This window comes from Lactobacillus sp. A27 (assembly GCF_016742815.1).
GTDB classification, from domain to species: domain Bacteria; phylum Bacillota; class Bacilli; order Lactobacillales; family Lactobacillaceae; genus Lactobacillus; species Lactobacillus gallinarum.
In genome coordinates, this window is the sequence record NZ_JAEHNT010000016.1 from 1 (window position 1) to 57,671 (window position 57,671).

Consider the following 57,671-nt stretch of genomic DNA (forward strand, 5'->3'; position numbering starts at 1 on the left):
CGATAAATTTCTATTTTTTGTTCTTTATTAAATTTAGACATAGTAAAAGACCTAAAAGTGTCTCACTTTTAGGTCTCACTTCATTCATGTCCTAGATCATTTTTTATATTTGATAAATCAAATTTTTAATTGCTTCGTCACCGAATTTTTTATTTTGATTAATTAAAATTCCTGCACATGCTTCACTATCACTTAGAGCATTGTGATGGTGCCATAGTTCTACATCTAAAGCATCTGAAACTGTATCTAACTTATGATTAGGTAGTTCAGGCTCAAATAACTTGCTTGTAGCTAAAGTATCGATGACCAAATAATGAGGTTCTTCGATGTTATAACGAGCTAGGCTTTGACGCATCACGTTGGTATCAAATCTAGCATTATGAGCAGCGACTAACATACCTGGTTGATATAACCCCTTTATTTTTGGCCAAACCTCAGCCATGGTCGGTGCATTTTTGACATCATCGGCAGTAATTTGATGTACTTGAATATTGCGAGCATCAAAAGACATTTGCGGATTAATCACTGTGTAAAAACGATCTACAATCTTATTGTCTCTAACCATTACTAAAGCTAAAGAACAAGCACTTTCAGGAAAATGATTAGCTGTTTCAAAATCCATTGCAATAAAATTCATAATTTTCTCCTTTGAAAATAAAGTATCACATTATTATGGGTGAAGCTAGGCTCTATATGATGTAAAATAAAACAAGAAACTATAAGGAGGCAAAATTGTGGAATTACTTGATCTGAAAAAACAAGGAATTAATATTAAAGAGCAAATTCCATTAAGTAGATATACTTTTACTAAAACTGGTGGGGAAGCGGAATACTTAGCCTTTCCTAAGAGCACTGATGAAGTAGAAAAATTAGTGAAAGTTACTCGTGAAAATAAGATTCCATTAACGATTATTGGTAATGCCTCAAACCTGATTATTCGCGATGGCGGAATAGATGGTTTAGTTATTATTTTAACGGATTTAAAAGAAATAAAAGTAAAAGATAATAAAGTAACAGCTGATGCAGGCGCAAAAATTGTTGATACTGCTTTTACAGCAGCCCATCATGGACTAAGCGGCATGGAATTTGCTGCAGGAATTCCAGGTAGTATAGGCGGTGGCGTATTTATGAATGCCGGGGCCTATGGCGGTGAAATGCAAGAAGTAGTAGAAAGTGTCAATGTTTTAACAAGAGCCGGAGAATTTAAGACTTATTCCAATAAAGAAATGGAATTCAGTTATCGTCATTCTTTAGTGCAGGATAATGGTGACATCGTACTTAGCGCTACCTTCTCATTAACTCCAGGAGATAGGTTGGAAATCTTAGATCATATGCATTATTTAAATGCATTGCGTCGCTATAAGCAACCGCTTGAGTATCCTTCATGTGGTAGTGTATTTAAACGACCAACAGGTCACTTCGTAGGGCCAATGATTATTAAAGCAGGTTTGCAAGGTAAACAAGTTGGTGGTGCTCAAGATTCAACCAAACACGCTGGCTTTATTGTTAATAAGGGCGGAGCTACTGCCACAGATTATCTTAATTTGATTCATTTGATTCAAAAAGTAATCAAAGAAAAATATGATATTGATTTACATACGGAAGTAAGAATCATCGGTAAAGAAAAATAGAATAGATTAACTAAAACAAACTACAGGCTATCAAACTTGTAGCTGTTTTCATGTGGGGATGGAAATGGATATTATTAAGTTAAAGCACATTACTAAGCAATATGATGATGGTTTCGTTGCGCTTAAGGATATTAATTTAACAATTGAATCGGGAAAATTTTATTCTTTGCTTGGCCCAAGTGGATCTGGTAAATCAACTATTTTGCGTATTATTGCTGGCTTTTCACAACCAAGTAGTGGGCAAGTCTTTTTCGATGGAAAAGACATTACAGATTTAGATGCAGCTAAGCGACATATTAATACTGTCTTTCAGAATTATGCACTTTTTCCGCATTTAAATGTCTTTGAAAATGTTGCTTTTGGTCTAAAGATTAAAAAGCAACCGATGGATAAAATTAAGCCCGCTGTTAAAGAGGCCCTCCATATGGTGCGCCTGGATGGGTATGCTAATCGTGAGATTTCTGAACTTAGTGGTGGTCAACAACAGCGTGTCGCAATTGCCCGGGCAATTGTTAATGAACCAAAAGTGTTGCTACTTGATGAATCGCTGTCGGCTCTTGATAAGCGTTTGCGTAAAGACATGCAATTTGAATTGAGAGCTATTCAAAAGAAGCTTGGGATTACTTTTATTTTTGTTACTCATGATCAAGAGGAAGCTCTTTCGATGAGTGACGAAATTTTTGTTTTAAACGATGGCATGATCCAACAAAGCGGTAGTCCTGTTGCGATCTACGATGAACCGGTTAATGATTTTGTTGCGCGTTTTATTGGCGATTCTAATATCTTATCAGGACGAATGATTAAAGATTATGAAGTTGAATTTGCTAATAATAAGTTTAAATGTGCGGATGGTGGGATTAAACCAAACGAAAAGGTTGAAGTGGTAATTCGGCCTGAAGATTTGGATATTGTTGCACCTGAAAAAGGCAATATTGTAGTTACTGCGCAAACACAATTATTTTTAGGTGATCACTTTGAGATCAAAGCTGTAGATGCTAATGAAAATGAGTGGCTAATTCATTCAACTAATGGAGTGAAATTGGGTGAACGCGTGGGCTTGTTCTTTGATCCCGAAGATATTCACGTTATGCGGCTTAATGAAAGTCAGGAAGACTTTGATGCGCGGATAGAGAAGTATGAGGGGGATGAAAATGAAAACTAAAAAAGCTTTCTTTTTAGTCCCATATTTGGCTTGGATTATTTTATTTGTCATTTTGCCAATTTTGCTTATTTTATGGTATTCGTTCACAGATAGTAGTCATAGCTTTACTTTAAGTAATTACGTTACATTTTTTAAGAACGGTACTTTTCTTAAAATGATGATTAATTCGTTTTGGTATGCCTTTTTAATTACTTTAATTACACTACTGATTTCGTATCCTGCGGCTTATTTTTTAACCAAGATGAAAAATCAACAGTTATGGCTTTTGTTAATTATTTTGCCAACTTGGATTAATTTATTATTGAAAGCATATGCTTTTATTGGGATTTTGGGTAATAACGGTCTAGTAAATAAGTTTTTGCACTTGTTTGGCATCGGCCCCGTAAATATTTTATTTACCGACTTCGCTTTTATTTTTGTTGCAACTTACATTGAAATTCCATTCATGATTTTGCCAATTTTTAATGCAATTAAAGAAATCTCGCCAGCGGTAATCCAAGCATCAGAAGATCTGGGAGCAAGCAAGTGGCAAACATTTCGCTATGTATTATGGCCATTGTCCCGTCCTGGAGTTGAAAGTGGTGTGCAAGCGATCTTTATTCCATCGTTATCACTATTTATGTTGACGCGTTTAATTGGTGGTAACAAAGTTATAACTTTAGGTACCGCAATCGAAGAGTATTTCATGACAACCATGAATTGGAACATGGGTGCCACGATTGGTGTGGTTTTGATCGTATTGATGATATTGGTAATGCTTCTTACCAATAAGAAGACTAAGAGAAAGAAGGTTAATCTATGAGAAACAAGCATTTAATAGCTAGAATCTATCTTTCTTTCACATTGGTTTTATTATATGTGCCTATTTTTTATTTGATTTATTTCTCTTTTTCAAGTGGAAAAAATATGAATAAGTTTGAGCATTTTACTTTTGCTCATTATCAAACTTTATTTCAAGATAATCGTTTACTAGCAATATTTTTAGAGACGATTTTATTGGCACTTCTCTCTAGTTTAATTGCGACGATTATTGGTACTTTTGGTGCGATTGCGATTAGTGCCATGAAAAAAGAAGCACATAAAAATACTACTTTAGCATTAAATAATGTATTGATGGTTTCACCTGACGTGATTATTGGTGCTAGTTTTTTGATTTTCTTTACTGCATTAGGAATAGGATTAAATTTCGGCTCCGTTTTACTTAGTCACATTGCTTTTTCTATTCCAATCGTAGTTTTGATGGTCTTGCCGCGACTTAACGAAATGGACTACTCTCTGATTGATGCCGCACGAGATTTAGGTGCTAATTCATGGCAAGTGTTTAGTCACGTATTGATTCCGACGATCATGCCGGGCATTTTTTCCGGTTTATTCATGGCATTAACATATTCACTAGATGATTTTGCCGTGACATTTTTTGTTACTGGAAATGGCTTTTCAACTTTGTCTGTAGAAATCTATTCAAGAGCACGTCAAGGGATTGATCTAGAAGTTAATGCCTTAAGTACAGTGATGTTTTTGTTCGTCTTACTTTTAGTAGGAATATATTACTTTATTACCACTAAAAAGAGCAGACGCAAGAATCATAGGGTAATAGGAGGATTGGTCAAATGAAAAAAATCATCATTGCCATTGGAGCAATTCTTCTAGCATGTTTAGGACTTGCGTTTTGGGCTCATCAATTAGAAAAGCCGGCTGCTGCAGGTAACGGACAAAACTTAATCATTTACAATTGGGGCGATTATTTAGATCCGCAATTAGTAAAAAAGTTTGAAAAGCAGACTGGTTATCATGTGGTATATGAAACCTTTGATTCTAATGAAGCAATGTATACCAAGATTAAGCAGGGAGGAACAGCTTACGATCTAACTATTCCTTCTGAATATATGGTTACCAAAATGCGCAAGGCTCATTTACTAGATCAACTGGATAAAAAAGAAATCCCTAATATGAAATATATCGGCAAGAGTTTTTTGCACAAATCTTTTGATCAAAACAATGATTACTCAGTCCCTTATTTCTGGGGAACGTTGGGAATTGTTTATAATGATAAATTTGTCAAAAAAGGTGCCATTAAAAATTGGAATGATCTTTGGTCTAAAAAATATCGCAATCAGATCTTATTAGTGGATTCTGCTAGGGATGCGATGGGAATATCTTTAGTTTCATTAGGCTATTCTATGAATACTACGAGCAGTTTAAGATTACGTCTAGCGCAAACAAAGCTAGATAGTTTAGGTACTAATATTAAAGCGATTATATCTGATGAGATGAAGATGTATATGATTCAAAATGAAGCCGCTATTGGGGTAACCTGGTCAGGGGAAGCACATGAAATGATGGAAAATAATCCACATCTACACTATATTGTGCCAGAACAAGGCTCCAACTTGTGGTTTGATAACTTTGTCATTCCTAAAACTGCCAAAAATAAAAAAGCGGCTCTTCAATTTATCAATTTTATGCTTAAACCTGAAAATGCGGCACAAAATGCGGAATATGTAGGATATGCAACGCCAAATATTAAGGCGCAGCATTTGTTGCCAAAGAGAGTAAGAGAAGATAAGCAATTTTATCCTGATGAAAAAACGCTGCGAAACTTGCAAGTCTTTAAAGATTTAGGTCCTAAGAAGACGCAAGAATATAATGACCTGTTTTTAGAATTTAAGATGTATGCCCGCTAAAAGTGGATATGTTTTTTACAGCTGGTCAGTTATAATCAAGATAGAAAGGAGTCGTAAATGCATTTTAATTTCTCTAACTTATTTACATGGAATAATTTTTCGATTGCTCTCGATATTTTAATCATTTGGTATTTAGTTTATCGCTTGATTATGCTAATTCGGGGTACCAAAGCAGTGCAATTAGCCAAAGGGATAGTTTTTATCTTTATTGTGAGAATTATCGCTGGTTTATTACAATTGCATGCCGTAACGTATATAGTCGATCAAATTGTATCCTGGGCAGTAATTGGAATTATTGTAATATTCCAACCAGAAATTAGACGTGGACTAGAAAGATTAGGTCGGACACCAATTTTTAGTGGGCGTGGTGAAAGTGCTCATGCTAAGTCTGTGAAGATGGTGCAAGAATTGGACAAGGCTATTCAGTATATGTCTAAAAGACGTATCGGTGCATTGATTACTATCCAGCAGGATACGGGTTTGGATGATTATATTGAAACTGGGATTAAGCTTGATGCTGACATTACCGGTGAATTATTAATCAATATTTTCATTCCTAATACGCCACTTCATGACGGTGCGGTTATTATTAATAATAACCGAATTGCAGTAGCAGCAGCTTATTTGCCCTTATCTGATAGCAGCATGATTCCGAAAAGATTGGGAACTAGACACCGTGCAGCCGTCGGAATTTCTGAAGTTACAGATGCTGTGACAATTGTAGTATCAGAAGAAACCGGTGGCGTTACAATTACTAAAAATGGACGCTTCTTACTAGATTTAACTAGAGAAGAGTATCTTAAATATCTTAATGCGCAACTGGTACCTAAAGAAGAAAAGAAAATTCCTTGGATTCGTCGAGTAATTAACAAAGTTTGGAAATGGGGTGCGGGCCGATGAAAGATTTTTGGGATAAACGTTGGTTTATCAGAGTGGTCTCGCTATTATTTGCTATTTTGTTAGTAGTTTATATTGATTCAACCCAAACGGGTTTTGTCACTCAAGGTGAACCAAAGAAAACTCGGCAAACAGCTAGTGAAACTCAGACAATTAGTGTACCCTTGCAAGTATCTGTAGATACTGATAAGTATTACGTAGTTGGCTATCCCGAAAAAGTTAAGATTACTTTAGAGGGATCAAATGCATTGGTGACTTCAACTGTTAATACTCAAAGTTTTAGAGCATATATTGATTTAACTCATAAAAAGACAGGAAAACAAACGGTTAAAGTTCAAGTTACTGGACTCAATAGTCAACTTTCGTATACGATTAACCCGGCTACCGTTAATGTAGACATTGAACGACGAAAATCTAGTACCATGCCAGTGCAAATAGAGTATAATAAAAATGCTGTTGCAGATGGATATGATATTGGAACGGCCAGCGTCGATCCACAAAAAGTTGAAGTCACAGGAGCAAAAGGCGAAGTTAATCAAATTGATCAAATTGTAGCTAAATTAGGTTTGCCTAATGGTATTAATCACTCCTATGAGAGACAAGTGATGTTGGTAGCTGAAGATAATAAGGGGCGTCAGCTAAATGTGGTAATTAATCCATCTACAGTAAGAGCAAGACTTCCTATTTCTTTATCACATAAAAAGTTCAAATTGAATTTGAAACCTAAAAACGAAGATAGTAATAAGGTATATTCGGTGACAGCTAAGAATGATGAAGTTACTCTCTATGGGCAAGAGTCAACATTAGCTAAAATAAAGAAATTGGATGTTGATGTTGATTTGAAGGAGATTCATTCTTCAACAGTGAAGAACTATCCTTTGGTATTGCCTAAGGGTGTTGCTCGAGCTGACCCTTCATATGTACAGATAGTGATTAAAGTGAAGAGCGTAAATAATTAAATTTAGGTAGCAAGAAAGGTTGTTTATTAAATGCTTAAATATTTCGGAACTGATGGTGTTCGTGGCGTAGCTAATCAAGGCTTAACTCCAGAAATGGCTTTTAAATTAGGTCGTGATGGTGGATATGTTTTGACTAAGAACAAAAAGGAAGGCGAACAAGCTAAAGTTTTAGTTTCTCGCGATACTCGTATTTCTGGTCAAATGCTTGAATATGCACTTATTTCAGGTCTTCTTTCAGTTGGTATTGAAGTTCTTGAAGTTGGTGTAATTACTACTCCAGGGCTTTCATACTTAGTTAGAGCACAAGGTGCAGATGCTGGTGTCCAAATTTCAGCATCTCACAACCCTGTTGAAGACAATGGTATTAAGTTCTTTGGTAGCGATGGCTTGAAACTTTCAGACGAAATGGAAGAAGAAATTGAAAAGTTAATTGATGCTAAGGAAGATACTTTACCACGTCCTTCTGCAGAAGGCTTAGGTACTGTTACTGACTTCCATGAAGGTAGTGCTAAGTACTTACAATTTATCGAAAATACTATTCCAGAAGATTTAAGTGGTATTAAAGTAGTAATTGATGGTGCTAATGGTGCTTCAAGTGCTCTTATTTCTAGATTGTTTGCTGACTGTGGCGTAGACTTTACTACTATTTACACTCATCCAAATGGTTTAAACATCAATGATCACTGTGGTGCAACTCATACTGAGAACTTACAAAAAGAAGTTGTTAAGCAAGGTGCACAACTTGGCTTGGCATTTGATGGGGATGCCGATCGTTGTATTGCTGTTGACGAAAACGGTAATGAAGTTGACGGTGACCACATTATGTACGTTATCGGTTCATATTTAGCTGAACATGGACGTCTTAAGAAGGATACTATCGTTACAACTGTAATGAGTAACCTCGGATTTACTAAGGCTCTTGAAAAGGAAGGCTTAAAGAATATCCGTACTCAAGTTGGTGACCGTTACGTTTCTGAAGAAATGCGTGCTCATGGTTACAACCTTGGTGGTGAACAATCAGGTCACATTATTATGAGCGACTATCACAATACTGGTGATGGTATGCTTAGTGGTCTTCATTTAATGCTTGTAATGAAGAAGACTGGCAAGTCACTTAGTGAACTCTTAAAGGACTTCAAGGATTACCCACAATGCTTAGTAAATGTTCCAGTTAAGGATAAGAAGAGCTGGAAAGAACATCAGCCAATTCTTGATGTAATTGCTGAAGTTGAAAAAGATATGAACGGCAATGGTCGTGTACTTGTTCGTCCTTCAGGTACTCAAGATCTTCTTAGAGTAATGGCAGAAGGTCCTACTCAAGAAGAAACTGATGCATACGTTGACCGCATCGTTAAAGTAGTTGAAAAGGAAATGGGTAAGTAATAATTATTTATTCAAACTAAAAGTCGTGAGTTGGCTCACGGCTTTTTGTATAATTAAAAATAGCTTTGTTTTTTAGTCAAGGGAGGAATAAAAATGGCGATAAAATTAATTGCAGTTGATTTGGACGGCACTTTATTATCAAGTAGTAATACAATTTTACCGGAAACGCAAAGAATGCTCAGGGTCGCTTCTGAAAATGGAATAAAAGTAGTACTAGCAACAGGTCGACCACTTTCAGGCGTTTTATCATTTGCAAAGCAATTGGGATTATCAGGTGATGACCAATATGCAATTGTTTTTAATGGAGCGGTTATTCAAACTATTGCTGGTAAAGTATTAATGAGTCAGGAGCTTAATTATCAAGATTTTAACAACATGCTTCGCTTCCAACGTTTAAGTCATGTTAATGTGCACTTTGAGACTACTAAGTATTTCTTGACCTGTGATCACGATTTATCTGTCCAAATGCAAATTAACGCTGCCTTGACTAACAATATTATGAAAGTAAGAGAACGTAAGGATATTCCACAAGATTTTACCTTTAATAAAGTAGGGTTTACTTCGTGGGAAGGCAGTGATCAAGTTGAAAAACTTTGGAATAATTTGCCATCCTGGGCTTTTGACACATATGATATCGTACGTAGTTTTGATAGTATTATCGAGTTAAATGCGTTAGGTGCTTCTAAAGGGAATGCTTTGATGGATTTGGCAAGCAGACTTAAGATTGATCAAAAAGATGTGATGATCTTTGGTGACCAAGGAAACGATATTTCTATGTTTTCGAATCCTAACTTTATGAAAATAGCAATGGGAAATGCGATCAGCACAATTAAAGATAAAGCTGACTATGTGACAGATGATAATGATCACAATGGTATTGCCAAGGCTTTGAAGAAGTTTGTTTTGTAAGGATAAGTAATGATTAAGTTAATTGCAGTTGATATGGATGGCACTCTTTTGCAGTCCAATAATCAAATTGGTGAAGAGACCAAAGAAGTATTAAAAAAAGCAGATCAATTTGGTATAAAAATTGTGCCAGCATCAGGTCGCCCACTTCCAGGTGTAGTTCCGTATATGGAAGATTTGGGAATAATTGGTCAAGATAATTATGCCGTTTTATATAATGGTGGGTTAGTTCAATCTGTTTCTGGAAAAGTTTTAATTAGTCATCAATTTGATTATGCCGAATTTAAGAAAATGCTGAGCATTCAAGAACAAAATCCTGGGATTAATCTTCACTTTATGAGAAAGCATGATTATGTGACTTTAGATCGATTAATTTCTACGCAAATGGCTAAGATGTCGGCGGTTAGTGCTACTCCTTTTGTAGTTAAAGATTTCGCTGAAATACCTCGTGATTTCACGTTTATTAAAGCTGAATTTACTGGAGAAGAAGACAAGCTGGATCGATTAGGTCAGCAATTTACACCAGATTTTAAACAAAATTATAATGTGGCACGAAGCGATCCAAAAATCTGGGAAATTAATAAAAAGGATGCTTCAAAAGGTAATGCAGTGCATGAATTAGCCCAAAAATTAAATATTAACGATAATGAAGTGATGATTTTCGGTGACCAAGGCAATGATATGTCAATGTTTGAAGTTGCCGATTTTAACAAAGTAGCTATGGGTAATGCCATCGATGCAATTAAAGATAAAGCCGATTTTGTTACCAAGTCTAATGACGAAGCTGGAATAGCATATGCAATTAATAAATTGATTTTTGAAAAAGCAGAAAAAAGGTAGATATATGATATGAAAAGTATAGTAAACATACTATTGCGCCTAATCATGGTTGCTTGTACGGTGATTTCCTTTTTCCTACTGTTAACAAGCAATGTTAGTTTAAAAATTAATGATACGCAGGCAATGGGCAAAGAAGTGATTAATCGAGTTGTTCAGGAGTCTGATAATTCTAACTTAAAAATTGGTGTGCAGTTGCTAGAAGATACAGGGCTAGAGCAAACTTTATTAGATCAATTGCCTAAGAAATATCAAATTGAAATGTCTTATGCTGACTTATATCGATTATGTGAAAAGTATAATGAAAAAGGAAAATTATCAACCACAGATTTAGGATTGACTAGTAAAACAAAATTAGAGGAAATAATTAATGAATATCTAGTAAAACAGATTAATAATAAACTGGATGAAAAATCAGAAGAGATTTCTCATGTTATCATTATTTATGAATATTCTATTTTTGGCGTAGGTTTATTATTTTTGTTAGCAGCTATTCTAATTATTTTTGGTCGTGCTTGGGCCTCAATACCGTTGACAATTGCAGCACTAGGATCATTTGTCGTTTTATGGATTTTCTCTAATGAAGTGATGACATCACTTCAAAGCAGAGTTTATAGTGGTATTTTGGTAACTTTGTCCTCTAATATATGGTTAGGGCTAATAATTGCAATAGGTACTGCTATTGGATGGCCATTTATCGTTAGTCTAATGAAAAGGATAAAATAAAAGATGAAAAAGATTTTGTTTATTTGCCATGGTAATATTTGTCGTTCACCTATGGCGGAAGCAATTATGCAACATTTAATTAAAGAAAATGGATTAGAAAATTCATATTTGGCAGAATCTAAAGCTACAACGCAAGATGCATTAGGTAGATCAATTGATACTAGAGCTCAAAGAGAATTAGAGAAGAATAGGATTCCATACGATCGTAGTCATCGAGCAAGTCAAATGACTGCTGCTGATTATGATAAATATGAATATTTGATTTGTATGGATGAAGAAAATTTTGCAGATATGAATCGCATTACAGGTGGGGATCCTCAACATAAGGAACATAAATTACTAGAGTTTGCAGGTTCTTACCAAGATGTGGATGATCCATGGTATACGAATGATTTTGATACTGCGTATAATGAAATTTATAAGGGATGCGACGCATTAGTTAAAAAATTAGCAAATGAAAAGGATGAGTAAAAGCTCATCCTTTTTTCGTACTTATGATTAAACGCACGATATTTTCGGTAGTACGCTCAATATTTTTGGGTCCGTCTTTTAGTGCTTGATGTATATCTTCAGCTTTATCAAGAATGCCGAAGATAGCGGTAAAACCTTCATCATATAGTTGTTCGATCCCTTCACCCAAATAACCTGCTAGTGAAATAGCGGGAATATTATCTTTTTTAGCGATGTGAGCAACACCATAAGGAGTCTTACCAAATTTAGTTTGAAAATCAGTTCCACCTTCACCGGTGAAAACAAAATCTGCACCTTTAATTTTGTCAGCTAAATGAGTTTCGTGAGCGATAAGCTCTACACCATGATGAATTGTGGCATTTGTAAAGGCGAGAAGACCAGCGCCAAGACCGCCCGCAGCTCCACTTCCCGGAATTGTGGCAACGTCTTTTTTGCAGGTTTGTTGAATAAGTGCAGCATAGTGTGATAAGTTTTGATCTAATTTTTTCACTGCCTGAGCATCTGCACCTTTTTGTGGACCGAAGACGGCAGAAGCACCATTTTGTCCGGTAAGCGGATTAGTAACATCACTAGCTATTAAAACTTGAACGTCTTTTAGTCGAGGATTAATGGCAGAAAGATCTATTTTAGCTATTTGGTTTAAATCACCACCACCAAGTTTTTTAGTTATTTCATGATTATTTTGATCAAAAAATTTTACACCAATTGCTTGTGCCATGCCGGCGCCGCCATCATTAGTACTACTGCCGCCTAAACCAATGATAATTTTATTTACGTTATGCTTTAATGCATCATTAATTAATTCACCAGTACCGTAGGTAGTAGTCTTCATAATAGTTTCAGGGGTTCTATTATTTTTGTCAACGTACGTTAGGCCACTAGCTTGTGCCATTTCGATGATTGCAGTTTTTTGATCACCTAAAATGCCATAATAGGCATTAACTTTTTTGCCTAATGGATCAGTCACATTAAGAAAATGTTTTTGACCATTAGTTGCATCAATTAAAGAATCGGTTGTACCTTCACCGCCGTCAGCCATTGGTACAGAAACTACTTCTGCATCGGGAATGGCTTTTTTTATTCCTTTTTTCATTGCCTGACATACTTCTGAAGCTGTCATGCTTTCTTTGAAAGAGTCAGGCGCTAAGACAAATTTCATTTGAATACCTCGCTTTTCATATATTTTAAAATGATTTACCCTTTTTTACAAAGTTCTATTGACACCGCTTACAATTTTGGCTATTATAATAACTGTAAGTGAGCGGATTACTGATACGATCAGGTCTTAGCTACTACGAATAGTTATAGTATACTTAGAGTATATTATTTTCGTAGTAGCTTTTTTGTTTATATCAGGGTGGTGAGGAGTATCAGTGAAATTCCTTAAAACATTTAATAATAGTGCTGCTTTAGCCATGAATGATCAAGGTCAAGAAGAGATTGTTTTAGGCAAGGGCGTGGGATTTGGCCTCAAGAAGGGCGATCCGATAGATGAAAGTAAAATTGAGCGTCGTTTTGTTACTAAAGACGAAGTTGACCAAGTTAAGAGGTTTAACCCCAAGACAATGGAAGTCACTGATAAAATAATCCAGTTGGTTGAGCCGCTGCTTCAGGTTAAGTTTAATGACTTTCAATACCTTGCTTTAGCAGATCACATTGACTTTGCAGCTACCAGGGTTAAGGATCATATCGATATTGATCCAGCCAATAATAATTGGGAAGTTAAAAATTTATACCCCAAAGAATATGTGGTAGCTAAAAAGGTGGTAAAGCTAATTAATCAAAACATGCAAATTGAATTACCTGAAAGTGAATCTATTTTTATGACATATCACTTAGTCAATGCTAAAAGTGATGTGGCACAAGTACAGGAAACTGTTCAGATTACTAATTTGATTAATGGAATTATTGATATTATTCAACTGCAATATTCGATGCAGCTCGATACAAGTTCTTTTAATTACAGTCGCTTTATTTCACATTTGCGTATTCTATTGGTTAGATTTTTAAGAAATAAGCATAAGGATGAGGCACCGCTTGATCCAGCGATGCTTGGTTTCATGAAGATCAAATACAGCAGAGCTTATGAAACCGCAGAACGAATCGCAACTTACTTACAAGCCAAGATGAATTGGACATTAGATACAGATGACAAATTTTACTTGGTTTTACATATTTGGCGAGTAACTAGTCGCCAAGAAAACTAAATATCTAAGTTACTTAGGTATGTTACTAAGAGAATTAGGCATTAACCCAAGTTACTGAAAGACGTTGAGCATGATTTATGTTCTTTAGTTTTTGAGTAGCTTGGGTTTTTATTTTGAGGGGGAAAGACTAATGGCTAAGAATTATGATAATTTGGCCAAAACCATCATTCAAGATGTTGGTGGTAAAGACAATGTCAATAGTGTTGTTCACTGTGCAACACGTTTACGTTTTAAATTAAAGGATGAAAAAAAGGCAAACGATGATGCCTTAAAAGATACTGACGGTGTTGTTACTGTCGTAAAGGCCGGTGGACAATATCAAGTTGTTATCGGTAATGAGGTTGCTGATGTCTACGATGCTGTATTAAAGGAAGGAGGCTTCCCAGGCGGTGGTCAAGTTCCTGATGACGATGTTGCAGATGATAATTCAAGTTTCATTGATAAAGCTGTTGCCTTAATTTCAGGAATCTTTACTGATATCCTAGCACCACTTAGTGCCGGCGGTATTATCAAAGGTTTAGTTGTTTTAGCAGCTGCAATGGGCTGGCTTTCAAAAACTTCTGGTGCATATCAAATTTTATACGCCGTTGGTGATAGTATCTTCTACTTCTTACCAATATTCTTGGGTGTAACTACTGCTAGAAGATTCCACATGAATCAATTTATTGGTTTAGCCATTGGTGCTGTATTAACTTACCCAACGATGGTTGGTTTAGCTTCAAGTAAAACAGTATTAGGTACTTTGTTCCAAGGTACGCCATTTGCTTCTGAAATTCATACAACTTTCTTTGGCATTCCAGTGGTTACTATGAACTATACTTCAACTGTTTTGCCAGTTATCTTTGCTGTTTGGTTTGGTTCCGTTATCGAACACTGGGCAAAGAAATGGATTCCAACGGTTGTGCAAATGTTCCTTGTACCTGCGCTTACTATTATTATTACTTTACCAGTTGCATTTATTGTTATCGGTCCTGTAATGACTTGGGTTGGTGATGCCATTGGTGCAGTCATGGCCGGTATCTACAACTTTAGTCCAATTGTTGCCGGTGTGGTTGTTGGTGCATTGTGGCAAGTACTTGTTATCTTCGGTGTTCACTGGGGCTTGGTTGCTGTATCAACAACTAATATTGCAGCTTTAGGCTATGATCCAATTTTGGCTCTTACTTGTATGGTTTGTTACGCACAGATTGGTGTTGTATTGGCAATTATTAAACAAACTAAGGACAAGAAGTTAAAAGATACAGCAATTGGTGCCTTCTTCTCAGGACTCTTCGGTGTTACTGAACCAGCAATTTATGGTGTAACTTTACCAAGAAAAACTGCATTTGTTTTAAGTTGTATTGGTGGTGCCATTTCTGGTGCAATTATGGGTATCTTCCATTCAGTACTTTACATGATGCCTTCAATGGGATTCTTTGCAATTCCTGCCTACATTAATCCAAAAGGTGGTTCAATGATCCCAGTTATTGGTGTTATTGTATCCGCAGTCGTAGCATTTATCGTTGGTTTTATTTTGCAATTAATCTTCGGTAAGAAATCAGTTGATGCTGAATACAACAAGAAACAAGCTCAAAAGGTTGCTGAAGCAGCTAACGAAGCAACAGAAGTTGCTAATAATCCAATTGTTGCTGCAAGTGAAAATGAAGAAAAATTAAATCCATCTACAAAATTAGTTTCACCATTAAACGGTGACGTAAAACCTTTATCAGAAATTAAAGACGAAGTATTCTCAAGTGGTGCCATGGGTCAAGGTGTAGCTATTGAACCAAACGAAGGTGTTCTTCACGCCCCAGCTGATGGTAAGATTGCTCTTGTTTTCCCAACTGGTCACGCTGTTGGAATTAACACTACTGACGGTGCAGAAGTTTTGATGCACATCGGTATGGATACAGTTAACTTACAAGGAAAAGGCTTTAAGACTCTTGTACAAAAAGGCCAAGAAGTTAAGGCTGGCGATCCATTAGTTGAATTTAATATTAAAGATATCAAGGCGGCTGGTTATGAAGTAACTACTCCAGTTGTAGTAACCAATTCAAAGAAATATGAAAGTGTTAACCAAGTTGCTAACGGTGCAGTTAAAGTTGGTCAAGAAATCTTATCTTTGCAAGGTGAAGATGAAGGAGCTAAAGTATCTGGTCAAGTTCAAATTAATTAGGCTATAATGAACTGTAACTGCTTACAATAATAGAAAGAGAGATAAAGATGTCATTTCCAAAGAATTTTTTATGGGGTGGTGCTACCGCTGCTAACCAAATTGAAGGTGCATATGATGTTGATGGTAAGGGTTTATCAGTAACTGATATAACAACTGCCGGTAGTCTTGATGCACCAAGAATGTTGACTTATAAGTTGAATGGTAAGTTAGAAAAAACACTAGCTATGCCAGGTGCGGGGTTGCCTGAAGGAGCTGTTGGTGCGATTGATCCTGATAGTTATTACCCTAACCATGTAGCGATTGATTTTTACCACCACTATAAGGAAGACATTAAGATGTTTGCTGACATGGGTTTTAAAGCTTTCCGTCTTTCAATTGCTTGGACTAGAATTTTCCCAAAGGGCGATGAAGAAAAGCCAAATCAAGCTGGACTTGATTTTTATCGTAATGTCTTTGAAGAATGTAAAAAGTATGGCATTGAACCATTAGTTACTATTTCTCACTATGAAGATCCACTTTACCTCAGTGAAAAGTACCATGACTGGGGCGATCGTAAGATGATCGACATGTACGTTAAATATGCCAAGACTTTGTTTAATGAATACAAGGGATTGGTTAAGTACTGGTTAACTTTCAACGAAATTAATACTACTTTATTAATGCTTAACTCATTCGGAAATAAAGTAGATGATGATAAGGTTTACCAACACGCATATCAAAAGTTGCACTATCAATTTGTAGCAAGTGCTCGTGCAGTTAAGCTGGCTCACGAAATTGATCCAAACTATGTAATAGGTAACATGATTTGTGGTATCGTTGATTATCCACTTACTCCAGATCCAAAGGATATTTTGCTTAACCGTCATATGTGGGAACAAGATATCTTCTATTGTGGGGATGCACAATGTAAGGGTAAGTATCCAACGTTCGCTAAGCGTCTTTGGAAGGAACATAACGTACATCTTGATATTACTGAACAAGACAAGAAAGATATGCTTGAAGGTACTGTCGATATGTACACCTTCTCTTACTACATGAGTAATGTGGTGACTACGCACAAGATTGAAGATAAAGTTGGTGGTAACTTCGCAGCCGGTGCTAAGAACCCATACCTTAAGTATTCTGAATGGGGCTGGGCAACTGATCCAGATGGTTTGCAATATTACCTCGAAGTAATGTACGATCGTTACGAATTGCCATTGATGGTTGTAGAAAATGGTCTTGGCGCTGTTGATAAGATTAGCGATGACGGCAAGATTCATGATGATTACAGAATCGACTACTTGAGAATGCATATTGAAGCCATGAATCGTGCGATCGAAGATGGCGTTGATGTTCGTGCTTACACTACTTGGGGCTGTATCGATGAAGTCTCAGCTGGTACTGGTCAAATGTCTAAGCGTTACGGCTTTATCTATGTTGATCGTGATGATAACGGTGAAGGAACTTTAAAGAGAATGCCTAAGGATTCCTTTGATTGGTATAAGAAGGTTATTGCTTCAAACGGTGAAGATTTAGGCTAATTGCATAAAATATGGGTATAAGAAAGAGAGATGATTTGCTCATCTCTCTTTTTGTATATATAAACAGAGTACTTATTTTTATAAATGTCAATATTCCATACAAAACTAAAGAGTGTATAATAAACTCTTTAGTTTTGTATAGGAGTTGACATTTTGAATAGGAATGATAAAAAGCACAAAAAAGTTTGGCTAACGATAGGGATAGTAGCAGCCGTACTTGTAGCACTAATTGGAGCAGGTGAAGCATACTTTTTTAACGTTGCTTTTACGCCTGGTGAAAAAAGTGTATTAAATAAATATTCGCACAATACGAAAAAAGATCCATTGGCTGCCAAAAAGAAATGGTATGCCAAGGTAAAGAAGCAACACTGGTATATGAAGTCGGCTACAAGTGATTATCGCTTAGATGCAAATTATATTCCAGCTAAGAACTCGCATAAGACTGTAGTGATTCTTCATGGTTTTGGCAACAATAAAGATACCATGGGGCCATATGCAGGCATGTTTCATGAATTAGGCTATAACGTTTTGCTTCCTGATGCTCGTGCACATGGTCAAAGCCAAGGTAAGTACATTGGTTATGGCTGGCCTGAAAAGTATGACGTTCGTAAATGGGTAGAAAAAGATATAGCTAAAGAAGGCAAGAATCAAAAAATAGTAATCTTTGGCGTCAGCATGGGTGGTGCTACTACTATGATGACTAGTGGTATTAAGATGCCTAAGCAGGTTAAGGCTTATATTGAAGATTGTGGTTATACAAGTGTTAAAGATGAATTCTTGCATGAAGCACAAGATCTATACCATATGCCAAAACTTGTAGCTACAGCAGCCGTTGATATATTGAGCGTTGTTAGCAAGGCAAATCTAGGCTTTTATTTAGGGGATGCATCATCTGTTAAATCAGTGAAAAAGAATAATAAGCCGATGTTCTTTATTCATGGTGGCAACGATCAATTTGTACCAACCAAAATGGTTTATGCAAACTATGCTGCGGCTAAAGGACCAAAGCAGCTGTGGGTAGCCAAAAAGGCAACGCATGCTCGTTCATTTGAAACTTACCCTAAAGAATATGAAAAACGTGTAGATCAATTTTTAAGTAAATATTTGTAAAAAAAGAAGCTAGATCAAATTCTAGCTTCTTTTTGTTGTATTATTTTGTCGCATTAGCAGGTTTTCTTCGTCCAACAATCCAAGTAATGATTAATGCAGCGATAGCTTCAACTATAATCATTGTGATTTTTGCTGGAATCTTTGTACTGCCAAGCCATACATCAAGAATGATAGAACCGATAATTAAAATTCCCATCCAAATCCATTGTGATTTGTCAAAGGCAATGCCGTATTCTTCTTCACGACGTCTAATACCTGGCAAAATTGCACCCAGACCGATCAGTACGATTACGGCTACAATGTTAATGATCAATTCGTACCACCAAAGGCCACTGCCTTGCTTAACATCTTGTGGTGCAAAACCAAGGATGGTTGCTACGGCAGTAACAACTAACAAGGCAAGACCAACAAGCCAAGCAAGTTTATCGTTTTTAATGTAGACATATTTTGATGGGTACTTCTTTGAGTTCTTTCTTACTCTCATGAATGAGTAGAAGATCCAGCAGGTAACACCTGGTGAAACGATTGAGTTCAAGTTAAGCAACCAGTTGAAGATATCGTTCATGTCAGGTAAGAAGATACCTAAGATCATGATGAATGATGAAAGGGCAACAGTTAAGATGTAACCGTTAATTGGTAAGCCGTTTTTGTCCTTCTTACGTAAGAACTTAGGCATGTACTTATCACCAGTATCGGAGATAAGCATTCTAGTCATGGCATCAAGCAATACGGCAACCAAGGCACAGTTGAACAATAATGATGTCCAAGCCCAGAGGTAAAGCAAGAATTTACCCATACCGAATTGTTTACCAACCATGTCGAATACGTAGTAAGCACCGTTCATCTTCAAGTCGTTTGGAATGTGGTATGCGTCAAAGTAGATACCAAGTGCAAATGAACCAAGGATAGTTAAGAAAGCAGTCATGATAGCTAAAGTAATCATTGCCTTAGGGAAGTCTGACTTAGGTTTCTTCATCTTAGTTACATATGGTGCAACCAGTTCACACCCGTTCATGGCATAGATTAACATTCCGACGGTTGACCAGTAGTGCAAGTCGAATTTAGGAATGATTGTGTGCCAAGTAAATGGTTGGGTAGCCATGTGGCCGCCTGATTTTGCCAAACCAACAAAGGCAAGGAAAACAAACAAGACAGTCATAATGACCATCAAACCACCACCAATACTGGAAAGGAATTCCATTGAGTTGGCAAAGTGGTGTTCAACGATAATGAAAACAATGAACACAACGAAAGTCAAAGCAGCAAACATGGTAGTAGGAATTTTATCTTGGAATCCCTTTGAACCGGTCAATGCCCAACCTAGGTCGACAATGATTTCGTTAGCGGAGTCTACAGCATAAGGAATTGAGGCTGCCCAGTATGTCCAAGCAGTGAAGTAACCTAAAAATTCTCCGTCAGTACCGCGGACCCATGATGAAAGTCCACCACCTTCTTCACTAAACGTAGAACCTAATTGTCCTACCATTAATGAGTAAGGTGTTACATAAAGCAAACACATGATAATCCAAGAGGTGATAACTGGCATCCCTTGGTTTTGGAAGTTGTACATGATATCGTCCAAGCCGATAACAGTACAAAGTGCCATCAAGGTCAAAACAGGCCAAGTGATGGCTTTCATTTTATTTGTTGATGTTAAATCGTCCAAGTAATTTTCATCCTTTTCTATATCTAAATCTAAAAATTATTTACTCCCACTAGATAGACGAAAATACCGGCGATTTATTTTTAAATTTTTCGCGCATTCGGTCTCCTCTCTTGTTACAACTATAAATTTTACCTACAAATTACTATTAGGACCAGTGTAAAGCGCTTTCTATTTTTGATTTAGCACTTCACTTATTTAATGTAAGCGCGCATAATAAAACTAACAAAAAGTAAGAAAAATAAAAATAAAAATAAAAATGAAAACGAAAGGGGAGGATGCTAATGAACGCTCAATTTATTGCAATCGGTATTATTTTTGTAGGCTTGTATTTCTTAACTAAGGAGAAGAAGCTTGCTGTAGAAAGAATTAGAAGACATAGATAGAGGTTTTTATGGCAAAAACATCACAAATTATTCGTAATAAAAAAGTAGCAAAGTTTTCAACTAGAGAATATACGCGTTGTGAACGCTGTGGACGTCCGCATTCTATTTACCAGAAGTTTGGACTTTGCAGAGAATGCATGCGTGATTTAGCACATCAAGGTCAACTTCCAGGCGTAAAGAAAGCTAGTTGGTAAAAATAATTATAAAATACATGAAAAAGTTAAACGTAGTCCGCTTTTTTTGTTAAAGTAAAAAGAAGTTATTCAAATCAAACTAAGGGAAAGAGTTATGGAGAAATTTCATTTTACGAAACGAGAAAAGCTTTTTTTGTTGTTAGCTTTATTGGTATTGGTATTTTTATTTATTTCTAGTTCAATGACATATCATGAACAGGAATTGCATGATGGCACAGTTAGTAAATATTTTGGCTGGCTTGAAAATATTGTAGCTGGCTGGAATTTTACATATGGTGGGCGCCTTCATAATACACAACTAGATGGTAGAGCAGGACTTGCTCAATTTGTTCTGCGTAAGATGGCCCATTTTGGCTCATACTTTTTATTAGGTGGCTTTGGCTATTTAGGCTTGCGCCGCATTTTTAAAATTAAATGGCTAGCTCCAATTTTGACCTGGTTTGCGGCTATTGCTTTTGCGGCTTTTGATGAATATCATCAGTTTTTGACTGGAGATAGGACACCGAGCGTACATGACGTAATATTGGATGCATCTGGTGCCTTAACGGCGATTATTTTAGTAATGTTAATTCTATTTTTGAAAAATAAGTATTCGACGAAGAAAAAATAGTTTTAAATATTTGACACCATTGAATTTTGAGGTGCTGTGAGTTAAGATAATATCGTTAATTAATATTAGAAAAAAGAAAGAAGGATCCTTATGTCAGGACATTCAAAATGGCACAATATTCAAGGCCGCAAGAATGCGCAAGACGCAAAGAGAGGTAAAATTTTCCAAAAGTTATCTCGTGAAATTTATATGGCTGCAAAGAGTGGTGGTCCTGATCCTGATGGGAATCCTACCTTACGTATGGTAATTGATAAGGCACGTTCAAACAACATGCCTAAGGACAACATCAAGCGGGCAATCAAAAAAGCTGAAGGTGGTTCAGAAGAACACTACGATGAAATCACTTATGAAGGCTACGCTCCAGGTGGTGTTGCTGTTTTTGTAGAAGCTTTGACTGATAACAAGAACCGTACTGCTTCAGATGTTCGTGTTGCCTTCACTCGTAATGGTGGTTCACTTGGCGCTACTGGTTCTGTTGCCTACATGTTTGATCGTAAAGGCTACATCGTAATTGACCGTTCAACTACTGATGCTGATGAAGATCAAGTATTGCTTGATGTAATGGATGCTGGTGGTGACGATCTTCAAACCAGTGATGATGCATTTGAAATCTACACTGATCCAAAGCAATTTGCAGATGTTCGTGACGCACTTATTAAAGATGGTTACAAGCTTGCAGATGCTGAATTGACTATGATTCCACAAAACACCACTCCAGTTCCAGCAGACAAGAAGGAACAATTTGAACACTTAGTTGATGCTCTTGAAGATAGTGATGATGTTCAAAATGTTTACACTGCAGCAGCTGATGAAGACTAATTATTAAATAGATAAATGACTCAACCAATTTGGTTGGGTTATTTTTTTGCTCTTTTTTCTAAAAAAATAAAATTTTTTAAATTTCTCAGAAAAGAATCGCCTTTTTTTGCGTATTAAATAGTGTGAGGCAAAAAAGGGGGATTTTTATGAAAACAAAGGAATTTATCAATGAATTACTCACTTCCGCAATTTCAAGTAAGGCGAGTGATATTTTCTTTTTTCCGAAAAAAGAAACGATGGTTGTACAGTTTCGAACTAACCAAGGTGTAATTACCCAAACCGACCTTTCCTTGAATGAGGGACAAGAAACTATTAACTTCTTTAAATATAGCGCTCAGATGGACATTGCAGAACATCGTAGACCTCAAGTAGGAGCAATGGCTTACGAGGTTGATCAAAAAGAATATTATTTGCGTCTTTCTAGTTTGGGTGACTTTTCAGATCAAGAATCACTGGTCATTAGAATAATTTATGAGATTAAGCAAAGTAAATATTTCTTTCCTCAGCAAATAGAATCGTTAGAAAGATCAGCTTTGCATCGAGGATTGATCGTGACTAGTGGACCCACTGGGTCAGGCAAAACAACTACGATGTATGAAGTCGCAAAAAAATTAAGTCCCAATAAAGTAGTAATGACTATTGAAGATCCAGTTGAAGTTCATGAACCTACTTTTTTGCAGTCACAAGTCAATAATGAAGCCGGAATTGACTATCAAAGTTTATTAAAAGCAGCTTTGAGACACCGTCCAGATATTTTGATTATTGGAGAAATTCGTGATCAAGGTACGGCAAGATTAGCAGTTGATGCAGCTTTGAGTGGACACTTAGTTTTTGCGACGGTTCACGCTAAAAGTACTTTGCAGACTATCTCACGTTTGGAGAGTTTAGGCATCAAGAATGATGAATTAGCTAATTGCTTGACTGCTGTGTCTTACCAAAGGCTGTTGCCTAGTGCAGTAGGGATGCAGTGTCTAATGGATATTGCTAAAGGCGAACTTTTAAATCAGGAATTGCAGCTAAGCGTGCGCAGTGACTTCGTTAATTGGCAAGAGAATATGCAGTTGTTGCGGAAAGGAGGGAAAATCGATGATGAAATATATGAGCAATTCAAAGAAGGATAGGCTAAATAGCGAAGAACAACTCGTTTTTTTAGATTATTTAAAACATAGTTTAGAAAATGGTTTTTCATTGATTAATTCGATAGAGCTGATGCCTGTTTTGTGGCCAAAGAAAAAGAAACTAATGCAAAAACTGGTTAAGCGAATGAAAGATGGGAATAGTTTTAGTGCTGAATTAATTCAATTAGGTTTCTCAAAAACAACGGTGACGCAGGTTAATTTGGCATTGCAGCAAGGAAACTTAATTGAATGTTTGAATCAATTATCTATTCTTAGTCGACTCAAGCAAGAACAAGTTAAAAAATTGCGAGCAGAGTTATCCTATCCATTTGTCCTAGCAATTATGATGGTGATTTTACTTGCTTTTATGCAGTCATTTATTTCTACTCAATTTAGCGATGGTAATGAGCATTCTGGTGATTTGGTCATGCTAGGATTGATTGGAGTTGTACTTGCTGGAATATATTTTTTAGCAAGAATAATTGTTTTACTCAACAAACAGGATTACGACTCAATGCAAAGATTAACTAAATATCCCATTATTGGACCAGTGATTTTGCTATATGTGAATTATTTGCTCGTGTATGACATCGGGATGCTTTTAGCCAGTGGTTTTTCATTGCAAAAAATGTGTGAATACGCATCGAAGCAGGAAAAAGGATCCTTGCAGCAAGCCTTGGGACAAAAAATAGGGCATCAATTAGCTGAAGGAACAAATTTGGAAGAGATCGTAGAACAAGAAGTCTTTTTACCGAATAGCTTGTTAGTTTTGCTTAAAACAGGTTCGGAAAGAAAAAACTTAAGTCAAAGCTGCTTAATGTTAGGGCGTAGCTTATTTATTGATTTAACTCAAAAAATAGAAAAATTAGTTGTTAACGTACAGCCATTTTGTTTTATCTTGATTGGCTTTTGCGTGATTGGCATGTATTTGAAATTATTAATGCCAATGTATTCAATGATGCAAGGACTTTAAGGAGAAAAATATGAAAAAGAAAATGAAGAAATATTTGTTAAATATTTTAGCTAAAAGCCGTAGACAAGAAGGCTTTACTCTAATTGAAATGGTGGTTGTGATTGCTATTATCGTCATTTTGATGGTGTTGATTGTGCCAAATATGTTGAATCAAAAGGAAAAGGCAGAAACGAGAACTTCAGATGCCTTTAAGACTACTTTGCAAACACAGGTGGAAATGTATAAAGATGATGGACACGATACACCTAGCAAATTTGAAGATTTACAGGGTGAATTTTTAACTAAAGATCAAGTAAAAAAGGCAAATAAGAGTTTTAAATTAGAAAATGGCAAAGTTACTGAGATTAATAAGAAATAAATATAGAGCTTTTACTTTGATTGAAACGATGATTACTTTAGCTATTTGTTGCGGGATGCTGTTAATTGGCAGTTTACAACTGCAAAAATATCAACACCGTTTAATTTTTGATAATACAGTAAGAGAAGTAAATGCTGCTCTTGATCAAGCATCTCGAATTAGCACGATAAAGGGACATGCCGTTACCGTCATTTTTTCCGAGGATCAACATTATATAAAATTAATCGGTGGTGGTCATGAAAAGCAAGTAAATATTGATAAAAATATTGATATTAAAGGCTTGAACAAATTTGTTTTTACTAAAACTGGACGCTCTGTTCCTGGGACAATAACGTTTAGCGGTTATGGGATGAAAAAAGCTGTGAAATATCAAATGCTATGGGGACGAATGGCAAAATGAAAAAAGTAAAGGGAGTTTTTATATTCGAAAGCGCCATTGCCATTATCATTTCACTATTTGCTGTAAGTTGCCTTTACTTAACTGTTGCTGAAAGTCAAAAAAATGGTCGTGAAATGGAATTAAAAACTGATCGTGTCTATGCCTATCATGTGTTAAAGGCCAACAATCTGGATCAGATAACGGTACATGATCACGTTTATGAAAGGATAGGGCAGCATTATCTTAATGATAAAAATACTAACCAAAAATACAAGATTGCAGACTAAAGGATTCATGTTAGCAGAAGTCATCTTTTCTCTTTTTATTACTATCCTGGTCCTTTCCATTTTGCAAAATCTGCTGTTAAGTATTAAAAGAGCCAACATGCATGAAAATCAGCATGTAAATGATATTGCTTATGCATATGTGCAGTTGAATAATTTTATGCATACTGAGGATACGAAAACTGTTTATCCGATCGTGAAAGATTCCAAAAGCAATAGGATAGTTTTTATGCGAGTTAATAAAAATGATGAAAAAGAACAGTATGCGATTGAATATTATTTAAAAAATCATGTTTTAAAGGTATCAAAAGCAGGAGCTGGGCGGGGTGGATATATGCCGCTTATTTTCAATATAAAATCGGCTCAGTTTGTCACTAAAAAAGATCAAATTATCATTCATGTAGTAGAAGAAAATAAAGGAAAATCAGATTTAGTTTTCAAGCTTGATGAAGAACCTAAACCAGAAAGAGAGAAAAAGATTGTTAAAAATAAAAGGAAGCGCATTGCTTAGCAGCATTTTAGTTTTAATTACGACTTTGCTTTTTATCAAAATGTATCAAGAAGTCTATTGCGCAAGCATAGAGAATAATTTGATGATTATCAAATATTTGTCTGGTAAATAACTTTCCTTGCACCTCTTCTTTCCTTTCTTTAAAATAATGAAGGTAATGGAGGGACGTTATGGGAAAATTTGAGAAACTTTTTAATCAATTTTTAGATTGCGTACAAACTTTGCAAAAAGCCCTGAATGTTTCATTTACAGAAGCCTTAGTTGAAACATTTGATAATTTAGAGCAAGGTAAAATCAAAGTCGAAAATGGTGCACCAGATGAACAAACTGTTGCAGAATTAAGTAAAAAATATCAGTCACTTGATTATGATGAGATTAGTCAAAAAGATAAGGCGCAAGTTTTTACTTTTTTAACTTTAAAAGCAATTAATGATGATGGCTTTGATGTTAATAAGATGCCAACACCACCAGCAATTTCAACTGTAATTGCAATGTTAATGCATAAATTGGTGAAGAATGAAAAGGTTGAAATAGTTGATCCTACAATTGGTACTGGAATTCTGCTGTTTTCAATCATTTCACAATTAAAGGCCTTAAACCATTCTAAAGATAACTATCAATTAGTCGGAATTGATAATGATGAAGAAATGCTTAACTTAGCAGATGTGGCAGCACACTTGAATGACTTTGACATTGAACTTTATTGTCAAGATGCATTAATGCCATGGATGTGTTCTAATCCGGATGTAGTAGTAAGCGATTTGCCGATTGGCTATTATCCAGTTGATGAAAATGCTAAAAAATTTGAAAATCGAGCAGAAAAAGGTCATTCATTTGCACACTTGCTATTAATTGAACAAATAGTTAAGAACTTAAAACCTGCGGGTTATGCATTTTTAGTTGTTCCTAAATCAATTTTATCAGGCAAGATTGGTGCTGATTTTATGCCATGGTTAACGAAAAAGGTATATTTGAAAGCCATTGTCGAATTGCCTGATGATATGTTTAAAAATAAATTTAATCAAAAGTCGATCCTTGTTTTCCAAAATCATGGAGAAGATGCCAAGGCTAGTGAAGTTTTGTTAACTAAACTAGATTCTCTGAAGAAAGAAGAGGCTTTGATTCGTTTTAATGTCAAATTGAACGAGTGGTATACTAAAATCAATCATTAATTCGGGATTACTTAACTTTTATTGAAAGAAGAGGAAATTATTTTTATGAAAAAGGTTTTGGCAATTAACTCTGGTAGTTCATCTTTTAAATATAAATTATTCTCATTGCCAGATGAAAAAGTCATTGCAAGTGGTATGGCTGATCGTGTTGGATTAGACAATGCTTCCTTTGAAATTAAATTGGCTGATGGCAGTAAGCATGTAGAAAAAACAGAAATTGCCGATCAAGAAGCTGCAGTTAACTTATTAATTAAATTCTTGAAGCAATTCAATGTAGTAGATGATTTACATGAAATCGTTGGTGTGGGTCACCGTGTAGTTAATGGTGGTGAATACTTTACTGATTCTACTATTATCACTAAGGAAAACTTGCCTAAGATTTATGAATTAGAAGATTACGCTCCACTTCATAACCCAGCTGAAGGCCGTGGAATTGAAGCATTTATGAACGTATTGCCAGAGGTGCCACAAGTAGCTGTATTTGATACTACTTACCACCGCGCTCTAGATCCAGTTCATTACTTATATTCTCTTCCTTATAAATATTATGAAAAATATGGCGTCCGCAAGTATGGTGCCCACGGTACATCAATCCGTTATACTGCACCTCATGCTGCTAAGATGCTTGGTAAAGATCTAAAAGACTTGAAGTTGATTATTTGTCACCTAGGTTCAGGTGCTTCAGTTACTGCTGTAAAAGACGGTAAATCATTTGATACTTCAATGGGCTTTAGTCCAATTGCTGGTATTACGATGGCAACTCGTTGTGGTGATATTGATCCATCACTTATTCAACATTTGATGCATGTTGAAGGTAAGTCAATGGATGAAATGATTCATATCTTGAATCACAAATCTGGTTTACTTGGTTTGTCAGGTATTTCTCCAGATATGCGTGATGTTCGTGAAAGCGACACGGATCGTGCTAAGTTAGCTAGAAAAATCTTCATTAATAGAATTGTGCGTTACGTTGGTTCATATATTGCTGAAATGGGCGGCGTTGATGCTATTATCTTTACTGCTGGTATTGGTGAACATGATATGGGCGTACGTAAAGAAGTAATGGATGCTTTCAAATACATGGGCGTTGAACCAGATTACGAAGCAAATGAAGAAAACGGCGAACATTTCATTACTAAGCCAGATTCTAAGGTAAAGGCAATGGTTATTCCAACTAACGAAGAATTAATCATTGAACGTGATGTAGTTCGTTTAACTGATATTAATTAAGCTTTTTATTCGCAGGATTCATTTGTCTATGCTACAATAGTAGAGTCTCAAGGGGATGTTTTGGGATTCGACAGGCGTAGATTCGCATTGACTGCGATTCGTAGGTTACGTCTACGTAAAAACGTTACAGTTAAATATAACTGCAAATAACAAAAATTCTTACGCATTAGCTGCTTAATTTAGCGCATGCGTTGCTCTTTGTCGGTTTACTCGTGGCTGACACTGAGTATCAACTTTAACGAGTTACGTTTAACTACCTCACCTGAATAGTTGAAAAGAGTCTTAACAGGTTAGCTAGCTCATCCTAGCCCTGTTATATGGCGTTTTGGGCTAGTGAAGTTCAAGTAATATAACTATGATCGTAGAGGTCAGTGACGGAATGCGTTTGGACAGGGGTTCAATTCCCCTCATCTCCATACAATAGTAAAAGTCTTGCTAGGATATGATTCCTAGCAAGACTTTTATTTTTATTTATTAATAATAATTAGTTATAGCTTTGCCCTAAAAATAAGTATTAAACATTATAAAAGCTGCTATTTATAATGGAACCTAAAGAAAACTGTTTTTACAGATAATAGGTGAGCGAATGATTAAATACAAAAATAAATACTTTGAAGGGGAAAGGATACTTTATGGCATTAATGATGCATTACCTTTGGTCATGGTGAATCTCCTTTAAAGGAGGTAAATAATGTCAGATTAAAAGATTCAATTTTTACATGGAAGTATCCATTATGGTATGACGATCATGTAGAAGTAGAAAATACTACCTTTGAAATAATGTCTAGGAGTGGAATTTGGTATACTAAAAACATTTCTATTAAGAATAGTGCTTTACAAGCGCCTAAACTATTTAGAAGAGCAAGTCATATTAGATTGGACAATGTTCATTTTGCCAATGCAGAAGAAACGATGTGGACTTGTAATGATATTAGAATTACTAATTCACAAATTAATGGCGACTATTTTGGCAAGGATAGCAAGAATATATATCTAAATCACGTGAGTGTAGTTGGTAATTATGTTTTTGATGGTGCTGAAAATATTGAGGTTCACAATTCAACTTTTGTCTCTAAAGATGCTTTTTGGAATTGTAAAAATGGACTATCTATGATTCAACAATTGATGGTGAGTATCTAGCTTGGAATACTGAGAATATTAAATTCATTAATTGTAAAATCGAAAGTGATCAAGGATTAAATTATATTGATCATCTTGAAATTAAAAATAGTTCACTTATTCATACTGATTTAGCTTTTGAATATGTTTCAGATATGGATGTAGAAGTGACTAGTAAAATTGATAGTGTTAAAAATCCCGTGTCAGGTAAAATTGTAGCGCCAGAAATTGGAATTTTAATTATGGATTCAAATAAGATTGATCCTGAAAAAACGAAAATCAATTGTCCAAAGATAATTTCAAAGGTAAAGCATTCAGATAATAATCAAAAACCAAAGGATTAGTGATAATAATGGAATATGATTTTAAAAATGCACCTGATCGTAGTCATACGGATTCAGTAAAGTGGGATGTTAAGCCAGGTGAATTACCGATGTGGATTGCCGACATGGATTTTAAAACAGCACCGGAAATCATTAAGGCAATGAAAGAAAAAGTTTCATTAGGTGCCTTTGGTTATGAGTGGCCACAAGCTGATTATTTTAATGCGGTAGCGGATTGGTATGAAATAGAACATGGATATCGTCCGCAAACCAATTGGATGATCTTTACCACGGGAGTTGTGCCCGCGATTTCATCGATTGTGCGGCGTGTTTCGCATATTGGCGATAATGTTCTAGTTCAAGAACCTGTTTACAATATTTTTTACAACTCTATTTTGAATAATGGGCGCCATGTTTTATCAAGTAATTTAGTGTTTGATGGTGAACATTACAGCATTGATTGGACAGATTTAGAAGAAAAATTAGCTGATCCACTCACTACGTTAATGATTTTCTGTAATCCTCACAATCCTATTGGTAAGGTTTGGACTAAAGCAGAAGTTCAAAAAATTGCACAATTATGTCAAAAACACCATGTGGTTTTGCTTTCGGATGAGATTCATGGTGACTTAGTCAGAAAAGGACAGGGCTATACACCAGCATTTTCAATTGAAGCTAAAAGCAATGTAATTTCTTTGGTTTCACCAAGCAAGACTTTTAATGTGGCTGCACTTCATGCTAGGGGCATGATTGGCTGAAGAAGTTAAAGCAACAGTTAAATGAGAATTTTGATTATGTCAGTCAGTTCATTCAAGAAAATGTTCCTGAGGTAAAAGTTGTCTCTGGGGATGCCACTTATTTGATGTGGATTAATGTACAGAAAGTGACTGATAATTCTGCAGATTTTGCTGCTTTTTGAGAAAAGAGACAGGTCTAATTATTTCAGCAGGTAGTGTTTATCGCGGTAACGGACAAGATTTCATTCGGATAAATTTAGCCTGCCCATTAGCAATGGTAAAAGACGAAATGAAGCGATTGGTAGAAGGAATCCGTAAGTATAGCAAATAGGTTTACATGTAAACAAAAAGGTAGATATATAATTAAGAAAAGGGTTTCATTTTTATAGCCTCAAAGTATATACTTTATGTGAGGTGATTTAAATGGAACCATTATTTTTAACCCCGTATTTTAGACCAAAGATTTGGGGCGGACGCAAATTAGATGATATTTTTCACTATGATATTCCAGAAGGAGAAGTCGGTGAGGCTTGGATTATTTCTGGCTATAAGGATGATGCTTCAGTAGTAACTGAAGGTCCACTTAAGGGCATGTCTTTAAGAGATGTTTATTTAAAACATCCAGAATTATTTGGTAATCCTAAGGCTAAGGAATTTCCACTTTTGGTTAAGTTCTTGGATGCCAATGATAATTTATCAGTGCAAGTACACCCAGATGATGATTATGCTAGAAAAGTAGAAAATGATTCCGGCAAGACTGAAAGCTGGTACGTCATGCAAGCAGACCCAGGTGCCTACATTATTTATGGTCATTATGCTAAGACTCGTGAAGAATTAGCTGATATGATCCATAAGGGTGAATGGGACAAGTTGCTCAGAAAAGTTCCAGTTAAGGCTGGCGACTTTTTCTACGTTCCAGCAGGTACAATCCATGCTTTGACTAAGGGTTGCTTGGTAATTGAAACTCAACAATCAAGTGATGTTACTTACCGTCTTTACGATTATGATCGAGTAGATAAGAAGACCGGTAAAAAGCGTGAACTTCATACGCAAAAATCAATTGATGTAACTACTGTACCTCATGTTGATCCTAAGCTTGATATTAAGACCAGCAAGGATCAAGATGCAGAAATTAAGACTTTGGTAGAACCACCAATTTCACCACACTTCTACTTATGGCAAATTGACCTTGATGGTACTTGGAAAACAGGGTTAAAGGATCATCCATATCTTTTAGTTTCAGTCATTAAAGGCGAAGGAAAACTTGAAGCTGATGGCAAAACATATGATTTGAAATTAGGAACTAATTTAATTATTCCAAATGAGATGAAGAAATTCACTTTCACTGGTAAAATGAGAATAGTTATGTCTGCACCTGGTGAGGAATAACCGTTTATTTTATCAGATTTAGGAGTGAGAAATTGTGATCTATGTCGCTTGTGGTTCAATAATGGCAGTGATTGGAATTATTTGGTTGATTTCACCAGCCAAGAAGCCTAATCGGATTTATGGCTATTTATCTTATCTAGCGCAAGTTAACAAGGATAGTTTTAAGTTTGCTCAAAGAAGGGCAAGTTTATATTGTATTTTATTCGGCTTGATTCAAGTCGTAATAGGGTTAATTATTCACTATTTGAATTGGGATCGCTATTTTCTCATTTGGCTATTAACTTTTTATTTATTTATCTTATTGCCAATTGTCTTTACTGAAAAAAGTCTCAAATCTTTTTTAAGTAAAAGACATGAATTGCCACATGACTATGTCGATCCCGATCAAGTAAAACGTCAAAGAACAAAAGGATTTAGGGATCGATAATGAGTTTGAGAATCTTAATGGTTGAAGATGACAGTTCTGTCGCTGAAATGATGGGAATGTTTTTCAAAAAAGAAGGTTGGCAGCAAGATATCGCTGTCGACGGTGTCGAAGCCGTCGATATGTTTAAAGAAAATGCAGATAAGTATGATTTGATTACATTAGATCTGAATTTGCCAAAAAAAGATGGGATTCAGGTTGCTAAGGAAGTAAGGGCTATTTCTCCTACTGTTCCAATTATCATGCTTACTGCTAGGGGCAGTGAATCAGATCAAGTTCTGGGATTAGGAATTGGTGCTGATGAATATGTGACTAAGCCATTTAGTCCAATTGCCCTGATTGCACGAATTAAGGCCCTTCATCGTCGTGTGATGATGGAAGAAGATGTTCAAACGCAAGAAAATACTAATCAGGAATATGAAATTCAAACACCTCATCTAAAAATTTCTAAGGATAGACGAGAAGTTTTGTTTGATGATCAACCGGTAGTCGATTTAACACCTAAGGAATTTGATTTACTGTATACGATGGCTCAAAAGCCTAAGCAAGTATTTTCACGTGATCAGCTATTAGAGTTAGTATGGGGATATGAGTATTATGGTGAAGAACGAACCGTTGATGCTCATATTAAAAAATTGCGGCAAAAATTAGAAAAAGTTGGCGCCAAAGTTATTCAAACAGTCTGGGGTGTCGGCTATAAGTTTGACGATTCGCAGGTCAAATAATGAAATTAATTTATCAGAACATGCTGGGCTTTCTTTTGATTATCGTAACCACGATTTCCATTATTGGTTATTCAGAAATCGGATATGCCCGTAATCAGGCTTACATGCAAAATTATCAACGAATGGAAAGTTATGCTAATTCGTTGGGAGAATTAGCTGAAACGGATGGCAAAAACGGCACAGCTTTACTAAATGATAATTTCTTGAATCAATTAGAATTTGTATTGCGTGGAGATGACGTTCATTTACGTATTTTTGATGATAAAAATACGCAAATTTATCCTCGGGTCAATGCCAAAGTTCAATTGTCTGATAAGATTTTTTCTACTTTGCAAAATGGACAAGAGATTCGCATCCAGAATAACCATACTGAAAATTCCCCAATTGGTTCAACTAAGGACGCATATACTGGTGTCTTAGTCCCCTGGATGAATGGAAAAAATTTGGTTGGTATAGCGTGGATTAGTTCTAGGGTAAAACATGTTGAGCGACCAATATATATGGCTAAGCGCAATTTATTGCGGGCTTTGTTAATCACTGTAGCAGTTGGACTTATTCTTAGCTTTATCATTTCATATTATTCAACTAAACGAATCAAACGGTTGTCTCGGGCAACGCAAAAAGTTGCCTCAGGAAACTTCAATGTACAGATCGCTCATAAAGACAGTGATGAAATTGATCAGCTGGCTGAAAACTTTAATAAAATGGTTAAGGCACTTAAGCAATCAAATGAAGAAGTTAGGGCACAAGAAAAGCGGCGTGATCAATTTATGGCTGATGCAGCTCATGAAATGCGAACACCTTTGACAACTATTAATGGCATTCTGGAGGGCTTGCAGTATGACGCCATTCCGGAAGAATCTAAGCCTAAGTCTATTGATTTAATGCAACGTGAGACTAAACGTTTAATTAGGTTAGTTAATGAAAATTTGGATTATGAAAAAATCCGTAATAATCAGATCATGTTGATTAAAACAGATTTTGATGCAATGCCAATTCTGCATGACTTAAAGTCGCAGTTAAAACAAAATGCTCAAAAGGCTAAAGACGAAATTAGTGTTGCTGGTCCAGAAAAATTGCCAATTTATGCAGATCGTGATCGATTTACGCAGGTGATGGTCAACTTGGTTCAAAATGCCATTCAATTTACGCATGATGGTCACATTCAAATTTCTGGTAAAAGATTGGAACATGCTAGTGAAATATCTGTCAAGGATGATGGTATCGGCATGAGTAAAGACCAAACTAAGTTTATCTTTGAACGCTTTTTCAAGGCTGATCCATCAAGAGCGAGGATGGGCACAGGCGAATCTGGGTTAGGATTGGCCATTGTTTCCTCATTGATTAAACAGCACGGTGGTAAAGTAAAAGTGGCTTCTGCACCTGGCAAAGGATCAACATTTACGGTTATCTTTTATGATAAAGGCTATGAACAATTTATAAGCAAAGATGAATAGAAAAAGGCATTCAGCTGCAATTTTATACAGCTGAATGCCTTTTAATTTTCTTTAGTTTTTATCACTTTTTTCTGTGCTACTTTTATTTTGCTCGGTTAATTGATTCTTAAGTACTTCTTCTGGCACTTTAGTAATATCTTTTTCACGATTGTGCAATTCAGAAGCATCAGTCTTATAGAGCTTGGTTGTAGAACGGTTATGATTTTCACTGTAAAGTGAAGTAGAACTATCTGCTAGGTCTTGTCTGATTGAGATCATCTTTTGATAATTAGTAGAGTAATTAAACTGAGTTGGATCAACCGGTACAAAACCTGTTGGAGTGTAAAACCGTAGTAAATTATGATTATTAAGCAAATCAGAATAATGAAGAGAATCTTTAGCTTTTTTAGCTAAAGCGGTAATTTCTTTCTTTTCCTGCGGGCTAAAATTAATAATTTGTCTACCGTTAATTCGATTGTAAACTGTTCCTTTTATTCCCTTGCCTCCAACGATAATATATTTGGAGCTGACAATAGTACCATTTCTAAAGACGATCCAATCTTGTCTATGAGGAGAAAGCATGTCGCTACCAAATTGAACATAGCCCTTATTACTGATTCCAAGTAGGTGAAGCAAGGTTGGAAGAACGTCGATTTCGCCAGCAATTTCGTGACTGATTTTTCCTTTTAAATTATCAGCGTGAATCATGAATGGAACTTTTTGCATTTGCACATTGTTATATGTGTTCCAAGTATCAGCACTTTCATTAATAATTGGAGCTAAGGTTTCATTTTCGGAATTACTTAATCCATAGTGATCACCATAGATTACTATCATACTATTTTTATAGAGGCCAGAAGCTTTTAGATAGTTGAAAAATTCATGAACTGCTTCGTCTAAGTAATGAGCAGTTTCAAAATAGTTGTTAATAGTTTGATCGCTCGTTTTAGTGGTCTTAAAGTTAGGATCGCGATCATCCTTATCTAGATCAAATGGAATATGGTTAGTAACAGTAATGAATTTTGCATAAAATGGCTGTTGCATTTGTTCTAGGTACTTGATGCTCTCGGCAAACAACAGCTTATCTTTTAAACCGTAACCAATATTGTCTTTATTTTGTGTACTGAAATAATTCTTATCAAAGAAATAGTTATAGCCCATATTTTTATAGACATCATTTCTATTCCAGAAAGTACCGACATTCCCATGGAATACAGCAGAAGTATACCCATCTTGACGCAGAATTTGGGGAGCTGCCTGGAACGTATTCTCAGAACCAAGTGAAGTGAATAATGATCCATCTGCAATCCCATATGTACTGGTTTCTAACATGTTTTCAGCATCACTAGTTCTACCTAAACCAACTTGATGATAAAAGTTATCAAAACTCAAAGTATGTTTATTTCGATAAAGTGAATTTAAAAACGGTGTCACTTCTTTGCCATTAACCTTAAGGTTAATTAAAAACTGTTGAAAACTTTCCAAGTGAATGACAATTACGTTTTTATTTTTCTCTACGCCAAAATGTGCGGATGAGGGAGCAGAATGAATCTTATTGGTAAAATTCAAAATCTCATTTAGATCTGAAGCATTAGCATTTTTGGTTACCTGAACGTTTTGTGCGCTCTTGAAACCATCATAAGCAGTAAAAGTATCAATTCCCAAATATTTCACTACATAAGAACGGTCAAAGGTATTTCTTAAAAGGCGTGGACGGGAAGTCTCAGCCAGAAAGATGTTCAAAGTAGTAATCAATGCTCCAACTGAAGTAATAGCGATGGGAGTTGACAGCCCGTATGATTTTTGATCGATTCGTATTTTATGAATAACCAAAAGGATGATGATAATGATAAGGTCAATCCAAATTAAGATGTCGGTAGGGTGGAGTAAAGCAACAGTACTTTTACCCAAGCCTTGGGAGACCTTGCCAGCATTAGTCATTGTTTTAATGGTTAAAAAATCAGTAAATTGCCGGTAATAGATAATGTTTGCAAATAGCAAAGCAGTATTTGCAAAATCCATGATTAACATGGCGATATAGGAAATAATAGGTTTAGGGATGTAAAAGCCAATACTAATCAAAATTACAGCAGTCCCAATCGGGCTGAGCCACATGATAACGTGCTGGTAAGGATCCGATAAACCTAAATTAAAGTCGAAATAAGCGGCAAAAATGTATTTTATCCAAAACCAAAATACCAAAAGAACCAAAAATCCAGTTCTTGTTTGAATAAAATTGCTAATTTTCTTTTTCATATTTTTCTCCTTTAACATCTTTTAATTTTAAAGGTTCCTTCTGCTTAAAACAACGATTTATCAAGAGTTATGCATTTTTTAATAATTACCTTTTGAAAAAATGGTTATAATCTAGAAGGAATAATTTAGAAAGAGGCAAAGCATGCTGTTTTTCGGCCCACTTTATAATTTTTTAGCAGAACGTTATGCGACTAGTATTAATCATTTTGCATTAGTTAAATTAACTTTTTTAGCATTAGATAAAACCTTCTTTTACTTTCTTATTTTTGCGGTTTTACGGTTGATCTGGCTTCTTTTTGTTAGAAGAAGACGATCAATTAAATCGGAAGTTAGTGTTTGGATTTTTGCATTTTATCTAATTTTGATTTTAATGTTGACAACGTTCAGAGATACTTATTTTCCATGGCAACTTGTGTTTAATTTTAATAGGCCGTTGAGTGATGTTAATTTAGTTTTTATGAAGGAAACGTGGAAATTAGTTTATGCGCCAAGCAGGTTAGATTTCTTTTACAATTCACTGGGCAATATTATGTGTTTTGTGCCGTTTGGAATATTATTTCCAATTGTTTTTTCAAAGAAGCAATCATTTTTTAAAACTATTTTGATGGGGATGCTGTTTTCAATTGTCATTGAAACATTGCAATTTTTATTATCAACTGGTGTTAGTGACATTGATGATGTCTTCTTTAATACGTGTGGTGCGATCTTAGGCTATTTGATTTATCTCTTTTTCAAAAAATTATGTATGCGCTTGTAAAATGATACTGGTATTCGATAAATAAGATTGTTAAAATAAGGATGTGAAATTTTTATAATAGTTAGGAAGCAGATTTATGAGTTTAATTAATTTTGATAGTAGTAAGTTAACGCCATTTGTTCATGAAAATGAATTAGGCGAAATGCAAGCTATGGTAAATGCTGCTAACACTGAACTCCGTGATGGTACTGGTGCTGGCAATGATTTCCGTGGTTGGCTTGACTTGCCAGTAGATTACGACAAAGACGAATTTGCTCGTATCAAGAAGGCTGCCAAGAAGATCCAAAATGATTCAGAAGTTTTGGTCTGCATCGGTATTGGTGGTTCATACCTTGGTGCTCAAGCTGCAATTGAATTTTTGAACAGCAACTTCTACGGCAAGGAAAAGACAGACATGCCAACTGTTGTTTTCTGTGGTAACTCACTTTCAGGTTCATACCTTTACGACTTGATTGAATGGGTAGGCGACAAGGACTTTAGTATTAACGTAATTTCTAAGTCAGGTACTACTACTGAACCATCAGTAGCATTCAGAATCTTCAAGGATAAGTTGATCAAGAAGTACGGTAAGGAAGAAGCTGCTAAGCGTATTTACGCAACTACTGACCGTCAAAAGGGTGCTTTGAAGACTGAAGCTGACGCAGAAGGTTACGAAGAATTCGTAGTTCCAGATGATATTGGTGGTCGTTACAGTGTTCTTACTGCTGTTGGTTTACTTCCAATTGCTGCTGCAGGTGCTGACATCGATGCTTTGATGAAGGGTGCTGCAGATGCTCGTGCAGATTACACTGATACTGATGTTCACAAGAACTCACCATACCAATACGCTGCTCTTCGTAACATCCTTTACCGCAAGGGTTACACTACTGAAATTGTTGAAAACTATGAACCAAATCTTAGAATGTTCGGTGAATGGTGCAAGCAATTGATGGGTGAATCAGAAGGTAAGGACAACAAGGGTATTTGGCCATCAAGTGCTAACTTCACTACTGACTTACACTCACTTGGTCAATACATTCAAGAAGGTCTTCGTAACTTATTTGAAACTGTTATCCGTGTTGAAAAACCACGTCACGATGTTAAGATTCCTGGCGATGAAAAGAACTTGGATCAACTTAACTTCTTGGAAGGCAAGAGCTTGAACTACGTAAACGATCGTGCTTACGAAGGTGTTGTTTTAGCCCACACTGACGGTGGCGTACCAGTTATGACTGTTAACATTCCAGATCAAACTGAACACACTCTTGGTTACATGATCTACTTCTTCGAATTAGCAATTGCTATTTCAGGTTACTTGAATGGTATTAACCCATTCAACCAACCAGGTGTTGAAGAATACAAGCGTAACATGTTTGGTCTTCTTAACAAGCCAGGTTACGAAAACTTACACGACGACTTAACTAAGCGTCTTAAATAATTAATTTTACTCAGCATATTTGATAGTATGCGGTTGAATATAGTTAGCATTAGCTAATTAAAGAAAGAGTAGAAACTTTTTTGAGGTTTCTACTCTTTTTGTTTGGAAGATTAAATTAGGGATCTGTATGAAAGAAAAAACTAAAAATATTTTAGCTGTTTTATCGGCAGCGTTTATGTCATTCGTGGGAATTTTGACAGAAACTAGTTTAAATGTAACTTTCCCTACGATGATGAAACAATTTAATGTAGCTCTAGATACTGTTCAATGGACTACTACAGGCTACCTTTTAACCATTGCAATTATTATGATCTGTTCATCGTATTTAAATGAACGCTTTACTGCTAAACAACTATTTGTAGTAGCTTGTGGTGGTTTTATGGTCGGCAGCGTAATTAGTGCGTTTGCGCCTAATTTTTCAATTTTGCTTTTAGGACGTTTAATCTCTGCATTAGGTGCAGGAATTAGTACACCGTTAATGTTTAATTTGGTTACCGAGATTATTCCACGCGACAAGTGGGGCGTTTATATGGGAATTGCTGGGTTAGTAGTCGCTATGGCTCCAACTTTAGGTCCTGCTTTTGGTGGAATTACTAATTTTTATCTATCTTGGCGCTGGATTTTTATTTTTGCGACTATCATTGCTTTGATTGTTTTCATCGCAGGTGTTCTAGTGATTGGCAAATATCATGAACAAGTTAAAAGCGATTTTGATTGGCTAGCGTTTATAATTTTAGCCAGCGCTTTTATTACGTTAACTGTGGGCGTTAATCAAATTAGTAAGGGAATCACCAATCCTCTATTTTGGCTTTTATTAATTGCAACGACTATTTTGATTTTGTTTTTTGTTAAATTATCTCAGAAATCAACCAAGAAGTTGCTTGATCTAGCTGTTTTTAAACAAAAGGCCTTTGTGTGGGGTGCCTTGGCATATTTCCTTTTACAGTTTAATAATATTGGTATCAGTTTTGTATTGCCAAATTACGTTCAAATTGTTGGGCATCAAAACTCTTTAATTGGTGGATTGATATTACTCCCCGGTAGTATTATCGCCGGTTTACTCAATCCTTATTTTGGCAGCTTGTATGATAAAAAGGGCGCTAAATTGCCACTTTACTTAGGTGGCAGTTTTATGATGCTTGGGTGCTTATTATTCATGATTTTTGGCTTGAATTTAAGTGTATTGATGATTGTCATTTTTTACGGCATCATGATGTTAGGGCATAGAATGTCCTTTAGCAATACTTTAGCAGAATCGCTTAAGGTAGAAAAAGGGGAATTGCGTGCGGATGCTACGGCTGTTTGTCAAACTAGTCAACAATTAGCTGGCTCCGTTGGAACAACTATCTTGGCTGTGATTATATCTATCTGGCAAAAAAAGCCTAATATAACTTATTCATTAGGAACGGCTCAGGGAAGTCAAGCAGCATTTATTTTTACAGTGATCATTAGTTTAATTATTATCTTTAGTGATTGGAAAATGTTTAAAGCAGAAAATAATAATTAAGTAAGACAATTACTTTAAAATAAGTTATAATAGTATATGAATGATGAAATTTAGTGAGAGATAAAAAGGACGGCTGACACACAGTCGTCCTTTTTTCTTATATCTTGTTATTTTCTTTTAAAAAGCTACGGATAATTTTTTCTCGCATTGCAAGAAAAACCGTATTATGACCTGTAGGATGAATTCGATTGGTTAATAAAATTAAGCCTGATCGTTTAACGCGATCCAAAATCATTAATGTACCGGTAAAACCGGTGTGTAAAATGATTGGATAATGATTTTTAGGATCAAAGCGTAGATCCCAGCCCCAAGAGCGAGGCTTTACACCAGCTGGATTTTTATTATCAAAAAGCAGGCTAACAGTTTTTTGACTGTAAGGTAATATCTCTTTTTTTAGTCCGAGATAACCTTGACTGAAGGTGATTAAATCTTGCATGGTTGAGAAAAGTCCGGCGGAGCCGCAATCTGCACCTAATTGTCGTGCCTTAGGATCATGTGGGATGCCCTGTAAGACCTGTCCATCAACGATTGCAGTTGGTACACAAGCATCTTTTTTAGGTGAAAATGTGGTGTGAGTCAGCGGCATTTGGCTGAATACTTCTTGCGTGGCAACGTCTTGTACAGGTTGATTGAAAATCTTTTTGATAACCAAGCCTAATAAAATGAAGTTGGTATCTGCATAGCGCATTTTATGTTCAAACTCGTCAGTTACGGGTAAATTGATAATTGCTTTTAGTAATTCATCATGATCCAGTTCATCACGATGCGGAATCCAACCGCGAATACCACTGGTGTGAGTTAAAAGATGATAAAGACGAATACGCGAATCTTTAAATTCTGGGACAAACTCTTTTAAAGGCTCGGTAAAATTAAGCTTGCCTTGATCATAAAGCTTTAAAAGTACATTTTCAGTAGCTAAGACTTTAGTTAGACTAGCCAAGTCATATTCAGCAAATGGACTAAGTTGAGTCACGGTGGGGTAGATACTAGCAAATCCTGTCGTTGAGGTAAAGATTTGTTTATCTTTAATGAAAGTGTAGTTTACGCCCGGTACAACTCTTTCAAAGACCATTGATTCAATTAAATGTTGTGTTTTATTATAGTCGATCATTTTTCACCATCCACTCAATTATTATAGACAAAATGACTTGACAAGCATAGAAGAAAAAAGCATAATTATTAATGTTGACTCGCCCGTTGGTCAAATGGTTAAGACGCTACCCTCTCAAGGTGGAGTTATGAGTTCAATTCTCGTACGGGTGATTAATTGAGATATAGCCAAATTGGTAAGGCACAGGATTCTGGTTCCTGGATGTTTGGGTTCGAGCCCCAATATCTCAATAATAAAGAAAAGGTTTAAGCTATTTCAGCTTAGACCTTTTTATTTTTCTCTAAAATAAAAAGATTCACTTTGCGTGAATCTTTATCGTTACATACCAGCTTTAATAATTTTCTTTTCGGCCATTTTCTTTCTAAGGGCAAGCATAGCAGTATAAGTAGAAAGAATATAAACCTTCTTAGTTGGTAATTTTTTAATTTCTTCGATTAAACTATCATAATCTGGATTGGTGCTCATTGTACCCGGATCAAAGCCAGCAATTTCTAATCTGAAGCCCATGTCATGCCAACGTTGTCCACCAACCAGAACTTTCTTAATCTTGTCTTTATTTAATCCTTCAAAATCAGCATCCCAAATCCATGATGTATCAATACCATCTGCGTGGTTAGCGTTAAGCAGTGCAACTAAAGAATAATCATCCTTTTCGGTGTTGAGCATGTGTAACACTTCATCAAGTCCAACAGGATTTTTGACCAAGATTAAATCAATATCTTTATTACCGTAATGAATTAATTCTTGACGGCCAAAAATACGCTTGTTTTCTGCAAATGCTTGAGCAACTTCAGCTTCAGTTAAGCCAAAATGACGTGCTACTGAGTAAGCAGCCAAAGCATTATAAATGTTGTAAGTACCACCGATGTTAATAGAGTAATCCTTGTTGCCCATTTGGAATTTCAAACTATTAGGCGTTTGTTCAAGAATGTTATTGACTGTAAAAGTCAAGTCAGGACGGTCGTAGCCACAATTAGGGCAGAAGAAGTCACCTAAGTTTGCGTAAATTCTGCTATGGTAATGCAAAATATGATCACATTTAGGGCAGAGCACACCATCAGTATTAACAGGGGCCTTAAGATCGTTTTCTGGTTTATCATCAGGTAATTTGAAACCGTAGAAAATTTTCTTATTAGGGAGCTCAACTGATGAAAAGATGCTTGCATCGCCGTTAGCAATAATGGTCGCATCAGGTGCTAATTTGATACCATCAACGATTTTGTCGTAGGTCGTATAAATCTCACCGTATCGATCCATCTGATCACGGAAAATATTTGTTAAAACAAATACGCTAGGATGAAGCAACTTAGTTACCATTTTTACGTTAGCTTCATCAACTTCTAGCACCGCAATCTTTCGCTTAACATGTTTATGTTTGTGAGCCAAAAAAGCCGTTACAATTCCTTGCTGCATGTTTGAACCTGATGGGTTAGTTAAAACATCACCGTATTTTTTCTTTAAGGCTTCAACTATTAATGCAGTAGTCATGGTTTTCCCATTAGTACCAGTAACGATTACGGTTTCGTAGCCTTTGGCTAGAGAATTAAGAACGTTTGGATCAATTTTCATAGCAAACTTGCCAGGAAAACTAGTACCACCTTTTAAAACGTTATGTAAAAACCAGTAACTAGACTTTCCCGCAACTTTGGCGATTCCTGATTTAAAACTCATGTTATAATCCCTCACTTTAAAACTATGTTTTAGTTTAGCATAGAGCAGGAATGAAAACGAGGTTTTACTGTTCATTTAGCTACACAAATTTATTTTTTCCTCTATACTATGTTAGGCGAATACTTTTTAAGTAAAAGGGAGGGCCCGGAATGTCGCAATTATTTTTTCGTTATGGTGCAATGAGTAGTGGTAAAACAATAGAAATTTTAAAGGTGGCTCACAATTATGAGGCACAAGGACGAAAAATTGCTTTAATGACGAGCGGACTTGATAATCGTAGTGGTGTTGGTACGGTTGCTTCTAGGATTGGCCTACATCGAAAGGCAATTCCAATTGCTGAAGATATGAATTTATTTACATACATCGAAAAGATGAATAGCCATGATCTGGCTGATGGAAAAGGAAAATTGGCCTGTGTTTTAATTGATGAAGCACAATTTTTGAAAAGACATCATGTCTTGGAATGTGCCAAAATTGTAGATGAATTTAATATCCCAGTAATGGCGTTTGGCTTAAAAAATGATTTTCAGAATCATTTATTTGAAGGCAGTGAAAATTTATTGATTTTTGCTGATAAAATAGAAGAGATGAAAACTATTTGTCATTATTGTGGTCATAAAGCAACAATGAATTTAAGAGTTAATAATGGCAAACCTGTATATGAAGGTGAGCAGGTACAAATTGGTGGCGATGAGAGTTACTACCCAGTTTGTCGCTATCATTATTTTCACCCAGGTATTCAGAGATAGAGAGGACTTTTAATTTATGGATAAAGTAATGGCTCAATTAGAGGGCTTAGTAGCTCATTATGAAGAACTTCAAGAAATGATGGCAGACCCTGAAGTTATTAATGATACTAAGCGTTACATGGAAATTTCTAAAGAAGAAGCCGATTTGCGTGAAGTTGTACAAAAGTACAAGAAATACAAAAAGGATAAGCAAGAAATTGCTGACAATAAAGAAATTATTGCCAGTGAAACAGATGCTGATTTGATCGAAATGGCTAAAGAAGAAAACGCTGAAATTGAAAAAGAAATTCCAGAACTCGAAGATCAAATTAAAATTTTAATGCTGCCAAAGGATCCTAATGATGACAAAGACATCATCATGGAAATTCGTGGTGCCGCTGGTGGTGATGAAGCTTCACTTTTTGCTGGCGATTTGCTTAGAATGTATGAAAAATACGCCGAACGTCAAAACTGGAAGGTTTCGATGATTGATTCAGAACCAACAGAAGTTGGTGGTTATAAGCGTGTTGCCATTATGATTACTGGGGACAAGGTTTATTCAAAATTGAAATATGAAAATGGTGCTCACCGTGTTCAACGTATCCCAGTAACTGAATCCCAAGGTCGTGTTCATACCTCAACTGCTACTGTTGCCGTTATGCCAGAATATGAGCAAGTTGATATTGATATTGATCCTAAAGATATTCGTGTCGATGTTTACCGTTCAAGTGGTGCCGGTGGTCAGCACATCAACAAGACTTCTAGTGCCGTACGTATGACTCACTTACCAACGGGTATCGTAGTTGCTATGCAGGATCAACGTAGTCAGCAACAAAACCGTGAAAAAGCTATGCAAATTTTGAAATCACGTGTTTACGATTATTACGAAAGTCAAAATCAAGCTCAATATGATGCCAAGCGTAAGAGCGCTGTTGGTACAGGGGATCGTTCAGAAAGAATTAGAACCTACAACTATCCTCAAAACCGTGTAACTGATCACCGTATTGGTTTAACTATTAACAAGCTTGATCGAGTAATGAACGGTGAACTTGACGAAATTATTGATGCATTGATTCTTTATAACCAAACTAAGCAATTAGAGGAGTTGGCTGATCAAAATGCCTAAAACTTTAAAGAAAATTAGAATTAAGGCAGGCGAAACTGCTGAAAATGCTCGTCCTGAAGATATTGACTATGTTTTAGCTGAGCGTCTTAATTTGACTCCAAGTGAATTTGAGTTAAAACAGGATATGGTCTTATCTGATGCCCAGTTAAAACAAGCTAATAAAGACATTAAAAAGCTAGCTAAGGGTGTTTCTCCGCAGTATATTTTGGGTTACGCCTGGTTTTTGGGATATAAGATTATGGTGCAGCGAGGAGTTTTGATTCCTCGTTTTGAAACCGAAGAACTAGTTGAATGGGCACTTAAGTCGTTAAAGAGCGGCGATAAGGTGCTTGATCTTGGTACTGGTTCGGGATGCATCACTGTTGCTCTTGCTAAAGAGGCAGAGAAAAAGGGAATTAAAGATTTGACCCTTTATGCTAGTGATATTACCGATTCTGCATTAAGAACTAGTGAAGAGAATTTCTTGACTTATGACTTGGATGTAGTAACGCGCAAAGCGAATGTCTTAATTGGATTAGAGAAGTTCGACAAGATTATTTCTAACCCGCCATATATTAAGACAAATGAGAAAAAAGAGATGGATGATAATGTCCTGCAGAATGAACCTAAAGAGGCTCTTTTTGCAGGTGGTGACGGTTTAGATTTTTATAAAAAATTTGCTAAACAGGTTCGTGATCATTTAAATAGTCATGGTGAATTTTTCTTGGAATTTGGTTTTAGTGAAGAAGATCAATTGAAAGAATTATTTGCTAAAGAATTGCCTGATTTTGATATTGAATTTAGAAAAGACATGGCCGGCAAGCCACGCATGGTTCATGGAAGGTGGCAAAAATAAAAATTATGGAAACCAAAATTTTTAAAAAAGATCAACTTGATGAAGCTGTTAAATTATTAGCTGAAGGGGAGCTTGTAGCATTTCCTACTGAAACAGTTTATGGTTTAGGCGCTATTGCAACTAAAGAAAAGTCTGTCAAGGGCGTTTATGCCGCAAAAGGTCGCCCTAGTGATAATCCATTGATCGTTACGGTTTCTGATGAAAAAATGATGGAGCGTTATGCCAAGGAAGTGCCTGAAAGGGCTAAGAAATTAATCAAGCATTTTTGGCCAGGTCCATTGACTTTGCTTTTGTTTGTCAAGCCTGGTACGCTTCCAGATGCTGTTACAGGTGGTCTTGATACAGTTGCATTTCGTTGTCCTGACGATCAGTTAACTCATGATTTGATTGCAAAATTGGGTTATCCAATCGTAGGTCCATCTGCTAATACCTCAACTAAGCCAAGTCCAACAACAGCTGAGCATGTTTACCACGATTTGAAAGGTAAGATTGCAGGTATTATTGATGGTGGTCCAACTCGCGTGGGTCTTGAATCAACTATTATTGATTTATCAGTCAAAACTCCAATTGTTCTTCGTCCAGGTGAGATTACGCCAGAAGAACTTAGTGAAGTTTTAGGCGAAAAAGTTTTAATTAATACTGGTAAGGTTGCAGATAAAGATGTGCCGAAGGCTCCAGGTATGAAGTATCGCCACTATGCTCCAAGTGAACCAGTGATCGTAGTAGATGATCCCGCTGACTTTAGTCAAATTGACTTTAATGATAAAACGGGTGTTGCCGCACTGGGTTCAGTTTTGGATCAAATTGATTTGCCAGATGAAAACAAGTTTAATTTAGGTAAGAACTTAGTTGATGCCGATCATAATTTATTTGGCGGATTACGTTATTTTGACGATAAAGACGACATCGCCACAATTTATGTTCAAGGTTTTGATGAAGGCGAAGAAAGTTTGGCTTACATGAATCGTTTGAACAAAGCTGCTGGTGGACATCATTTTAATAAATAAAAAATAAACGCAAAGGGGTTTAAACCCTTTGCGTTTTTGATTAAAATATTTATGATTAGATTATTTGTTATAGGAGGCATATATGGGAAAGTTTGTAGTTTTGGATCATCCATTGATTCAACACAAATTAACTATCATTCGTCGTAAGGACACAGGTTCAAATGAATTTCGTAGAATTGTTGGCGAAATTGGTGGGTTAATGACCTATGAAATTACGAGAGATTTACCACTTGAAGATGTTGAAATTGAAACACCAATGGGTAAAACTGTCCAAAAAGAAATTGCTGGTAAGAAATTGACAATTGTGCCAATTTTACGTGCTGGTATCGGGATGCTTAATGGTGTTCTTGATATGGTACCATCAGCTAAAATTGCGGTCATCGGCATGTATCGTGATGAAAAAACTTTGAAGCCACATGAATACTTCTTCAAGGCTCCAAAGGATATTGCTGAACGTGAATGTTTAGTTGTTGACCCAATGCTTGCAACTGGTGGTTCAGCAAATGATGCCATTGCTGCATTAAAGAAGCGCGGCGTTAAAGAAATCAAGTTAGCAGTTTTAGTAGCGGCTCCAGAAGGAATCAAGGCTGTTCAAGAAGCTAACCCAGATGTTGATATTTACGCAGCTGCTGAAGATGAAAAGTTGATGGATAACGGCTACATCTTCCCAGGTTTGGGTGATGCTGGTGACCGATTATTCGGAACTAAGTAAACCCTTTTTCGTAAAAATATTTATTAGAATACGTTTTCATGTTACACAAAAGAATTTTTTGGTGTTAAGATGATTTACGTGTTCGAGTTTAATTCAACACGAGAAGGGAGGTCACGAAGTAATGGAGAAATCATTTGTTTTTAAATTCATGGGCTTGAATTTTGATCTTACTGGGATCATCGGTTCAACGCTAATGGCTTTAGCAGTTTTTCTTATCTGCCTTTGGCTTGCAAGAAAAGTTGAAATGAAACCTAACAAAAGACAAAATGTTTTTGAATATTTACTCGATTTTACTAACGGTATCGTCAAAGATAATGTTAGTGATGTAGATGCGCAAAAACACCTATCTTTATTTGCACTTGTTTTATTTCTTTTCATTTGGTTTATGAACCAATTGGGTATGTTTATGGAAGTCAAAGTTGATGATTGGGTCTTTATCAAGTCACCAACTGCTGATCCAGTAGCGACAATGTCGTTTGCAATGATGACCTTGCTTCTATCGTTCACATTCGGCGTACAAAGATTTGGTGTTGGCGGCTATTTAAAGAATTATACGCAGCCAGTTGGTTTTATGCTCCCAATTAACATTATTGAAGAGTTTACCAATTTCTTAACCTTATCATTACGTTTATATGGGAACATTTATGCTGGTGAAGTTTTGCTTACATTAATTGGTAATGATCTAGCACATGCTGGTGGACCATTTACATTGATTCTAGCAGCTCCATTAGCCATGATTTGGCAAGGTTTCTCTGTCTTCATTGGCTCTATCCAGGCATATGTTTTCGTAACTTTATCAATGGTTTACATTGGTAAGAAAGTTACTACAGAATAAATTTTGGAGGTATAAATTTATGTCAGAAGCTTTTAAATACCTTGCTGCATCCATCGCAGCTGGTTTGGCAGCTTTAGCTGCTTCATTGGGTAACGGTAAAGTTATTTCAAAAACTCTTGAAGGTATGGCTCGTCAACCTGAAAGTGCAGGTAACTTAAGAGCAACAATGTTTATCGGTGTTGGTTTGATCGAAGCCGTTCCTATTTTGGCTATCGTTGTTGCCTTCTTGATTCTTTTCCTTTAATAAAATTTTTAAAACTAAAGGATTTAAATATTAAAGAGAGAAGGGCAGTAAATGACTATTCAAACATTATTTGCAGCCTCACATCATATTTACCTAGGTAATGCACTTTGGTATTTAATTTGTTTTGCCATCTTGATGTTATTGGTCAAGCACTTTGCTTGGGGTCCAGTATCAGAAATGATGGAAAAGCGGCGGCAAAAAGTTATTAATGACTTGGATTCAGCTGCAAGTGATCGAAAAAAGGCTGAAACGCTTGCTAACGAGCGTGAAGCTGCCTTGAAGAACTCAAGACAAGAAGCAACACAGATTCTCTCTGACGCTAAAGCTAATGCGCAAAAAACTGGCAAAGAAATCGTAGCAAGTGCGAATGAAGATGCTGCAGCAATTCGTAAGAAGGCAAATGAAGAAGCCACTAAGGCTAAATCAGATGCATTGAATTCTGCACGTGATCAAGTTGCTGATATTTCTGTAGCTATTGCTGAAAAGGTAATTGCTAAGAATTTATCTGCTGAAGACCAAAAAGATTTAGTCGACCAATTTATTAAGGGGTTGGATGATTAATGGCTTTAAGTAGAGAAGAAGTAGCTGCACGCTACGGTGCCGCTTTGTTCGGCTATGCGCAAGATAATAAAGTACTTGATAGCGTTTATGATGAAATGGTGGAGTTAAAAAAGGCAGTAGTTGCCACTCCTCAAGTCATCAACGTTTTAAGTGATCCTATCTTAAACAGTAAGGATAAAAAAGATTTTTTAACTGCTATTGAAAAAGATTTTTCAAAAGAAGTACAAGGCTTTTTAAATTTGCTGCTTGAATATGATCGTTTTGCATACTTGGTCGATATTATTGATCAATTTGTTGTACTTTATGATGATAAAAACAAGATCGCATCTGGTACTGCAACTACAGCAGTGAAGTTGGATGATGATCAACTTAAGCGTTTAGGTGATGGTTTCGCTAAGAAATATAACTTAAATGCTGTGCGTCTTGAGAATAAAGTTGATCCAAGTATTTTAGGCGGCGTGATTCTTCAAGTGAAGGATCGCGTGATTGATGGATCAGTTAAAAATAAGCTGAAGAAGATCCGTGCGCAAATAATTGATGAAAATTAAAAGAGGTGAAACCATTGAGCATTAAAGCGGAAGAAATTAGCTCCTTGATCAAGCAGCAACTTGAACATTACGACGACAAGCTCGACATTAACGAAGTTGGTGTTGTAACTTACGTTGGTGATGGTATCGCCCGGGCTCACGGACTTAATAATGCATTAGCCGGTGAGTTGTTAAAATTTGATAACGGTTCATACGGTATTGCTCAAAACCTTGATGCTAGTGATGTTGGTATCATTATCCTAGGTAAATTTGACGATATTCGTGAAGGCGACCGTGTTCAAAGAACTGGTCGAATTATGTCAGTTCCTGTTGGTGACGCCTTAATCGGTAGAGTAGTTAACCCATTGGGTCAACCTGTTGACGGTTTAGGTGAAATTAAGGCTGATAAGACGCGTCCTATTGAAGAAAAGGCTCCAGGGGTTATGGACCGTCAATCAGTTAATCAACCACTTCAAACTGGTATTAAGGCTATCGATGCCTTAGTTCCAATTGGTCGTGGACAGCGTGAATTGATTATTGGTGACCGTAAAACTGGTAAGACTAGTTTAGCCATCGATACAATTCTTAACCAAAAGAACCAAGATGTAATTTGTATTTATGTTGCTATTGGTCAAAAGGAATCAACCGTTAGAACTCAAGTAGAAACTTTAAAGCGTTTCGGAGCAATGGATTATACCATTGTTGTTGAAGCGGGCCCAAGTGAACCAGCACCAATGCTTTACATTGCACCATATGCTGGTACTGCTATGGGTGAGGAATTTATGTACAATGGCAAGGATGTATTAATCGTATTTGACGACCTATCAAAACAAGCCGTCGCTTATCGTGAACTTTCCTTGCTTCTCCGTCGTCCGCCTGGTCGTGAAGCTTACCCAGGTGACGTCTTCTACTTACACTCACGTTTGCTAGAACGTAGTGCTAAGTTGAGTGACAAGCTTGGCGGTGGATCTTTGACTGCATTGCCAATTATCCAAACCGAAGCGGGAGACATTTCTGCATATATTCCAACCAACGTAATTTCTATTACTGATGGTCAGATTTTCTTACAAAGTGATTTGTTCTTTGCTGGTACTCGTCCAGCCATTGATGCTGGTAACTCAGTTTCTCGTGTTGGTGGTAACGCCCAGATTAAGGCTATGAAGAAAGTTGCTGGTACTTTACGTACTGACCTTGCTGCTTTCCGTGAACTTGAAAGTTTCGCTCAATTTGGTAGTGATCTTGATCAAGCCACTCAAGCTAAGTTGAATAGAGGTCAAAGAACTGTTGAAGTATTAAAGCAACCACTTCATGATCCTATTCCAGTTGAGAAACAAGTTTTGATTCTTTATGCTTTGACTCACGGCTATCTTGATTCTATTCCAGTTGAAGACATTAGTCGCTTCCAAAATGAATTGTTTGATAACTTTGACAGCAGTCATGCTGACTTGCTCAAGATAATTCGTGAAACTGGTAAATTGCCAGATGATAAGAAGTTGTCAGCAGCTATTGAGGAATTTAGTGAGAGCTTTGCACCAAGTGAGAAATAGGAGGTAGAATATGCCTGCATCTTTACTTGAGTTGAAGAAGAAAATTGCTTCAGTTAAACAAACTGGTAAAATCACAGAAGCTATGCGAATGGTTTCTGCATCAAAGTTAAACCAAACCGAAGATCGTGATAAAGGTTACACCATTTATAACGATCATGTTCGTAAGACTATTTCTCGCTTGATTAGTTCACAGGTGGTAGATAGCTTGCGCGATCAAGACGTATCAATTGATAAGAGAAATATTGCCAAGATCGATTACACTGATGTATTCGGTTTAGGTATTACAGCTGATATGATTCAACCACGAAAGAATATTAAGTCTACTGGCTTTTTAGTAGTAAGTGGTGATCGTGGTTTGGTAGGTTCTTATAATAGTAATGTTATTAAGAACATGATGGGAATCTTTGAAGATGAACGTGCACAAGGTCATGAAGTTAAAGTCTTGGCCGTAGGTTCAGTTGGAGCCCAATTTTTTAAGAAGAACAACGTTAATGTTGTTTACGAGAAAAATGGTGTGTCCGATGTCCCAACTTTTGATGAAGTTTTGCCAATCGTTTCAACAGCAATCAAGATGTTTTTGAACGGTGTGTTTGATCAACTTTATGTATGTTATACGCACCATGTAAACTCATTATCATCTGCATTTCGTGTTGAAAAGATGTTACCAATTGTCGATTTAGATATTGGTGTTAAAGAAGCTGAAGCACATAAAGAATTAGAATATGATATTGAACCAGATCCTAATAGAGTGTTAATGAAGTTGTTACCACAGTATGCGCGTTCAACCATTTATGGTGCTATTTTGGATGCAAAGACTGCAGAGCATGCTAGTTCAATGACAGCTATGCAGAGTGCAACTGATAATGCTAAGGATTTAGTTTCAAATTTAACTACGAAATTAAATCGTGCTAGACAGGCACAAATTACTACTGAAATTACTGAAATTATCAGTGGTGCAAATGCCTTAGAGTAATAAAGAAAAGGAGGTAGATGTTTTGAGTGAAGGTGAAATCGTTCAAGTAATCGGCCCAGTTGTCGATGTAAAATTCCCAATCGATAAGAATTTGCCTGATATTAACAATGCCTTGCGTGTAATTAAATCCGAGAATGAAAGTATTGTTCTTGAAGTTACAGTTGAGCTTGGTGATGGTGTCTTAAGAACGATTGCCATGGAATCTACCGATGGTCTTCGACGTGGTATGAAAGTTGAAGATACTGGTGGCCCAATCTCAGTTCCTGTTGGGGAAGATACTTTAGGTCGTGTATTCAACGTTTTAGGTCAACCAATTGATGGTGGACCAGAATTCTCAAAGGATCACCCTCGTGAAAGCATCCATAAGGAAGCACCTAAGTATGAAGATTTGACTACTAGTCGTGAAATTCTTGAAACTGGTATCAAGGTTATCGACTTGCTTGAACCATACGTTCGTGGTGGTAAAGTTGGTTTGTTCGGTGGTGCCGGTGTTGGTAAGACCACTATTATTCAGGAATTGATTCACAACATCGCTCAAGAACACGGTGGTATTTCCGTATTTACTGGTGTTGGTGAAAGAACTCGTGAAGGTAACGACCTTTACTTCGAAATGAAAGCTTCAGGCGTTTTAAGTAAAACTGCCATGGTATTTGGTCAGATGAACGAGCCGCCTGGTGCCAGAATGCGTGTTGCGTTAACTGGTTTGACTCTTGCTGAGTACTTTAGAGATGTTGAAGGTCAAGATGTTTTGCTCTTTATCGACAACATTTTCCGGTTTACTCAGGCCGGTTCAGAAGTTTCAGCTTTGCTTGGTCGTATGCCAAGTGCCGTTGGTTACCAGCCAACTTTGGCAACTGAAATGGGTCAATTGCAGGAAAGAATTACTTCAACTAAGAAGGGTTCAATTACTTCTATTCAAGCTGTTTATGTTCCTGCCGATGACTATACTGACCCAGCTCCATCAACCACATTCGCACACTTGGACGCTACTACTAACTTGGAACGTAGTTTGGTAGAACAAGGTATTTACCCAGCCGTTGACCCACTTGAATCAACTTCAAGTGCCCTTGACCCTGAAGTTGTTGGTCAAGAACACTACGAAGTTGCTACTCGTGTTCAACATGTTTTGCAACGTTACCACGAATTGCAAGATATTATTTCTGTTTTGGGTATGGATGAATTGTCTGATGAAGAAAAATTGATCGTTGCACGTGCACGTAAAGTTCAATTCTTCTTGTCACAAAACTTCTTTGTTGCTGAACAGTTTACTGGTGTGCCAGGTTCATATGTTCCAATTAAGGAAACCATTAAGGGCTTTAAGCTTATCTTAGATGGTCATCTTGATGACTTACCAGAAGATTCGTTCCGTGGTGTTGGTCCAATTGAAGATGTTTTGAAGAAAGCACAAGAAATGGGCGTAACTCCAAGTGATCCAGAAGCTAAAGCATTACTAGAAAAGTAGGGTGATGTCCAATGGCAGATCCAGAAAAGCTTTTTAAAGTAAATGTTGTAACTCCTAATGGAATGGTTTATTCACATCGTGGAAGCATCGTTGATGTACGTGCTATAGATGGTGAACGTTCAATAATGTATAATCACGTACCCTTGCTTACCCCATTAGTAATTAGTGAGGTCAAGGTTAAACGTAGTCGTGAAATGAATTCAAGAATTGATCACATCGCTATTAGTGGTGGGTATATTGAATTTTCTAATAACGTGGCTACAATTATTGCGGATAGTGCTGAACGTGCTAGAAACATTGATGTATCTCGTGCTCAAGCCGCTAAGGAAAGAGCCGAGAAGCGTTTGAAGGAAGCACGTGAAAAGCATGATGAGCGTACTCTTGAACGTGCTGAAGTTGCTTTAAGACGAGCAATGAACAGAATTAGTGTTTACAACACTAAAGGTCACTAAAAGAGATAAAAAGACGAATGCAGATTTTGCATCCGTCTTTTTTATTAATAAAGGAAAAGAATATGTTTCAATTAGGCGTTCATGCCATTATTAGTATAATAATTTATTTGATTGCAATTGGATTATCTTTTCAGGCAATGAAGGCTGTGCAGCTAGAAAAAATAATTCGTAAAGGACATGTGTTTGAAACGCAATTATTATATTTATTTCTTGCTATTGCATTGGGCTTTTTAGTTGGTAATTTTGTAATTACATTTATCGATACTTCGATGCAATTAAGTAATTTGTTTTAAAGATTGTGTTAAAACAGGGACAGTAAAGGAAACTCTTATTTATTTATGGTAAAATGGACGATGAATAATTATGGAGGGTTATTGTGGCACGAGATATAGGAATTGATTTAGGAACAGCTAATGTACTAATCAATGTCTCTGGAAAAGGGATTGTTTTAAATGAACCATCTGTAGTTGCTGTTAATACTGATACAAATAAAGTAGTAGCAGTTGGCTCAGAGGCATATGAAATGGTAGGAAGAACCCCAGGTAATATTCGCGTAATTCGCCCCTTGAAGAACGGTGTAATTGCGGACTTCGATATTACAGAGGAAATGCTGTCATACTTTATTGAAAAATTAAATGTAAAAGGTTTTATGTCTAAGCCTAATATTTTAATCTGTGCTCCTACAGGAGTTACTTCGATTGAACAAAAGGCTATTATTCAAGCAGCAGAAAAATCAGGTGGCGGTAAGGTTTACCTTGATTTCGAACCTAAGGTAGCTGCAGTAGGTGCAGGACTTGATATTTTTAAACCACAAGGTAATATGGTTATTGATATCGGTGGTGGTACTACCGATATTGCTGTCTTGTCCATGGGGGAAATTGTTACCTCACGTTCACTTCGCTACGCTGGTGATCGTATGAATCAAGCGGTTATTAGCTATATTAAGAATAAACATAATTTATTGATCGGTTCAAGAACTGCTGAACAAATCAAGATTGAAATCGGTAGTGCATTTGAACCTGATGAAGATCAACAAATTAAGGTTCGTGGTCGTGATGTAGTTGATGGCTTACCTAAACAAACTACAGTTACTGCCCCTGAAATTCAGCATGCTTTGCAAGATGGTCTTATGTCAATCATTGCAGCAGCTAAAGAAGTATTGGAAACTACGCCACCAGAACTTTCAGCTGATATCATTGATCGTGGTATCATGCTTACTGGTGGTGGAGCATTATTGAAGAATATTGATAAGTTGATATCATATTACTTGCAGGTCCCAGTTTTAACAGCTGACCATCCTTTGGAAGCTGTAGCCTTAGGTACTGGTACTTTGCTTAAGAATATTGAAAAACATCAACGACACTAAGTGAGGAGATTACTTGCGAAAGATTTTGATTTTTATCGTACGTATTTATCAGACTCTAATTTCGCCATTATTTCCACCGAGTTGTAGGTATTATCCTACGTGCTCTAGTTATATGATTGATGCTTTGAAAAAACATGGACCAATTTTAGGGCTAATTATGGGAATTAGTCGTATACTAAGATGTAACCCATTTATACGCGGTGGGGTGGACCCAGTTCCTGATAATTTTACTGTTTTTCGAAATCCACATCCTGAGAGATACGAAGATGAGATTATAGCATCTAAGTTTCACCCGGATAGCAAGTAGGAGGATTTATGTCTAAAAAGTTAGAAAATATTGATATTGAAGTTAATGAACTTAAGGGTAAGAATTTACCAACTTGGGAAGTTATTATTCCTAACAAGAAGTCCATTGGTTTAATCGAAAAAGTTGAAGGTCGTTATCGCGCTACTACGACTAAGAGTAGCAATGTATTATTTGCTAACAGTCTAGAAAGCAGTATTAATGACTTACTTTCATACTTTACATTGCATGAAAAATAAAATATAAGTAGTGATTATTTAATGGCAAAAGTTGAAAACAAAACAAGTCTAATTGACCGATTAGCATGGAATATAATTATTCCTGTGGCGTTATTGGTATTAATCAGTCTATATTGCATCTATATAGCTGCACTTGGAGATCCAAGTCACATTGGTTCACCTGTTAAAGCTGTAGTTATGCAAGCATTATGGTATTTGATTTCTATTGTAATTGTTGTAATTGTAATGCAGTTTGATGCAGAGCAATTATTTAAGATAGCACCAATATTTTTCGGAATAGGAATATTCTTGTTAATAGCGGTTTTGTTCTTCTATAATCGTAGTGTTGCAGCGGATACTGGGGCAAAGAGTTGGTTCAAGTTAGGACCTGTTACTTTTCAGCCATCTGAAATAATGAAGCCAGCATTTATCTTGATGTTGGCACGCGTAGTTAAGGATCATAACGATAAATATGGTCATACCATTAAATCAGATTGGCTATTGTTAGGTAAAATAGTTGCATGGCTTGCACCCGTAGCGATTTTATTAAAGTTGCAGAACGACTTTGGTACTATGCTAGTATTTATCGCAATTGTTGGTGGTGTAGTTTTAGTTTCTGGTATATCGTGGAAGATTATTGTTCCCCTATATGGAATAGTCATCATTGGAGCAATTGCAGTTATTCTAATGGTGGTAACGCCAGGTGGGCAAGCGTTTTTAAGTCATTTCTTTCAAGCATATCAGTTTGAAAGAATTAAGTCTTGGCTTAATCCATCAGGTGATACATCATCAGGTGCCTACCAGTTATGGCAAAGTATGAAGGCAATTGGGTCAGGACAACTTTTTGGTAATGGCTTTGGTAAAGCAAGCGTATATGTACCAGTTCGTGGGTCTGACATGGTTTTCTCCGTAATTGGAGAGAATTTTGGCTTTGTAGGCTGTGTAAGTTTGATTTTAATTTATTTATACCTGATTATTCAAATGGTTAAAATTTCATTTAATACTAGAAATGCATTTTATTCATACATTTCTACGGGTGTTATTATGATGATTTTATTCCACGTATTTGAAAATATTGGTATGAACATTGATTTATTACCATTGACTGGTATTCCCTTACCATTTGTTTCTCAAGGTGGTTCAGCCTTGGTAGGGAACATGATTGGTATTGGTTTGATTTTATCAATGAAATTCCATAATCGAGACTACATGTTTAGCACCGCTGGTGATTTCTAGAATATAAATAAAAAAGGTATTTACGCCGATTGTAAAATCAAATTGAACACTTTAGAAAAATAAAAAGTCCATCTGGACCCGTTTGATAGAATGTAATTACCACAAAACATCTTGAAACGAGGTCACAAATGGACTCTTTACATTCTATCATGCCTAAGCACAAAAAAGGAAAACATTTGTCATTAGAAGAGCGAGTTATTATCCAAACTCGTATCAAAGATGGATTTTCTCTTAGAGCAATTGCTCGTGAGATTGGTTGTTCTCCTTCTACGATTAGCTATGAAATCAAACGTGGTACAGTTTTGCTTTATCACGGTA

At 36.3% G+C, this 57,671-nt stretch carries 59 protein-coding genes, 2 tRNA genes, 1 other RNA gene and 2 pseudogenes (1 of these 64 running past the window's edge); 58 read left to right on the forward strand and 6 right to left on the reverse strand.

The genetic code is table 11. From position 1 onward, the window contains the following. Positions 1-103: 103 nt before the first annotated feature. Positions 104-637 (reverse strand): 3'-5' exonuclease, encoded by a 534-nt coding sequence (locus tag JEM49_RS03135; RefSeq protein ID WP_012211636.1) that lies wholly within the window; start codon positions 635-637, stop codon positions 104-106. 97 nt (positions 638-734) lie between these two features. Here JEM49_RS03135 and murB point away from each other — a divergent pair, with 97 nt between their 5' ends. The 12 genes from murB (at position 735) to JEM49_RS03195 (ending at position 11,656) form a co-directional block, all read left to right on the forward strand. Beyond that, a complete protein-coding gene (gene murB, locus JEM49_RS03140) occupies positions 735-1,631 on the forward strand; it encodes a UDP-N-acetylmuramate dehydrogenase (protein ID WP_025005139.1) in 897 nt (298 codons plus the stop codon). A gap of 64 nt (positions 1,632-1,695) precedes the next feature. Next, positions 1,696-2,793: an ABC transporter ATP-binding protein gene (locus tag JEM49_RS03145; protein ID WP_014919107.1), complete on the forward strand. Its 1,098-nt coding sequence runs from the start codon at positions 1,696-1,698 to the stop codon at positions 2,791-2,793. Beyond that, the gene (locus tag JEM49_RS03150; RefSeq protein WP_025005137.1) at positions 2,783-3,595 is read left to right on the forward strand and encodes an ABC transporter permease; all 813 of its coding nucleotides are present in this window, start codon (positions 2,783-2,785) and stop codon (positions 3,593-3,595) included. Before JEM49_RS03145 ends, JEM49_RS03150 begins: the two co-directional genes overlap by 11 nt. After that, a complete protein-coding gene (locus JEM49_RS03155) occupies positions 3,592-4,407 on the forward strand; it encodes an ABC transporter permease (RefSeq protein ID WP_025005136.1) in 816 nt (271 codons plus the stop codon). Before JEM49_RS03150 ends, JEM49_RS03155 begins: the two co-directional genes overlap by 4 nt. After that, positions 4,404-5,477 carry an ABC transporter substrate-binding protein gene (locus tag JEM49_RS03160; protein ID WP_201873638.1) on the forward strand — a complete coding sequence of 358 codons (1,074 nt, stop codon included), beginning with the start codon at positions 4,404-4,406 and terminating at the stop codon, positions 5,475-5,477. Before JEM49_RS03155 ends, JEM49_RS03160 begins: the two co-directional genes overlap by 4 nt. Positions 5,478-5,534: 57 nt before the next feature. Next, positions 5,535-6,377 (forward strand): diadenylate cyclase CdaA, encoded by an 843-nt coding sequence (gene cdaA, locus JEM49_RS03165; RefSeq protein ID WP_025005134.1) that lies wholly within the window; start codon positions 5,535-5,537, stop codon positions 6,375-6,377. Beyond that, positions 6,374-7,333, forward strand: coding sequence for a CdaR family protein (locus JEM49_RS03170; protein WP_201873640.1), 960 nt, complete (start codon positions 6,374-6,376; stop codon positions 7,331-7,333). The genes cdaA and JEM49_RS03170 overlap by 4 nt, the downstream gene beginning before the upstream one ends. A gap of 30 nt (positions 7,334-7,363) precedes the next feature. Continuing rightward, entirely contained in the window at positions 7,364-8,716 is a 1,353-nt protein-coding gene (gene glmM / locus JEM49_RS03175; RefSeq protein ID WP_025005132.1) for a phosphoglucosamine mutase, read from the forward strand. A gap of 93 nt (positions 8,717-8,809) precedes the next feature. Then, positions 8,810-9,625: a Cof-type HAD-IIB family hydrolase gene (locus JEM49_RS03180; RefSeq protein ID WP_025005131.1), complete on the forward strand. Its 816-nt coding sequence runs from the start codon at positions 8,810-8,812 to the stop codon at positions 9,623-9,625. 9 nt (positions 9,626-9,634) lie between these two features. Then, complete coding sequence (locus tag JEM49_RS03185; protein ID WP_025005130.1) at positions 9,635-10,462, forward strand: Cof-type HAD-IIB family hydrolase; 828 nt, start codon at positions 9,635-9,637, stop codon at positions 10,460-10,462. 9 nt (positions 10,463-10,471) lie between these two features. Then, complete coding sequence (locus JEM49_RS03190; RefSeq protein ID WP_098044051.1) at positions 10,472-11,185, forward strand: hypothetical protein; 714 nt, start codon at positions 10,472-10,474, stop codon at positions 11,183-11,185. Positions 11,186-11,188: 3 nt separating this feature from the next. Beyond that, positions 11,189-11,656, forward strand: a complete 468-nt coding sequence (locus JEM49_RS03195) for a low molecular weight protein-tyrosine-phosphatase (RefSeq protein ID WP_025005128.1) — start codon at positions 11,189-11,191, stop codon at positions 11,654-11,656. A gap of 4 nt (positions 11,657-11,660) precedes the next feature. On the opposite strand, the gene JEM49_RS03200 is transcribed toward JEM49_RS03195, so the two are convergent. Then, positions 11,661-12,815, reverse strand: a complete 1,155-nt coding sequence (locus JEM49_RS03200) for a glycerate kinase family protein (protein ID WP_201873641.1) — start codon at positions 12,813-12,815, stop codon at positions 11,661-11,663. Between the two features lie 214 nt (positions 12,816-13,029). Here JEM49_RS03200 and JEM49_RS03205 point away from each other — a divergent pair, with 214 nt between their 5' ends. From JEM49_RS03205 to JEM49_RS03220, 4 genes are all read left to right on the forward strand, one after another. Next, positions 13,030-13,863, forward strand: a complete 834-nt coding sequence (locus JEM49_RS03205) for a PRD domain-containing protein (protein ID WP_025005127.1) — start codon at positions 13,030-13,032, stop codon at positions 13,861-13,863. Positions 13,864-13,993: 130 nt separating this feature from the next. Next, entirely contained in the window at positions 13,994-16,018 is a 2,025-nt protein-coding gene (locus JEM49_RS03210; protein ID WP_201873643.1) for a beta-glucoside-specific PTS transporter subunit IIABC, read from the forward strand. A gap of 47 nt (positions 16,019-16,065) precedes the next feature. Then, complete coding sequence (locus tag JEM49_RS03215; RefSeq protein ID WP_201873644.1) at positions 16,066-17,541, forward strand: glycoside hydrolase family 1 protein; 1,476 nt, start codon at positions 16,066-16,068, stop codon at positions 17,539-17,541. A gap of 153 nt (positions 17,542-17,694) precedes the next feature. Continuing rightward, positions 17,695-18,651, forward strand: a complete 957-nt coding sequence (locus JEM49_RS03220) for an alpha/beta hydrolase (protein ID WP_201873645.1) — start codon at positions 17,695-17,697, stop codon at positions 18,649-18,651. Between the two features lie 40 nt (positions 18,652-18,691). Here the strand turns inward: JEM49_RS03220 and JEM49_RS03225 are convergent, their stop codons facing one another. Then, positions 18,692-20,317 carry an APC family permease gene (locus JEM49_RS03225; RefSeq protein ID WP_201873646.1) on the reverse strand — a complete coding sequence of 542 codons (1,626 nt, stop codon included), beginning with the start codon at positions 20,315-20,317 and terminating at the stop codon, positions 18,692-18,694. A 391-nt stretch (positions 20,318-20,708) separates the two neighbouring features. On the opposite strand from JEM49_RS03225, the gene JEM49_RS03230 reads away from it, so the two are divergent. The 18 genes and pseudogenes from JEM49_RS03230 (at position 20,709) to JEM49_RS03315 (ending at position 34,522) form a co-directional block, all read left to right on the forward strand. After that, positions 20,709-20,894, forward strand: coding sequence for a type Z 30S ribosomal protein S14 (locus tag JEM49_RS03230; protein WP_087175667.1), 186 nt, complete (start codon positions 20,709-20,711; stop codon positions 20,892-20,894). A gap of 94 nt (positions 20,895-20,988) precedes the next feature. Then, positions 20,989-21,504 carry a VanZ family protein gene (locus JEM49_RS03235; protein ID WP_201873647.1) on the forward strand — a complete coding sequence of 172 codons (516 nt, stop codon included), beginning with the start codon at positions 20,989-20,991 and terminating at the stop codon, positions 21,502-21,504. Positions 21,505-21,594: 90 nt separating this feature from the next. After that, positions 21,595-22,323 (forward strand): YebC/PmpR family DNA-binding transcriptional regulator, encoded by a 729-nt coding sequence (locus JEM49_RS03240; protein ID WP_003626106.1) that lies wholly within the window; start codon positions 21,595-21,597, stop codon positions 22,321-22,323. Between the two features lie 146 nt (positions 22,324-22,469). After that, positions 22,470-23,444 (forward strand): competence type IV pilus ATPase ComGA, encoded by a 975-nt coding sequence (comGA, locus tag JEM49_RS03245; protein WP_025005120.1) that lies wholly within the window; start codon positions 22,470-22,472, stop codon positions 23,442-23,444. Continuing rightward, entirely contained in the window at positions 23,413-24,414 is a 1,002-nt protein-coding gene (locus tag JEM49_RS03250) for a type II secretion system F family protein (RefSeq protein WP_025005119.1), read from the forward strand. The genes comGA and JEM49_RS03250 overlap by 32 nt, the downstream gene beginning before the upstream one ends. Positions 24,415-24,424: 10 nt before the next feature. Beyond that, positions 24,425-24,772, forward strand: coding sequence for a prepilin-type N-terminal cleavage/methylation domain-containing protein (locus JEM49_RS03255; RefSeq protein ID WP_087175668.1), 348 nt, complete (start codon positions 24,425-24,427; stop codon positions 24,770-24,772). Next, a complete protein-coding gene (locus JEM49_RS03260; protein WP_087175669.1) occupies positions 24,741-25,172 on the forward strand; it encodes a prepilin-type N-terminal cleavage/methylation domain-containing protein in 432 nt (143 codons plus the stop codon). Before JEM49_RS03255 ends, JEM49_RS03260 begins: the two co-directional genes overlap by 32 nt. Further along, positions 25,169-25,438, forward strand: coding sequence for a hypothetical protein (locus tag JEM49_RS03265; RefSeq protein WP_201873648.1), 270 nt, complete (start codon positions 25,169-25,171; stop codon positions 25,436-25,438). Before JEM49_RS03260 ends, JEM49_RS03265 begins: the two co-directional genes overlap by 4 nt. 7 nt (positions 25,439-25,445) lie before the next feature. Beyond that, positions 25,446-25,946 carry a ComGF family competence protein gene (locus JEM49_RS03270; protein WP_035434033.1) on the forward strand — a complete coding sequence of 167 codons (501 nt, stop codon included), beginning with the start codon at positions 25,446-25,448 and terminating at the stop codon, positions 25,944-25,946. A gap of 170 nt (positions 25,947-26,116) precedes the next feature. After that, a complete protein-coding gene (locus JEM49_RS03275) occupies positions 26,117-27,118 on the forward strand; it encodes a class I SAM-dependent methyltransferase (protein ID WP_098044045.1) in 1,002 nt (333 codons plus the stop codon). Positions 27,119-27,163: 45 nt separating this feature from the next. Next, the gene (locus tag JEM49_RS03280; protein WP_087235388.1) at positions 27,164-28,348 is read left to right on the forward strand and encodes an acetate/propionate family kinase; all 1,185 of its coding nucleotides are present in this window, start codon (positions 27,164-27,166) and stop codon (positions 28,346-28,348) included. A 51-nt stretch (positions 28,349-28,399) separates the two neighbouring features. After that, positions 28,400-28,767, forward strand: a transfer-messenger RNA (tmRNA) gene (gene ssrA / locus JEM49_RS03285). Positions 28,768-28,934: 167 nt separating this feature from the next. Further along, a pseudogene (locus JEM49_RS03290) lies at positions 28,935-29,811 on the forward strand (DUF3737 family protein). Between the two features lie 8 nt (positions 29,812-29,819). Continuing rightward, positions 29,820-30,858: pseudogene (locus JEM49_RS03295) on the forward strand (MalY/PatB family protein). A 92-nt stretch (positions 30,859-30,950) separates the two neighbouring features. After that, on the forward strand, positions 30,951-31,916 hold the full coding sequence (gene manA, locus JEM49_RS03300) for a mannose-6-phosphate isomerase, class I (protein WP_098036502.1): 966 nt from the start codon (positions 30,951-30,953) through the stop codon (positions 31,914-31,916). Positions 31,917-31,950: 34 nt separating this feature from the next. Then, entirely contained in the window at positions 31,951-32,343 is a 393-nt protein-coding gene (locus tag JEM49_RS03305; protein ID WP_025005111.1) for an SdpI family protein, read from the forward strand. Continuing rightward, entirely contained in the window at positions 32,343-33,065 is a 723-nt protein-coding gene (locus JEM49_RS03310; protein ID WP_025005110.1) for a response regulator transcription factor, read from the forward strand. Before JEM49_RS03305 ends, JEM49_RS03310 begins: the two co-directional genes overlap by 1 nt. Then, positions 33,065-34,522 (forward strand): sensor histidine kinase, encoded by a 1,458-nt coding sequence (locus JEM49_RS03315; RefSeq protein WP_098044302.1) that lies wholly within the window; start codon positions 33,065-33,067, stop codon positions 34,520-34,522. Before JEM49_RS03310 ends, JEM49_RS03315 begins: the two co-directional genes overlap by 1 nt. A gap of 51 nt (positions 34,523-34,573) precedes the next feature. Here JEM49_RS03315 and JEM49_RS03320 read toward each other — a convergent pair whose 3' ends face one another. Next, complete coding sequence (locus tag JEM49_RS03320; protein ID WP_201873649.1) at positions 34,574-36,775, reverse strand: LTA synthase family protein; 2,202 nt, start codon at positions 36,773-36,775, stop codon at positions 34,574-34,576. 124 nt (positions 36,776-36,899) lie between these two features. Between JEM49_RS03320 and JEM49_RS03325 the strand changes: the two genes are divergently transcribed. From JEM49_RS03325 to JEM49_RS03335, 3 genes are all read left to right on the forward strand, one after another. After that, positions 36,900-37,514 (forward strand): VanZ family protein, encoded by a 615-nt coding sequence (locus tag JEM49_RS03325; protein ID WP_087235342.1) that lies wholly within the window; start codon positions 36,900-36,902, stop codon positions 37,512-37,514. Positions 37,515-37,590: 76 nt separating this feature from the next. Beyond that, positions 37,591-38,931, forward strand: coding sequence for a glucose-6-phosphate isomerase (locus JEM49_RS03330; RefSeq protein ID WP_087235341.1), 1,341 nt, complete (start codon positions 37,591-37,593; stop codon positions 38,929-38,931). A gap of 127 nt (positions 38,932-39,058) precedes the next feature. Further along, positions 39,059-40,438: an MFS transporter gene (locus JEM49_RS03335; RefSeq protein ID WP_087175742.1), complete on the forward strand. Its 1,380-nt coding sequence runs from the start codon at positions 39,059-39,061 to the stop codon at positions 40,436-40,438. Positions 40,439-40,535: 97 nt separating this feature from the next. Here the strand turns inward: JEM49_RS03335 and JEM49_RS03340 are convergent, their stop codons facing one another. Further along, positions 40,536-41,549: a serine hydrolase domain-containing protein gene (locus JEM49_RS03340; RefSeq protein WP_087175743.1), complete on the reverse strand. Its 1,014-nt coding sequence runs from the start codon at positions 41,547-41,549 to the stop codon at positions 40,536-40,538. 80 nt (positions 41,550-41,629) lie between these two features. Here JEM49_RS03340 and JEM49_RS03345 point away from each other — a divergent pair. Together JEM49_RS03345 and JEM49_RS03350 are read left to right on the forward strand one after the other, a co-directional pair. Further along, positions 41,630-41,701, forward strand: a tRNA-Glu gene (locus JEM49_RS03345). Positions 41,702-41,706: 5 nt separating this feature from the next. After that, positions 41,707-41,779, forward strand: a tRNA-Gln gene (locus tag JEM49_RS03350). An 88-nt stretch (positions 41,780-41,867) separates the two neighbouring features. On the opposite strand, the gene JEM49_RS03355 is transcribed toward JEM49_RS03350, so the two are convergent. Beyond that, a complete protein-coding gene (locus tag JEM49_RS03355) occupies positions 41,868-43,220 on the reverse strand; it encodes a Mur ligase family protein (protein WP_087175744.1) in 1,353 nt (450 codons plus the stop codon). A 149-nt stretch (positions 43,221-43,369) separates the two neighbouring features. On the opposite strand from JEM49_RS03355, the gene JEM49_RS03360 reads away from it, so the two are divergent. The 19 genes from JEM49_RS03360 to JEM49_RS03450 form a co-directional block, all read left to right on the forward strand. After that, the gene (locus JEM49_RS03360) at positions 43,370-43,969 is read left to right on the forward strand and encodes a thymidine kinase (RefSeq protein ID WP_201873650.1); all 600 of its coding nucleotides are present in this window, start codon (positions 43,370-43,372) and stop codon (positions 43,967-43,969) included. Between the two features lie 16 nt (positions 43,970-43,985). Beyond that, entirely contained in the window at positions 43,986-45,074 is a 1,089-nt protein-coding gene (gene prfA, locus JEM49_RS03365) for a peptide chain release factor 1 (RefSeq protein WP_087175746.1), read from the forward strand. Beyond that, positions 45,067-45,909 (forward strand): peptide chain release factor N(5)-glutamine methyltransferase, encoded by an 843-nt coding sequence (gene prmC, locus JEM49_RS03370; RefSeq protein ID WP_201873652.1) that lies wholly within the window; start codon positions 45,067-45,069, stop codon positions 45,907-45,909. The genes prfA and prmC overlap by 8 nt, the downstream gene beginning before the upstream one ends. A 5-nt stretch (positions 45,910-45,914) precedes the next feature. After that, positions 45,915-46,916, forward strand: a complete 1,002-nt coding sequence (locus tag JEM49_RS03375) for an L-threonylcarbamoyladenylate synthase (protein ID WP_025005101.1) — start codon at positions 45,915-45,917, stop codon at positions 46,914-46,916. A gap of 82 nt (positions 46,917-46,998) precedes the next feature. Next, complete coding sequence (gene upp, locus JEM49_RS03380; protein ID WP_025005100.1) at positions 46,999-47,628, forward strand: uracil phosphoribosyltransferase; 630 nt, start codon at positions 46,999-47,001, stop codon at positions 47,626-47,628. A gap of 121 nt (positions 47,629-47,749) precedes the next feature. Continuing rightward, positions 47,750-48,463: a F0F1 ATP synthase subunit A gene (gene atpB, locus JEM49_RS03385; RefSeq protein ID WP_201873654.1), complete on the forward strand. Its 714-nt coding sequence runs from the start codon at positions 47,750-47,752 to the stop codon at positions 48,461-48,463. 19 nt (positions 48,464-48,482) lie between these two features. Beyond that, positions 48,483-48,707, forward strand: a complete 225-nt coding sequence (gene atpE, locus JEM49_RS03390; RefSeq protein ID WP_005718768.1) for a F0F1 ATP synthase subunit C — start codon at positions 48,483-48,485, stop codon at positions 48,705-48,707. A 51-nt stretch (positions 48,708-48,758) separates the two neighbouring features. Continuing rightward, positions 48,759-49,268: a F0F1 ATP synthase subunit B gene (gene atpF / locus JEM49_RS03395; protein WP_025005098.1), complete on the forward strand. Its 510-nt coding sequence runs from the start codon at positions 48,759-48,761 to the stop codon at positions 49,266-49,268. Further along, positions 49,268-49,816 (forward strand): F0F1 ATP synthase subunit delta, encoded by a 549-nt coding sequence (locus tag JEM49_RS03400; RefSeq protein WP_025005097.1) that lies wholly within the window; start codon positions 49,268-49,270, stop codon positions 49,814-49,816. The genes atpF and JEM49_RS03400 overlap by 1 nt, the downstream gene beginning before the upstream one ends. Positions 49,817-49,830: 14 nt before the next feature. Next, complete coding sequence (atpA, locus tag JEM49_RS03405; RefSeq protein ID WP_025005096.1) at positions 49,831-51,342, forward strand: F0F1 ATP synthase subunit alpha; 1,512 nt, start codon at positions 49,831-49,833, stop codon at positions 51,340-51,342. Positions 51,343-51,352: 10 nt separating this feature from the next. Then, positions 51,353-52,315, forward strand: coding sequence for a F0F1 ATP synthase subunit gamma (locus JEM49_RS03410; RefSeq protein WP_087175749.1), 963 nt, complete (start codon positions 51,353-51,355; stop codon positions 52,313-52,315). A 22-nt stretch (positions 52,316-52,337) separates the two neighbouring features. Continuing rightward, positions 52,338-53,777: a F0F1 ATP synthase subunit beta gene (gene atpD / locus JEM49_RS03415; RefSeq protein ID WP_087175750.1), complete on the forward strand. Its 1,440-nt coding sequence runs from the start codon at positions 52,338-52,340 to the stop codon at positions 53,775-53,777. 11 nt (positions 53,778-53,788) lie between these two features. Beyond that, positions 53,789-54,229: a F0F1 ATP synthase subunit epsilon gene (locus tag JEM49_RS03420; RefSeq protein WP_087175751.1), complete on the forward strand. Its 441-nt coding sequence runs from the start codon at positions 53,789-53,791 to the stop codon at positions 54,227-54,229. Positions 54,230-54,291: 62 nt separating this feature from the next. Further along, positions 54,292-54,522, forward strand: a complete 231-nt coding sequence (locus JEM49_RS03425) for a DUF1146 family protein (RefSeq protein ID WP_025005093.1) — start codon at positions 54,292-54,294, stop codon at positions 54,520-54,522. A gap of 83 nt (positions 54,523-54,605) precedes the next feature. Then, positions 54,606-55,595 (forward strand): rod shape-determining protein MreB, encoded by a 990-nt coding sequence (gene mreB / locus JEM49_RS03430; protein ID WP_191335718.1) that lies wholly within the window; start codon positions 54,606-54,608, stop codon positions 55,593-55,595. Positions 55,596-55,608: 13 nt separating this feature from the next. Continuing rightward, positions 55,609-55,902, forward strand: coding sequence for a membrane protein insertion efficiency factor YidD (yidD, locus tag JEM49_RS03435; protein ID WP_025005091.1), 294 nt, complete (start codon positions 55,609-55,611; stop codon positions 55,900-55,902). Positions 55,903-55,910: 8 nt separating this feature from the next. After that, positions 55,911-56,138 carry a DUF2969 domain-containing protein gene (locus tag JEM49_RS03440; protein WP_025005090.1) on the forward strand — a complete coding sequence of 76 codons (228 nt, stop codon included), beginning with the start codon at positions 55,911-55,913 and terminating at the stop codon, positions 56,136-56,138. Positions 56,139-56,159: 21 nt separating this feature from the next. After that, positions 56,160-57,353, forward strand: coding sequence for an FtsW/RodA/SpoVE family cell cycle protein (locus JEM49_RS03445; protein WP_201873656.1), 1,194 nt, complete (start codon positions 56,160-56,162; stop codon positions 57,351-57,353). A gap of 128 nt (positions 57,354-57,481) precedes the next feature. Beyond that, positions 57,482-57,671 carry the beginning of an IS30 family transposase gene (locus JEM49_RS03450; protein WP_025006498.1) on the forward strand. Its footprint extends 860 nt past the window's final position, so 190 of the gene's 1,050 nt are visible here — the first part of the coding sequence; the start codon lies at positions 57,482-57,484; its stop codon lies off the right edge, out of view.

Bases quoted from the DNA above. Each gene is read 5' to 3' on its own strand.
- JEM49_RS03135 (WP_012211636.1), bottom strand. From the start codon at position 637: ATGAATTTTATTGCAATGGATTTTGAAACAGCTAATCATTTTCCTGAA.
- JEM49_RS03145 (WP_014919107.1), top strand. From the start codon at position 1,696: ATGGATATTATTAAGTTAAAGCACATTACTAAGCAATATGATGATGGT.
- JEM49_RS03150 (WP_025005137.1), top strand. From the start codon at position 2,783: ATGAAAACTAAAAAAGCTTTCTTTTTAGTCCCATATTTGGCTTGGATT.
- JEM49_RS03155 (WP_025005136.1), top strand. From the start codon at position 3,592: ATGAGAAACAAGCATTTAATAGCTAGAATCTATCTTTCTTTCACATTG.
- JEM49_RS03160 (WP_201873638.1), top strand. From the start codon at position 4,404: ATGAAAAAAATCATCATTGCCATTGGAGCAATTCTTCTAGCATGTTTA.
- cdaA (WP_025005134.1), top strand. From the start codon at position 5,535: ATGCATTTTAATTTCTCTAACTTATTTACATGGAATAATTTTTCGATT.
- JEM49_RS03170 (WP_201873640.1), top strand. From the start codon at position 6,374: ATGAAAGATTTTTGGGATAAACGTTGGTTTATCAGAGTGGTCTCGCTA.
- glmM (WP_025005132.1), top strand. From the start codon at position 7,364: ATGCTTAAATATTTCGGAACTGATGGTGTTCGTGGCGTAGCTAATCAA.
- JEM49_RS03180 (WP_025005131.1), top strand. From the start codon at position 8,810: ATGGCGATAAAATTAATTGCAGTTGATTTGGACGGCACTTTATTATCA.
- JEM49_RS03185 (WP_025005130.1), top strand. From the start codon at position 9,635: ATGATTAAGTTAATTGCAGTTGATATGGATGGCACTCTTTTGCAGTCC.
- JEM49_RS03190 (WP_098044051.1), top strand. From the start codon at position 10,472: ATGAAAAGTATAGTAAACATACTATTGCGCCTAATCATGGTTGCTTGT.
- JEM49_RS03195 (WP_025005128.1), top strand. From the start codon at position 11,189: ATGAAAAAGATTTTGTTTATTTGCCATGGTAATATTTGTCGTTCACCT.
- JEM49_RS03200 (WP_201873641.1), bottom strand. From the start codon at position 12,815: ATGAAATTTGTCTTAGCGCCTGACTCTTTCAAAGAAAGCATGACAGCT.
- JEM49_RS03210 (WP_201873643.1), top strand. From the start codon at position 13,994: ATGGCTAAGAATTATGATAATTTGGCCAAAACCATCATTCAAGATGTT.
- JEM49_RS03215 (WP_201873644.1), top strand. From the start codon at position 16,066: ATGTCATTTCCAAAGAATTTTTTATGGGGTGGTGCTACCGCTGCTAAC.
- JEM49_RS03230 (WP_087175667.1), top strand. From the start codon at position 20,709: ATGGCAAAAACATCACAAATTATTCGTAATAAAAAAGTAGCAAAGTTT.
- JEM49_RS03235 (WP_201873647.1), top strand. From the start codon at position 20,989: ATGGAGAAATTTCATTTTACGAAACGAGAAAAGCTTTTTTTGTTGTTA.
- JEM49_RS03240 (WP_003626106.1), top strand. From the start codon at position 21,595: ATGTCAGGACATTCAAAATGGCACAATATTCAAGGCCGCAAGAATGCG.
- comGA (WP_025005120.1), top strand. From the start codon at position 22,470: ATGAAAACAAAGGAATTTATCAATGAATTACTCACTTCCGCAATTTCA.
- JEM49_RS03250 (WP_025005119.1), top strand. From the start codon at position 23,413: ATGAAATATATGAGCAATTCAAAGAAGGATAGGCTAAATAGCGAAGAA.
- JEM49_RS03255 (WP_087175668.1), top strand. From the start codon at position 24,425: ATGAAAAAGAAAATGAAGAAATATTTGTTAAATATTTTAGCTAAAAGC.
- JEM49_RS03260 (WP_087175669.1), top strand. From the start codon at position 24,741: ATGGCAAAGTTACTGAGATTAATAAGAAATAAATATAGAGCTTTTACT.
- JEM49_RS03265 (WP_201873648.1), top strand. From the start codon at position 25,169: ATGAAAAAAGTAAAGGGAGTTTTTATATTCGAAAGCGCCATTGCCATT.
- JEM49_RS03270 (WP_035434033.1), top strand. From the start codon at position 25,446: ATGTTAGCAGAAGTCATCTTTTCTCTTTTTATTACTATCCTGGTCCTT.
- JEM49_RS03275 (WP_098044045.1), top strand. From the start codon at position 26,117: ATGGGAAAATTTGAGAAACTTTTTAATCAATTTTTAGATTGCGTACAA.
- JEM49_RS03280 (WP_087235388.1), top strand. From the start codon at position 27,164: ATGAAAAAGGTTTTGGCAATTAACTCTGGTAGTTCATCTTTTAAATAT.
- manA (WP_098036502.1), top strand. From the start codon at position 30,951: ATGGAACCATTATTTTTAACCCCGTATTTTAGACCAAAGATTTGGGGC.
- JEM49_RS03310 (WP_025005110.1), top strand. From the start codon at position 32,343: ATGAGTTTGAGAATCTTAATGGTTGAAGATGACAGTTCTGTCGCTGAA.
- JEM49_RS03315 (WP_098044302.1), top strand. From the start codon at position 33,065: ATGAAATTAATTTATCAGAACATGCTGGGCTTTCTTTTGATTATCGTA.
- JEM49_RS03320 (WP_201873649.1), bottom strand. From the start codon at position 36,775: ATGTTAAAGGAGAAAAATATGAAAAAGAAAATTAGCAATTTTATTCAA.
- JEM49_RS03325 (WP_087235342.1), top strand. From the start codon at position 36,900: ATGCTGTTTTTCGGCCCACTTTATAATTTTTTAGCAGAACGTTATGCG.
- JEM49_RS03330 (WP_087235341.1), top strand. From the start codon at position 37,591: ATGAGTTTAATTAATTTTGATAGTAGTAAGTTAACGCCATTTGTTCAT.
- JEM49_RS03335 (WP_087175742.1), top strand. From the start codon at position 39,059: ATGAAAGAAAAAACTAAAAATATTTTAGCTGTTTTATCGGCAGCGTTT.
- JEM49_RS03340 (WP_087175743.1), bottom strand. From the start codon at position 41,549: ATGATCGACTATAATAAAACACAACATTTAATTGAATCAATGGTCTTT.
- JEM49_RS03355 (WP_087175744.1), bottom strand. From the start codon at position 43,220: ATGAGTTTTAAATCAGGAATCGCCAAAGTTGCGGGAAAGTCTAGTTAC.
- JEM49_RS03360 (WP_201873650.1), top strand. From the start codon at position 43,370: ATGTCGCAATTATTTTTTCGTTATGGTGCAATGAGTAGTGGTAAAACA.
- prfA (WP_087175746.1), top strand. From the start codon at position 43,986: ATGGATAAAGTAATGGCTCAATTAGAGGGCTTAGTAGCTCATTATGAA.
- prmC (WP_201873652.1), top strand. From the start codon at position 45,067: ATGCCTAAAACTTTAAAGAAAATTAGAATTAAGGCAGGCGAAACTGCT.
- JEM49_RS03375 (WP_025005101.1), top strand. From the start codon at position 45,915: ATGGAAACCAAAATTTTTAAAAAAGATCAACTTGATGAAGCTGTTAAA.
- upp (WP_025005100.1), top strand. From the start codon at position 46,999: ATGGGAAAGTTTGTAGTTTTGGATCATCCATTGATTCAACACAAATTA.
- atpB (WP_201873654.1), top strand. From the start codon at position 47,750: ATGGAGAAATCATTTGTTTTTAAATTCATGGGCTTGAATTTTGATCTT.
- atpE (WP_005718768.1), top strand. From the start codon at position 48,483: ATGTCAGAAGCTTTTAAATACCTTGCTGCATCCATCGCAGCTGGTTTG.
- atpF (WP_025005098.1), top strand. From the start codon at position 48,759: ATGACTATTCAAACATTATTTGCAGCCTCACATCATATTTACCTAGGT.
- JEM49_RS03400 (WP_025005097.1), top strand. From the start codon at position 49,268: ATGGCTTTAAGTAGAGAAGAAGTAGCTGCACGCTACGGTGCCGCTTTG.
- JEM49_RS03410 (WP_087175749.1), top strand. From the start codon at position 51,353: ATGCCTGCATCTTTACTTGAGTTGAAGAAGAAAATTGCTTCAGTTAAA.
- JEM49_RS03420 (WP_087175751.1), top strand. From the start codon at position 53,789: ATGGCAGATCCAGAAAAGCTTTTTAAAGTAAATGTTGTAACTCCTAAT.
- JEM49_RS03425 (WP_025005093.1), top strand. From the start codon at position 54,292: ATGTTTCAATTAGGCGTTCATGCCATTATTAGTATAATAATTTATTTG.
- JEM49_RS03440 (WP_025005090.1), top strand. From the start codon at position 55,911: ATGTCTAAAAAGTTAGAAAATATTGATATTGAAGTTAATGAACTTAAG.
- JEM49_RS03445 (WP_201873656.1), top strand. From the start codon at position 56,160: ATGGCAAAAGTTGAAAACAAAACAAGTCTAATTGACCGATTAGCATGG.